The organism is Caballeronia sp. dw_19, assembly GCF_018449515.1.
In the GTDB taxonomy this organism is placed as follows: Bacteria; Pseudomonadota; Gammaproteobacteria; order Burkholderiales; family Burkholderiaceae; genus Caballeronia.
This window is the reverse complement of sequence record NZ_JAAVUQ010000025.1, coordinates 57672-114344: the sequence shown is the minus strand read 5'-3', so window position 1 is coordinate 114344 and position 56673 is coordinate 57672. Positions and strand designations below refer to the sequence as shown.

The 56673-nt window shown below is 60.3% G+C and carries 47 protein-coding genes and 3 pseudogenes (1 of these 50 cut by a window edge); 38 read left to right on the top strand and 12 right to left on the bottom strand.

Features of this window, described 5'->3' with window-relative positions:
• Window positions 1–667: 667 nt before the first annotated feature.
• Window positions 668–1483, bottom strand: a complete 816-nt coding sequence (locus tag HB376_RS27755) for an IclR family transcriptional regulator (protein ID WP_213766925.1) — start codon at window positions 1481–1483, stop codon at window positions 668–670.
• A 311-nt stretch (window positions 1484–1794) separates the two neighbouring features.
• On the opposite strand from HB376_RS27755, the gene HB376_RS27750 reads away from it, so the two are divergent.
• The 14 genes from HB376_RS27750 (at window position 1795) to HB376_RS27685 (ending at window position 18504) form a co-directional block, all read left to right on the top strand.
• Complete coding sequence (locus HB376_RS27750; protein ID WP_213766924.1) at window positions 1795–3411, top strand: ABC transporter substrate-binding protein; 1617 nt, start codon at window positions 1795–1797, stop codon at window positions 3409–3411.
• Window positions 3404–4414: an ABC transporter permease subunit gene (locus HB376_RS27745; RefSeq protein WP_213766923.1), complete on the top strand. Its 1011-nt coding sequence runs from the start codon at window positions 3404–3406 to the stop codon at window positions 4412–4414. The genes HB376_RS27750 and HB376_RS27745 overlap by 8 nt, the downstream gene beginning before the upstream one ends.
• Window positions 4411–5280 carry an ABC transporter permease gene (locus HB376_RS27740; protein WP_213766922.1) on the top strand — a complete coding sequence of 290 codons (870 nt, stop codon included), beginning with the start codon at window positions 4411–4413 and terminating at the stop codon, window positions 5278–5280. Before HB376_RS27745 ends, HB376_RS27740 begins: the two co-directional genes overlap by 4 nt.
• Window positions 5277–6335 (top strand): ABC transporter ATP-binding protein, encoded by a 1059-nt coding sequence (locus HB376_RS27735; RefSeq protein WP_213766921.1) that lies wholly within the window; start codon window positions 5277–5279, stop codon window positions 6333–6335. Before HB376_RS27740 ends, HB376_RS27735 begins: the two co-directional genes overlap by 4 nt.
• Window positions 6325–7335, top strand: coding sequence for an ABC transporter ATP-binding protein (locus HB376_RS27730; protein WP_213766920.1), 1011 nt, complete (start codon window positions 6325–6327; stop codon window positions 7333–7335). The genes HB376_RS27735 and HB376_RS27730 overlap by 11 nt, the downstream gene beginning before the upstream one ends.
• A 1-nt stretch (window position 7336) precedes the next feature.
• On the top strand, window positions 7337–8941 hold the full coding sequence (locus HB376_RS27725; RefSeq protein ID WP_213766919.1) for an ABC transporter substrate-binding protein: 1605 nt from the start codon (window positions 7337–7339) through the stop codon (window positions 8939–8941).
• A gap of 43 nt (window positions 8942–8984) precedes the next feature.
• Window positions 8985–10142, top strand: coding sequence for an LLM class flavin-dependent oxidoreductase (locus HB376_RS27720; RefSeq protein ID WP_213766918.1), 1158 nt, complete (start codon window positions 8985–8987; stop codon window positions 10140–10142).
• Between the two features lie 31 nt (window positions 10143–10173).
• Window positions 10174–11397: an acyl-CoA dehydrogenase gene (locus HB376_RS27715; RefSeq protein WP_213766917.1), complete on the top strand. Its 1224-nt coding sequence runs from the start codon at window positions 10174–10176 to the stop codon at window positions 11395–11397.
• A gap of 43 nt (window positions 11398–11440) precedes the next feature.
• A complete protein-coding gene (locus tag HB376_RS27710; protein ID WP_213766916.1) occupies window positions 11441–13123 on the top strand; it encodes a rhodanese-like domain-containing protein in 1683 nt (560 codons plus the stop codon).
• Window positions 13124–13135: 12 nt separating this feature from the next.
• Window positions 13136–14494: an LLM class flavin-dependent oxidoreductase gene (locus tag HB376_RS27705; RefSeq protein ID WP_213766915.1), complete on the top strand. Its 1359-nt coding sequence runs from the start codon at window positions 13136–13138 to the stop codon at window positions 14492–14494.
• A 70-nt stretch (window positions 14495–14564) separates the two neighbouring features.
• Window positions 14565–15404: an ABC transporter permease gene (locus tag HB376_RS27700; RefSeq protein WP_213766914.1), complete on the top strand. Its 840-nt coding sequence runs from the start codon at window positions 14565–14567 to the stop codon at window positions 15402–15404.
• On the top strand, window positions 15397–16134 hold the full coding sequence (locus HB376_RS27695; RefSeq protein WP_213766913.1) for an ABC transporter ATP-binding protein: 738 nt from the start codon (window positions 15397–15399) through the stop codon (window positions 16132–16134). Before HB376_RS27700 ends, HB376_RS27695 begins: the two co-directional genes overlap by 8 nt.
• A 78-nt stretch (window positions 16135–16212) precedes the next feature.
• On the top strand, window positions 16213–17250 hold the full coding sequence (locus HB376_RS27690; protein WP_255631598.1) for an ABC transporter substrate-binding protein: 1038 nt from the start codon (window positions 16213–16215) through the stop codon (window positions 17248–17250).
• 318 nt (window positions 17251–17568) lie between these two features.
• Complete coding sequence (locus tag HB376_RS27685; protein WP_255631604.1) at window positions 17569–18504, top strand: IS110 family transposase; 936 nt, start codon at window positions 17569–17571, stop codon at window positions 18502–18504.
• Between the two features lie 81 nt (window positions 18505–18585).
• On the opposite strand, the gene HB376_RS27680 is transcribed toward HB376_RS27685, so the two are convergent.
• On the bottom strand, window positions 18586–19302 hold the full coding sequence (locus tag HB376_RS27680) for a GntR family transcriptional regulator (protein WP_213766910.1): 717 nt from the start codon (window positions 19300–19302) through the stop codon (window positions 18586–18588).
• Window positions 19303–19461: 159 nt separating this feature from the next.
• On the opposite strand from HB376_RS27680, the gene HB376_RS27675 reads away from it, so the two are divergent.
• The 5 genes from HB376_RS27675 to HB376_RS27655 all read left to right on the top strand — a co-directional run bounded on the left by HB376_RS27675 (window position 19462) and on the right by HB376_RS27655 (window position 25242).
• Window positions 19462–20826, top strand: coding sequence for an MFS transporter (locus tag HB376_RS27675; protein WP_213766909.1), 1365 nt, complete (start codon window positions 19462–19464; stop codon window positions 20824–20826).
• A complete protein-coding gene (locus HB376_RS27670; protein WP_213766908.1) occupies window positions 20816–21202 on the top strand; it encodes a carboxymuconolactone decarboxylase family protein in 387 nt (128 codons plus the stop codon). The genes HB376_RS27675 and HB376_RS27670 overlap by 11 nt, the downstream gene beginning before the upstream one ends.
• Entirely contained in the window at window positions 21202–22113 is a 912-nt protein-coding gene (locus tag HB376_RS27665; protein ID WP_213766907.1) for an NAD(P)-dependent oxidoreductase, read from the top strand. Before HB376_RS27670 ends, HB376_RS27665 begins: the two co-directional genes overlap by 1 nt.
• Window positions 22114–22378: 265 nt before the next feature.
• Window positions 22379–23503 (top strand): zinc-dependent alcohol dehydrogenase family protein, encoded by a 1125-nt coding sequence (locus tag HB376_RS27660; RefSeq protein WP_213766906.1) that lies wholly within the window; start codon window positions 22379–22381, stop codon window positions 23501–23503.
• A gap of 125 nt (window positions 23504–23628) precedes the next feature.
• Window positions 23629–25242 (top strand): MFS transporter, encoded by a 1614-nt coding sequence (locus HB376_RS27655; protein WP_255631603.1) that lies wholly within the window; start codon window positions 23629–23631, stop codon window positions 25240–25242.
• 219 nt (window positions 25243–25461) lie between these two features.
• On the opposite strand, the gene HB376_RS41795 is transcribed toward HB376_RS27655, so the two are convergent.
• Entirely contained in the window at window positions 25462–26037 is a 576-nt protein-coding gene (locus HB376_RS41795) for a transposase (protein WP_346730596.1), read from the bottom strand.
• A gap of 278 nt (window positions 26038–26315) precedes the next feature.
• Here HB376_RS41795 and HB376_RS27645 point away from each other — a divergent pair, with 278 nt between their 5' ends.
• Both HB376_RS27645 and HB376_RS27640 read left to right on the top strand, forming a co-directional pair.
• Window positions 26316–26666 (top strand): hypothetical protein, encoded by a 351-nt coding sequence (locus tag HB376_RS27645; protein ID WP_213766904.1) that lies wholly within the window; start codon window positions 26316–26318, stop codon window positions 26664–26666.
• Between the two features lie 367 nt (window positions 26667–27033).
• A complete protein-coding gene (locus HB376_RS27640; RefSeq protein WP_213766903.1) occupies window positions 27034–27597 on the top strand; it encodes a recombinase family protein in 564 nt (187 codons plus the stop codon).
• An 895-nt stretch (window positions 27598–28492) separates the two neighbouring features.
• Here the strand turns inward: HB376_RS27640 and HB376_RS27630 are convergent.
• Window positions 28493–29050: a recombinase family protein gene (locus tag HB376_RS27630; protein ID WP_213766901.1), complete on the bottom strand. Its 558-nt coding sequence runs from the start codon at window positions 29048–29050 to the stop codon at window positions 28493–28495.
• 459 nt (window positions 29051–29509) lie between these two features.
• Here HB376_RS27630 and HB376_RS27625 point away from each other — a divergent pair, with 459 nt between their 5' ends.
• The 9 genes and pseudogenes from HB376_RS27625 to HB376_RS27585 form a co-directional block, all read left to right on the top strand.
• Window positions 29510–30733 (top strand): EAL domain-containing protein, encoded by a 1224-nt coding sequence (locus tag HB376_RS27625; protein ID WP_213766900.1) that lies wholly within the window; start codon window positions 29510–29512, stop codon window positions 30731–30733.
• A 629-nt stretch (window positions 30734–31362) separates the two neighbouring features.
• A pseudogene (locus tag HB376_RS27620) lies at window positions 31363–32280 on the top strand (ATP-binding protein); the annotation flags it as partial.
• Between the two features lie 450 nt (window positions 32281–32730).
• Window positions 32731–34458, top strand: a complete 1728-nt coding sequence (locus tag HB376_RS27615; protein ID WP_213766898.1) for a methyl-accepting chemotaxis protein — start codon at window positions 32731–32733, stop codon at window positions 34456–34458.
• Window positions 34459–34529: 71 nt separating this feature from the next.
• A complete protein-coding gene (locus HB376_RS27610; RefSeq protein ID WP_213766897.1) occupies window positions 34530–35531 on the top strand; it encodes a 2-keto-3-deoxygluconate permease in 1002 nt (333 codons plus the stop codon).
• Between the two features lie 24 nt (window positions 35532–35555).
• Window positions 35556–35984 carry a heme-binding protein gene (locus HB376_RS27605; protein ID WP_255631597.1) on the top strand — a complete coding sequence of 143 codons (429 nt, stop codon included), beginning with the start codon at window positions 35556–35558 and terminating at the stop codon, window positions 35982–35984.
• Between the two features lie 38 nt (window positions 35985–36022).
• Window positions 36023–37000 carry a D-glycerate dehydrogenase gene (locus HB376_RS27600; protein ID WP_213766896.1) on the top strand — a complete coding sequence of 326 codons (978 nt, stop codon included), beginning with the start codon at window positions 36023–36025 and terminating at the stop codon, window positions 36998–37000.
• A 26-nt stretch (window positions 37001–37026) separates the two neighbouring features.
• The gene (gene glxR / locus HB376_RS27595; RefSeq protein ID WP_213766895.1) at window positions 37027–37914 is read left to right on the top strand and encodes a 2-hydroxy-3-oxopropionate reductase; all 888 of its coding nucleotides are present in this window, start codon (window positions 37027–37029) and stop codon (window positions 37912–37914) included.
• A 134-nt stretch (window positions 37915–38048) separates the two neighbouring features.
• The gene (locus HB376_RS27590) at window positions 38049–38219 is read left to right on the top strand and encodes a hypothetical protein (protein ID WP_213766894.1); all 171 of its coding nucleotides are present in this window, start codon (window positions 38049–38051) and stop codon (window positions 38217–38219) included.
• A 32-nt stretch (window positions 38220–38251) separates the two neighbouring features.
• Window positions 38252–38449 (top strand): annotated as a pseudogene (locus tag HB376_RS27585) (IS6 family transposase); the annotation flags it as partial.
• 503 nt (window positions 38450–38952) lie between these two features.
• On the opposite strand, the gene HB376_RS27580 reads toward HB376_RS27585, so the two are convergent.
• From HB376_RS27580 to HB376_RS27545, 8 genes are all read right to left on the bottom strand, one after another.
• Window positions 38953–39585, bottom strand: coding sequence for an ANTAR domain-containing protein (locus HB376_RS27580; protein WP_213766893.1), 633 nt, complete (start codon window positions 39583–39585; stop codon window positions 38953–38955).
• On the bottom strand, window positions 39582–40733 hold the full coding sequence (locus HB376_RS27575) for a transporter substrate-binding protein (RefSeq protein ID WP_213766892.1): 1152 nt from the start codon (window positions 40731–40733) through the stop codon (window positions 39582–39584). Before HB376_RS27575 ends, HB376_RS27580 begins: the two co-directional genes overlap by 4 nt.
• 271 nt (window positions 40734–41004) lie before the next feature.
• Window positions 41005–42303 carry an amidase family protein gene (locus tag HB376_RS27570; protein WP_213766891.1) on the bottom strand — a complete coding sequence of 433 codons (1299 nt, stop codon included), beginning with the start codon at window positions 42301–42303 and terminating at the stop codon, window positions 41005–41007.
• 23 nt (window positions 42304–42326) lie between these two features.
• On the bottom strand, window positions 42327–43034 hold the full coding sequence (locus tag HB376_RS27565; protein WP_213766890.1) for an ABC transporter ATP-binding protein: 708 nt from the start codon (window positions 43032–43034) through the stop codon (window positions 42327–42329).
• Complete coding sequence (locus HB376_RS27560) at window positions 43031–44890, bottom strand: branched-chain amino acid ABC transporter ATP-binding protein/permease (protein WP_213766889.1); 1860 nt, start codon at window positions 44888–44890, stop codon at window positions 43031–43033. The genes HB376_RS27565 and HB376_RS27560 overlap by 4 nt, the downstream gene beginning before the upstream one ends.
• The gene (locus tag HB376_RS27555) at window positions 44883–45716 is read right to left on the bottom strand and encodes a branched-chain amino acid ABC transporter permease (protein WP_213766888.1); all 834 of its coding nucleotides are present in this window, start codon (window positions 45714–45716) and stop codon (window positions 44883–44885) included. Before HB376_RS27555 ends, HB376_RS27560 begins: the two co-directional genes overlap by 8 nt.
• Window positions 45717–45791: 75 nt before the next feature.
• A complete protein-coding gene (locus HB376_RS27550) occupies window positions 45792–46961 on the bottom strand; it encodes a substrate-binding protein (protein ID WP_213766887.1) in 1170 nt (389 codons plus the stop codon).
• Window positions 46962–47023: 62 nt separating this feature from the next.
• Window positions 47024–47914: a nitrilase family protein gene (locus HB376_RS27545; RefSeq protein WP_213766927.1), complete on the bottom strand. Its 891-nt coding sequence runs from the start codon at window positions 47912–47914 to the stop codon at window positions 47024–47026.
• A gap of 460 nt (window positions 47915–48374) precedes the next feature.
• Between HB376_RS27545 and HB376_RS27540 the strand changes: the two are divergent.
• The 8 genes and pseudogenes from HB376_RS27540 to HB376_RS27505 all read left to right on the top strand — a co-directional run.
• Window positions 48375–48836 (top strand): annotated as a pseudogene (locus tag HB376_RS27540) (PAS domain-containing protein); the annotation flags it as partial.
• A 467-nt stretch (window positions 48837–49303) separates the two neighbouring features.
• The gene (locus HB376_RS27535; RefSeq protein ID WP_213766886.1) at window positions 49304–50671 is read left to right on the top strand and encodes an extracellular solute-binding protein; all 1368 of its coding nucleotides are present in this window, start codon (window positions 49304–49306) and stop codon (window positions 50669–50671) included.
• Between the two features lie 104 nt (window positions 50672–50775).
• Window positions 50776–51702, top strand: a complete 927-nt coding sequence (locus tag HB376_RS27530; protein ID WP_213766885.1) for a sugar ABC transporter permease — start codon at window positions 50776–50778, stop codon at window positions 51700–51702.
• Window positions 51686–52519 (top strand): carbohydrate ABC transporter permease, encoded by an 834-nt coding sequence (locus HB376_RS27525; protein ID WP_213766884.1) that lies wholly within the window; start codon window positions 51686–51688, stop codon window positions 52517–52519. The genes HB376_RS27530 and HB376_RS27525 overlap by 17 nt, the downstream gene beginning before the upstream one ends.
• Before the next feature lie 64 nt (window positions 52520–52583).
• Window positions 52584–53711, top strand: coding sequence for an ABC transporter ATP-binding protein (locus tag HB376_RS27520; protein ID WP_213766883.1), 1128 nt, complete (start codon window positions 52584–52586; stop codon window positions 53709–53711).
• 29 nt (window positions 53712–53740) lie between these two features.
• A complete protein-coding gene (locus HB376_RS27515) occupies window positions 53741–54646 on the top strand; it encodes a dihydrodipicolinate synthase family protein (protein ID WP_213766882.1) in 906 nt (301 codons plus the stop codon).
• Window positions 54647–54704: 58 nt separating this feature from the next.
• Complete coding sequence (locus tag HB376_RS27510; protein ID WP_213766881.1) at window positions 54705–56120, top strand: diaminopimelate decarboxylase; 1416 nt, start codon at window positions 54705–54707, stop codon at window positions 56118–56120.
• Between the two features lie 62 nt (window positions 56121–56182).
• Window positions 56183–56673, top strand: partial view of an SDR family oxidoreductase gene (locus tag HB376_RS27505; protein WP_213766880.1) — the 5' portion only. The gene runs 292 nt beyond the window's last position; 491 of the gene's 783 nt are visible here — the first part of the coding sequence; it begins with the start codon at window positions 56183–56185; the stop codon falls past the right edge of the window.

The following is a 56673-nucleotide window of genomic DNA, read 5'->3' as shown; positions in this document are numbered from 1 at the left end:
GTGATTTTCCATTAGTACACGCGCGCATGAAACGATCGTGCGCGCGTTTTTTTTGAGGCCGTAAACGTCGTGTCCCTGCGCGACGAACGTCTCTCCACGAACAGGAAACGCCAGAATCTGTTACCACCGGTTCGCGAACCGGTGCATCTTGACGCTTGCCAAGGCGCCATCCGGATAGAACGGCTCGCTTTCCATCCGTTCCCAAGCAGCCTTGAGGTCGCTGAAATCGGCAACAATCAGTGAATCTGCAAAGCTACCGTCTTCATGAACTCCCGAAAGAAGGACTAGGCAAGTTTTGGCGACACTTGTAGCGGTTGTATTTTACATAAGGTTATGACCGATTTTTTGGGATTGTAGCGGCTATCACCCGCTTCGCATTTCTACGACAATCCGTCGCGATCCAAGCCGCTTCTGTTACGCCTGCTCACCGCGCTCGGAAAACCGGCGAACATTTGCTTAAAACGATAGCAATAAAGACTCATGCCCGCGGTCGCTCTCGGGGATGGGATTTGGTTCGGGGGTGATTTGTTGGCACGGGATGCATTGCTTGTGTCCTTTGCAACTAAAAGCCACTAACGCAACTGATAATTTTTCATCTCAACTGCAGTGGGTTTTTGTTGCTTCTTGGTCTATGTGCGTAAGGATTAATCTGGTGGCGCTGGTTTGCCTAAATTCCCAGCATCTGCGCCATTGCACGTACTGCATTGGACGTGGAATTCAGTAGGCCCGATGCTTTCATCAGGTCTTGTCGCATGGCCGCGTTGCCGTCGTGAAAAAACCGGTTCGGACCGGTCACGACGATAGCGCCCAGCGCGCGGCCGGACGGCGCGGTCAGCGCCGTTCCCACTGCGCTGATACCGGCGACGTTCTCGTTGTCGTTAGTCGCCCAGCCCCGGCCCCGTACCAAGTCCAGCTCCGCAAAAAGCGTGGTCCGGTCCGTGACGGTGCGTTCCGTGCGCGCTGCGTAGGGCTCCGGTCCGATCAGCGCGTCGCGTTGCTCGGGTGTGCGATGACTCAGCAGAATCTTTCCTGAAACCGACGCATGCAGCGGCGCGGTAACCGTTGTGTCGAAATACGGCGCGACGCTGTAGTTGCCCGCGACGCATTCCAGCGTCGCCCGCAAATTGCCAAAGAACACGATCAACAGCACGGACGGACCATGGCGCTCCTGCAAGTCACGCATGAGTGGCGTCGTATCCCGGCGCAAGCGACTCAGCGGATGCTCAAGTGGCAGCGGACACGCCGCGCGGGGTGTCGGGCAATACAGCGCACCTTCCCGGTAGACATAACCGGCGAGATCGAGCGACTGAAGCAGCCGGTGACAAGTGCTCGCGGGCAAGGCCACGCTGTCCGCAATCTCCTGAAGGCTCAGCGGCCGGGCCGCCTCGTGCAGCCGCGAAAGGATGTTCAACCCGCGGGCAAGCGCGCCGCTGTCGGTATCGCGTCGCTCGGTGACGCTTTCGTCTCGGATAACGTCCGCCATGTCTAGCAAACTCCGGTTGAGCAAGGGATAAGCCGGCAGTCTTGCGGGTACGCGTCAAAGCCGATTGAGCAGAATTGCATATATGAATTGCTTGGTTGGTGAGTTGGGGAAAGCCCCATAGAATTCAAAAAACGGAAAAATCATTCCGAAATATTGTACAGCCTGATGTTCTTTCCGGCAGCGTACAACGCCTGCTAATTGGCTGAAACAGTGCATACGCGGCCCCACGGGGTGATGAGCGCCATGTGAATAGGGCAGCGGACGAGTGATGTCTATTAAGTATGCCTAAACAGATAGAAACGGAATATCGAATGTCTACACGAAGAGACTTTCTGATCAAGGCCGGCATGATAACCGGCGGGAGTTTGCTCGGCCAGGGCGCCTGGAGCGCATCGAGCGCATCCAGCGCCGCAACCGGCACGACGCTCGTCGCGAATACGCTGCCGGAGCCGGCCGGTCTTGCAGCGGGATCGACGCCTGCCAATCCGACGAACGTGGTGTCCAGCAATCTGTTCGACGGCCTGATCACTTACGACGAAGCGTTTCGCCCCGTGCCGCAACTCGCCACGTCGTGGACCGAATCGGCGGATCGCCGCACGATCACGTTCACGTTACGCAACGACGTGAAATGGCACGACGGCGTGCCGTTCACATCGGCGGACGTGCAGTACTCGATCATGGAAGTCTCCAAGAAGGTCCATCCGATCGCACGGCCCACCTTCGCGCAGATCGTCGCGGTTGATACGCCCGATCCGCATACTGTCGTGTTCCGCCTTGCGCAGCCGTCGCCGGTCATCTGGTCGTATCTCGATACATCTTCCGCGTTCATTTTCCCCAAGCATCTCTACGCCGGAACCGATCCGCTGACCAATCCGTATAACGCCAAGCCGGTTGGCACGGGCGCATTCGTGTTCAAGGAATGGAACCGCGGCAACTATATTCGCCTCGCGAAGAATCCGGATTACTGGGACAAAGGCAAGCCGCATGTCGATGAACTGATTTTTCGCATCATCCCCGATGCGAGTGCGCGCAGCATCGCGTTGCAGAACGGCAATGTGCAATACGCACCGCTCACGCCCGTGTCGCTCGTCGAAGCGCGGCGGCTTGAGCAGAATCCGGATCTGGTTATCGATACGAAAGGCTGGCGCTCGAACGCTCCCATGTTCTTCATGGACTTCAATCTGCGCCAGAAGCGGTTCCGGGATGTCCGCGTGCGTCAGGCAATCGCGCATGCGATCAACCTGAAGCAACTGACGAAGACGGTGTTCTACGACTTCGCGACGCCCGCCACGGGACCGGTTCCCAGTTATCAGTCGCGTTTTTACACGGCCGACACGCCGCAATATCCGTACGATCCAAAGAAGGCAGAGGCACTGCTCGATGCCGCCGGATTCCCGCGTGGCGCGGACGGCGTGCGCATGCGCTTCAATCACCTGAACCATACCTACGGTGAGGATTTTCAGCGCGCGGGCCAGTTCATTCAGCAGCAGTTGAAGCGCATCGGCGTGGAAGTCACGCTGGAAAACTACGACCTGCCGACCTATCTGCGCAAAATCTACACCGACCACGACTTCGACACGATGAACGTGTTCTACGCTGCCTTCGCCGATCCGCAGATTGGCGTGATCCGCCGTTTCTGGTCGAAAAACATCATCAGCGGCGCGCCGTGGAGCAACGGCTCGGGCTATACGTCGCCGGAAATGGATGCGGTTGTCGAAACGATCCAGACCGCGCAGGACCCCGAGCAGCGCACGCAGGCGATCCATCAGTTGCAGGTGCTCGCGCAGCGCGATTTGCCATCGATCTCGCTGGCCGAACTGAAGTTCTTCCGGATCTATTCGCGCACACTTCAGAACGTCAACACGACGCCGATCGGCGTCTACGCGTCGCTTGACAGCGTCAATCTCGGTGCGCCTGCCCGTGGCTGATCTGCACGTTCGCGCAACACGGGTGCGCCGCTCGCTGCCGTATCCGGTGCGCAGGCTGCTTCAGGCCGTGCCGCTCGTCGCGGTCATCGCCGTGATGAATTTCTTCTGGCTGCGGCTCGCACCCGGTGATCTCGCCGATGTCATGGCGGGCGAGGCGGGCGCGGCCACGCCCGAATATCTTGCCGCGCTACGTCACCAGTTCGGCACCGACCAGCCGCTCGGGCTGCAGTTTTTGGCGTACCTCGAGCGCATCGTCCATCTCGATCTGGGCTGGTCCTTCCGATACAACGAGTCCGTGCTGCAACTGATCATCGGCCGATTGCCCGCGACCGCGCTGCTGATGATTAGCGCGCTCGTGATCGCGCTCGTGCTCGGTTGCGTGGCTGGAACGATTGCGGCGGTATCGCGACACAGGTGGGTCGACGTTGCCGTGTCCATCCTCGCCACGCTCGGCTTCGCGACGCCGCTCTTCTGGCTCGGACTGATGCTGATGGTGTTGTTCTCCGCGCATCTGCACTGGCTGCCGGCAGGGGGCATCCTCACGCCCGGTGTTGCCGCGAGCGGCTGGGCGATGCTGCGCGATCTTGTGGCGCACATGGTGCTGCCGGTGTTCTGTCTCGCGGCGTATTACCTTGCGATCTATGCACGGCTCATGCGTGCCTCCGTGCTGGAAGTGAGCGGCCTCGATTTCGTGCGCACGGCGCGCGCGAAAGGTCTGTCGCGCGTCGCGACCATTCGTGCGCACGTCGTGCCGAACGCACTGCTGCCAATTGTCACGATGACCGCGCTGCAGTTCGGCGCGCTCTTCAGCGGATCGGTCGCGATCGAAACGGTGTTCAGCTGGCCCGGCCTCGGGCAACTCGCGCTCGACGCCGTCGCCTCACGCGACCTGAACCTGCTGCTCGGCATTTTGTTCTTCAGTTCGGTGCTCGTGCTCGTCGTCAACCTGATCGTCGATCTTGCCTATGGCTGGTTCGACCCGCGTATCGAGGTGGAGCGATGAGCGATCTCGTGCTCGCCACCACGCGCTGGCCGCAGCGACTCTGGCGGCGCGTGACGCATGCGCCCAGCCTGAGCGTCGGCACGCTGATGCTGCTGGCGGTGCTGGTGCTCGCGCTCGGCGCGCCTTGGCTGACCCATAACGATCCGCTCGACATGGTCGGGACGCCTTTCGTGTGGCCGGGTTCCGACCCGGCGTTTCCGCTCGGCACCGACATGATGGGACGCGACATGTTCAGCGGTATTGCCTATGGCGCGCGGGTGTCGCTCGAAATCGGTATGGCGGCGGGCTTGCTTGCCACGCTTGCAGGTCTCGTGATCGGCGCGGTGGCAGGCTTCTACGGCGGTCTCGTCGACAACCTGCTGATGCGGCTCACCGAGCTCTTCCAGACCATGCCCGCGCTCCTCTTCACCATCGTGCTGGTCGTCGTGTTGCATCCGAGCGTGCCGACCATCGTGTTCGGTGTTGCACTGACGAACTGGCCGCAGGTCGCGCGGCTCGTGCGCGCCGAAGCGCTGCGGGTCAGCCGTATGGAATTCATCGAGGCGGCCGTCGTGATCGGCATGACGAAACGGCGCATCGTGTTCATGCATGTGCTGCCGAACGTGGCGACCGCCGCCATCGTGATGCTGTCGATTCTCGCGGGCAATGCGATTCTGACCGAAGCCGTGCTGTCGTTTCTCGGTCTGGGCGACCCGAACGTGATTACCTGGGGCAGCATGATCGGCTCGGGCCGAGAGGCGCTGCAAACGGCGTGGTACATGACCGCGTTGCCGGGCGGCGCGGTGCTGCTCACGGTCCTCGCGCTGAACCTCGTTGGCAATGGGCTTAACGATCTGGCGAATCCGCATCGCAGGAGGACGCGATGAACATCGCGCCTCTGCTCGTCGTGGAAGACTTGAACATTGCGTTTGATACCGGGCGTGGCCTCAAGCCGGCGTCTGCGGTGAGCGGGTTGTCGCTTAGCATTCGCCCGGGCGAGACGCTCGCGCTGGTGGGCGAATCAGGCTGCGGAAAATCCACGACCGCGTTAGCGCTGATGGGCCTGCTCGATAGCGAGCGCACACGCGTGAGCGCAACGCGTTTGCAGTTTGCGGGCACTGACTTGCTCGATCTCCCGGAACCGTCGTGGCGTCAACTGCGGGGTGGCCGGATCGGCATGATCTTTCAGGACCCGATGGCTTCACTCAACCCGGTCCGCACGGTCGGCCAGCAGATCGGCGAGGCGCTGAAACTGCATCAGGGTCTGGCACGGCGCGCCGCGCTCAGCGAGACGCTGGCGCTGCTACGTCAGGTGGGCATTCCGGAACCGGCGCGGCGTGTGGATGACTATCCGCATCGGCTCTCGGGCGGCATGCGTCAGCGCGTGCTGATTGCGATGGCCCTCGCGGGGCGTCCCCAACTGCTTATCGCCGATGAACCCACCACTGCACTCGACGTGACGATTCAGGCACAGATTCTTGCGCTGCTCGCGACACTTCAGCAACAGACCGGCATGGCGCTGCTGCTGATCACGCATGACCTGGGGATCGTGGGGCAGATCGCGCATCGTGTGGCGGTCATGTACGCCGGACGCAAGATCGAGGAGCAGCCTGTCGCGCAATTGTTCGATGACCCTCGCCATCCCTATACGCAACGCCTGCTCGCCGCTCGTCCTCGGCGCGATAGCGCGCGCACTCGGCTCGCCGAGATAGCAGGCGTGGTGCCTGCGCCCGGCACGGTCGCAAATGGCTGCGCGTTTGCGCCGCGCTGTGAGCTTGCACAGGCGGCATGCCGCGAAGCGGTGCCCGCGTGGCGTCGGCTCGGCGACGGCGGCGTGAGCTGCATCGTCAACGCAAACCCCGCTGGCGTGGCGCCGGACAGAATCCGCCTTGCGGAAGTGGTGGCGGAAGGTGCGGCGGAAGGGAAGAGCGATGCTGCTTGACATCGAGAATTTAAGCGTTTGCTATCGGACCCCGCGCGGCGTGCTGAACGCCGTCGATGACCTGTCGCTTGGCGTGGCGCGGGGCGAAACGCTGGGACTCGTGGGTGAATCGGGTTGCGGAAAAAGCTCGCTCGGGCGTGCGATCGTGGGACTGGTCGATCTGGCCGGCGGCACCGTGCGGCTCGACGGCAAGGACATCAACGGACTCACGCACCGGCAATCGCTGACATGGCGACGACGCATGCAGATGGTCTTCCAGGACCCGCTGAGCGCGCTCGATCCACGCAAGACCGTGCGCAGGACACTGACCATTCCGCTCGACGTTCATCGTATCGGTACCTCGGCGGAACGGCGCGAGCGCGTCGATGCGCTCTTGCATCGGGTCGGTCTTGCGCCGGCGCTTGCCGGCCGGCTGCCGCACGAGCTATCGGGCGGCCAGCGGCAGCGCGTCAATATCGCCCGTGCGCTGAGTCTCGATCCCGACGTGCTGATTTGCGACGAACCCGTGTCTGCGCTGGATGTCTCGCTGCAGGCACAGGTGCTCAATTTGCTTGCCGACCTGCAGCGCGAGCGTGCGATCACAGGGCTCTTTATCAGTCACGATCTCGCGGCCGTGAGCTATGTGGCCGATCGCATTGCGGTGATGTATCTCGGCCAGATCGTCGAAATCCTTTCACGCGATGAACTCTGGCATCACGCAGCGCATCCCTATACGCAACTGCTGATCGAATCGATTCCGGGGCGGGGCGCGCGTCTGCCCATGCCTTCTTCGGCGGAACTGCCGAATCCTTATGCGCCGCCTCGCGGCTGCCGCTTCGAGCAGCGTTGCCCGCGAGCGATGCCGGTGTGCCGGGAGACGCCGCCTGCGCTGAGCGAACTAGGCGGTGGGCATGTCGTCGCGTGTCATCTGTACGACGACATCGCGCTGCCGCCGTCGTCTGCCGGCAAAACGTGGCCGATCCATGAAGTTACCGAAACCACCGCCTCCAGGAGTATCTGAGTTGATCACCCGTCGTCAGTTTTTTCAGATGGCCGCAGCAGCAGCGGTTGGCCCCGTCGTGCCGGGCGTGGCATTCGCGAGCGAGGCCACGCCGAATGCCGCGCAGAGCGACGTGCTGCAGGCCGTGATCGTGCCGGAACCGGCGGGCTGGGTGGCCGGGCTGAACATCTCGAATCCGGCGGTGATCGTGTCCGTCAATCTGTTCGATGGCCTCGTCACCTACGACGACGCTTTCCGCCCCGTGCCGCAACTCGCGCAATCCTGGGACGAATCGGCGGATCGCAAGACGATCACATTTCATCTTCGTCACGACGTCAAATGGCACGACGGCAAGCCATTCACATCGGCCGATGTTCAGTACTCGCTGATGGAAGTCACGAAGCATTTTCATCCGCGCGGCAATGCGACGTTCGCGACACTCGACGCCGTCGATACCCCGGACGACCACACGGCTGTGTTCCGGTTTTCGTCGCCCGTGCCAGCCGTGTGGTCGGCGCTCGGTGGTTACGAGACGCAGATCCTGCCCAAGCATCTCTATGCCGGAAGCCAGCCGCTCACGAATCCGCTCAACGCGCATCCTGTAGGCAATGGGCCGTACGTTTTCAAGGACTGGGTGCGCGGCAACTACGTGGTGCTGGAGCGCAATCCGGACTACTGGGACAAGGCGAACCAGCCCCATTTTGCGCGCATCGTGTTCCGGATCATTCCGGATCAGGGCGCTCGGCTGACCGCGCTCCAGTCCGGCGAATTGCGTTATGCGCCGACCGACGCCGTTGCGTTGCCCGATCTCGTCCGGCTGCGCAGCGACTCGCGTTTTGTCGTGTCGAGTCATGTGTTCGATGGCATCGCGCCCATCTCGTTCCTCGATTTCAATCTGCGCCGCAAGCCCTTTCAGGATCTTCGCGTTCGTCAGGCCATCGCGCATGCGATCAACCGCGACGCCCTGGCGAAAATCGTGTGGTACGGACTCGCTAAAACGGCGCAGGGTCCGATCCCGAGTTACCAGACGCGCTTTTTCAAGCCGGGCCTGCCGCAGTACGACTACGATCCGGCCCGAGCCGAAGCGCTGCTCGACGCCGCGGGTTTGCGCCGGGGCGCGGACGGCGTGCGGCTGCGCATCAACAATCTGCCGCTGCCGTTCGGCAACCAGTACGTCCTGACCGCGCAATTTATCCAGGCGCAGCTACGCCATATCGGCGTGGAAATGTCGCTCGTGCCAACCGATGTGCCGACGTTCAACCGCCGCGTCTACGCGGACTATGACTTCGATACGACCATCAACTGGTACTCAGCCTTCGCCGATCCGCAGCTTGGCGTGACGCGCCGTTACTGGACCAAGGCCATCAAGCCGGGTTCGACATCGAGCAATGCGACGGGCTATTCCACGCCCGAGATGGACCGTGCAATCGAAGGGCTGGTGTCGGTCAGCGACCCAGTGGCGCGCAAGCCTTTCATTGACCAGTTGCAGCAGATTGCGCAGGAACAGGTGCCTTCCGTCAACCTGCTCGAACTGCATTTCTACGCGATCCATGCGACGAGCATTGGCGGCTTCAGCAATTCGCCGATGGGCGCCTATTCGTCACTCGCGTCCGTGCGCGAAGCCTGACGCCCACTACCCATTCACGCTTCACCTTTCTATCCGGTGCGTTATGTCGATTCCGTCTCCCGCCAGTTTCCCTGATAGCCCGCTTTCTCGTGCGCTCGCCCAGCCGCTGATGCTTGGTCTCTTCTTGCCGATCCAGAGCGGCGGCTGGTCCATGTCGACCCTGCCGCGCACGACCGACTGGACCTTCGAGTACAACGCGCGCCTCACGCGCCATGCCGAGGCGCTCGGCTTCGACCTGGTCTTCGGTCTCGCGCAATGGCTGGGCAAAGACGGTCATGGCGGCGACATGCGTTACCGCCGCGAATCGCTCGACTCGTTCATGACGCTCGCGTCACTCGCGTCGATCACCGAGCGCATCCTGCTGATATCGACGCTGCACATTCTCTATGGCAACTGGCATCCGCTGCATCTCGCGAAATTCGGCGCGACGCTCGACCATATCTCCGGCGGCCGCTGGGGCCTGAACATGGTCACGGGGCATTCGATCGATGAAGCCGAGATGTTTGGCCGCGACGGTCACTTCGAGCACGACACGCGCTACGAAATGGCCGCCGAGTTCGTGGACCTGATGCAGCAACTCTGGTCGCTCGATGACAACCTGACCTTCGACGGCAAGTGGTATCGCACGCGCAATGCGTTCGTTTCGCCGAAGCCGCGCTTTGGGCGCCCGGTGCTCGTGAACGCGACGAGTTCTGCTGCCGGGATCGACTACGCCGCGAAGCATTCGGACCTGATCTTTATTACGAGTTCCGCCGGCGCGCAGATCGACGCGGCGCTGGATGTGCTGCCCGCACACACCGCGCAGGTTCAGGCGGCGGCGCGCGCGAATGGCCGCGAGGTCCGCACGCTCATCAATCCGACGATCGTCTGCCGTCCGACCGAGCGCGAGGCGCACGCTTATCTCGACGCGATCGCGTCGCACGCGGATTTCGGGGCGGTCGATGGTTTCACGGGTCGCCGCAGCGACGCGAAAGCCTGGAAAAACCATCAACGCGAGCAGCGCGTGTTGGGGGGCAACATTCAGATCATCGGCTCGCCGGAACACGTGGTGGACGACCTGCTGCGGTTGAAGGCGGCGGGTATTGACGGCGTCCAGCTGACTTTCTTCGATTTCGAGCCAGATCTCAAATATTTCGGCGAGGCTGTCCTGCCGCTGATGGAACAGGCCGGACTCAGAGTGCGCGTGCAATCGGCCGCGTGAACGCCACATCATTTTTTAAGGAATCCTAGAGATGGGAACGACCGATTCGACATTGACGGCCGCATTACGTGACAGCGCCGTGCAACCTGGCTCACCCGAACTGCGTGAACTAGTGGCGGCCATCGCGGCAGGCGCCGAAGCTCGCGAGCGTGGCGAGGCCGACGCGAGCGAGCCCATTGCACTCGTGCGCGCGGCGCGTCTGGGCGTGTTCCGCTTGCCCAAAGAGGAGGGCGGGGCAGGCGCCACGCTGCCGCAGTTGTACGAGCTGGTGCTGGATCTGGCCGAGGCCGATTCGAACATTCCGCACATCCTGCGCAATCACTTCGCGTTTATCGAAAAGGCGTTGCGCGCGCGCCATCTACCGCAATACCAGCGATGGAACCATCTCGTGCAGGACGGCGGTCTCTTCGGTCTCGGCGCGAGCGAACTCGGTACGCAGCATATTGGCGACGGCGACGGCAACACGCGGCTCGAGCCTGCGGAAAGCGGTTATCGGCTGACGGGGACGAAGTACTACAGCACGGGGAATCTTTACTTCGATCACATCATTGTGAATGCCAAGACGCCGGACGGGCAGTTCGTCGGCGCGCGCGTGTCGGTCAGGCAGCCGGGCGTCGATGTGCGGGATGACTGGGATGGCATTGGCCAGCGCAACACGGCGAGCGGCACGACGGTGTTCACCAACGTCGAAGTCGCAGCGGTTGACGTGCTCGTTCTCGCAGACGATACGAAGATCGCGCATCAGGCCACGTTCGCACAGCTTTATCTCACGACGATCGTCGCGGGCATCCTGCGCCGCATTGCGAAGGACGCCGTGACGCTCGTGCAGAAGCGCGAACGCAACTACTACCACGCGGTGGCCGCGCGTCCCGCCGACGACCCTCTATTGCAGGAAGCTGTTGGCGAGTTGCAAAGCGCGGCGTTCGTGGCCGAGGCTGCGGTGCTGAACGCAGCAAGCGTGCTTGGCGCGGCGTTCGACAGCGTGCTGGCGGGCAAGCCCGACGAAGCGTTGTTCGTTGAAGCCGCGCTGCGCAGTGCGAAGGCCAAGGTCGTGATCGATCAACTGGCGCTCCAGTCGGCAACCCGGCTATTCGATGTCGGCGGTGCGTCCGCCGCGCGCCAGGCGGCGCAACTTGATCGCCACTGGCGCAACATCCGCACGATCGCCTCGCACAACCCCGGTCTCTACAAGGCGCGCGCCATTGGCAACCATGCGGTCAACGGCGTGCCTTTGCCTTCCGCAGCGTTCTTCTGAGCCGCCATTTCCCTATCGCCAAATCAAACAAGGCCACCTCACGATGAGTCACGCGACCACACCATCGATCACTCCCGCCGCATTGCGCGCCGCGCTGGCCGAACGGCGCGAACTTGCCATTCTCGATGTCCGCGAGGAAGGCGTCACCGCACGCCGCCGCCTGTTCTATTCGTCCATCGCGCCGGTTGGACGTCTGGGCCTGCTCGTCGGGCAACTGGTGCCACGCTTTGCCACGCCCATCGTCCTGGTCGATGAAGCGGGCGAATATACGTCGCGCGCGGCGGCCTTGCTGGCAGGCTTCGGGTACACGGACGTGTCGATACTCGCCGGTGGCGTGAGCGGCTGGGAAGCGGCCGGATTCGAAGTGTTCAGCGGCACTAACGTGCCTGGCAAGGCGTTCGGCGAGGTGATCGAGCATCGGCTGAAAACGCCGAACATCGATGCATTGACGCTCAAGCGCTTGCAGGACGCGGGCGAAGATCTCGTTGTGCTCGACAGCCGTCCGTTCCCCGAATTCAAGACGATGAACATTCCGGGCGGCGTCGAATGTGCGGGCGCTGAACTGGTCTATCGCGCGCTCGCGGCGGCGCCGTCGCCCGAGACGCTGATCGTGGTGAATTGCGCCGGGCGCACGCGCAGCATTCTGGGCGCGCAATCGCTCGTGAATGCAGGCATTCCGAATCCGGTCGCCGCGCTCTCCGGGGGATCGATGTCGTGGCTGTTGTCAGGCCTCGACCTTGAACACGGCCAGATTCGCACGGCGCCTCGCGCCGAGGGCGCTGCGCTCGAACAGGCGCGCACGCTGGCCAAGCGCGCCGCTGTGCGAGCTGGCGTGGTCGAGATCGATCGCGCCACGCTGACGCGCTTCGAAGCCGAAGCGAGCGTGCAGACGCTGTACCGGTTCGATGTCCGCGATCCGCTGGAGTACGTTGCGGGTCATCGCGCGGGCTGGCGTTCGGCACCTGGCGGCCAGCTCGTTCAGGCCACCGATGAATACGTCGGCACGCTCCACGCCCGCGTCGTTCTCGCCGACGACGACGGCGTGCGCGCACGCATGACGGCGTCGTGGCTCGTGCAACTGGGCTATCTCAACGTGTTCGTGCTGGCCGCAGACGACGCGCACCGGGCGCTCGAAACCGGCCCCGAGCCGGTGCCGATATTCGGTACGCCTGAGCGTACGCGCTGGATCAACGCCGACCAGCTTGCGCTCGCACTAGAGGCAGGCGGCGCGCAGGTCGTGGACGTGGACAGCAGCCTCGCGTTTCGCACCGCGCATATTGCCGGGGCGCGCTTCGTGGCGGCGAGCGCGCTGGAAGATTGGCTGGACCGGCTCGGCCCACGGGACGACCCGTCGCGACAGCTTGTCCTCACGTCCTCCGACGGCGTCCTCGCCGGGCTGCTCGCCAGCCAGTTGCGCGGGCGTATCGACGGTGTGGCGGCGCTCCTTGGCGGCACGCAGCGCTGGCTGTCGCTCGGTCTGCCGCACACCGCCGGCGACGAAGGCAACCTCACCGGCGACGACGACGCGTGGTACAGCCCGTATCACCACGCCCCTGACCAGGCGGCGAAGCAGATGCAGATTTATCTCGCGTGGGAGTTGCAACTGGTCGGGCAGCTCGAACGCGATGGCATTGCGTCGATCGACGTGATCGATTTCGACACGCCAACGCACGCTCGCAGCGAACAGCGCCTCGCGGCGCTGCAAGGCTCGCCCAACCTCTTGTAAAGCGATAAACCCATGCGTGCGCCACGAACCTTGCATCTGAACACCAACATCACCGGCACGGGCCGTCATCCGGCCGGCTGGCGTACGCTCGACAACGCGAAGTCGATCATCGATCTCCAATTTTTCACCGAGATCGCGCAGACCGCGGAGCGTGGCAAGCTCGACGCCGTGTTTCTCTCCGATGCCGTTGCGTTAAGCGGCCACGCGCACGGACCGGCCCAGTCGCTCGAACCCACCGTGCTCCTCACCGCGCTCGCGGGTGTTACGCGACACGTCGGCCTGATCGGCACGGCATCGACTACTTTCAACGATCCATACAACCTCGCGCGGCGTTTTGCGTCGGTGGATCATTTGAGCGCAGGCCGGGTTGCCTGGAACGCCGTGACGACCTACGACCCGAACGCGGCAGCTAACTTCAGCATGTCGGGCGCTCCGGATAAAGCGGCGCGTTATGCGCGTGCCGAGGAATTTGTCGATGTCGTGCTGAAGCTGTGGGATAGCTGGGAAGACGACGCGCTGATCGTCGACCGCGCGAGCGGACGCTACGCCGATCCGGCTCGCGTGCATGCGATCGAACACGCCGGCCATCACTTCCAGGTGCGCGGGCCGCTCAATCTTCCGCGCAGTCCACAAGGACGGCCGGTGCTCGTGCAGGCCGGCGGATCGGAGGCGGGCGTCGCGCTCGCCGCTCGTTACGCCGATGCGGTCTTTACCGCGCAGACCACGTTCGAGGGTGCGCAGGAATTTTATGGCGACATCAAGGCGCGCGCCGTGGCGCACGGACGTCATGCCGATCATCTGCTCGTGCTGCCGGGGCTGTATCCCGTCATTGGCGGGACGCTGGCCGAAGCGCGCCAGCGCAAGGCCGACATGGACTCGCTGCTTGATCGCCGCGCCGAACTCGCCAAGTTCGCGCGTGCGCTGGGTATCGACGTTGACGATCTGCAACTGGACGCACCGTTGCCCTACGCATTAATCGACAAAGGCAACCGCGCCGATGTCTCCAACGGATTCATCCGTGCGACCGTCCTGCTTGCACGCAGCGACAACCTGACGGTGCGCGATTTGCTGGACCGCAATCCCGGCGCACATCGGATGATCGTGGGCACGCCCGAGACGATCGCGGACGATATTGAACGCTGGTTCACCGGTCGTGCCGCCGATGGCTTCAACCTCAACGCGGACGTGTTCCCTTCAGGGCTCGCGGCGTTCGTCGATCACGTGGTGCCGCTATTGCAGCGCAAGGGCATCTTCCGCCGCGATTACGAAGGCACCACCTTGCGCGAACACTACGGGCTTGCGCGTCCGCCAAGCCGCTATGCCGATCTCGATGCACGCTTGATCGAGCACACGCCTGGAGCGCTTTCGTGAACGCTATTGAGCGCCATTCCTTGTCTTCGTATCGGTCACTCAATTCATTTATTTCATTTCAAAGGTGCTTATGTCTAGCAGAGAATCCACTTTGAAGGCGACTGCCGCATCGGATCTTGCTCCACCGGCGTTGGCGCCGGCGCCGCGTCGCGTGATATTGCGCGAGCCGCTCTTGCGGGCCGTCGTGCCGGTGCTGCTGATTGTCGTATGGCAACTTGTTTCGTCCCTGGGACTGGCCAGCGAGTTCGTGCTGCCTGCGCCCGCGTCGGTGCTCGCGGCTTATCGCGAGCTGTGGCAGTCCGGCGATCTCCAGGATGCGCTGAGGATATCGCTGGCGCGTGCTGCCGTGGGTTTGCTGATCGGTGGCGGTGCGGGCTTGCTGCTCGGCGTGGCGGCGGGTCTGAGCAAGTCCGCCGAGCGCGGCTTCGATACCGTCCTGCAGATGGTGCGGACTATTCCATTCATCGCGCTCGTGCCTATTTTCGTGGTGTGGTTCGGCATTGGCGAAGTGTCCAAGATCGCGCTGATCGTGGGCGCGGCCATCTCGCCGATGTATCTCAGCACTTATCACGCCATACGCGGCATCGACCCGAAGTTGCTGGAACTCGGGCGCACGTTTCGCCTGTCGCGCGCGCATCAGATCCGGCTCATCATCCTGCCGACGGCGTTACCCGGCATTCTCGTGGGCGTGCGCTATTCGGCAGCCATTGCGCTGCTGGCGCTGGTCGCGGCCGAACAGATCAACGCGAACGCGGGCATTGGCTACATCCTGAATAACGCGAATCAATTTCAGCGCACGGACATCATCATCGCGGGCATTCTGGTCTATGCGGTTCTCGGGATCGGCGTGGATGCGTTGCTGCGTTTCATTGAACGCAAGGTTCTGGTCTGGAGGGCGGCTCATGTCTGAACTCGCTTATCAAACGGAACATGAGGCCGCGCCGGTCGTTGCAAGGCTGTCCGGCGTGCGGAAGCGCTATGGTGAGAACACGGTGCTCGATAACGTCGATATCACCGTTCGAAAAGGGGAGGTGGTCGCGCTGGTCGGGCCGTCGGGTACGGGCAAGACCACGGTGCTGCGCCTGCTCGCCGGGCTCGAATCGGCGTCGGGCGGACGGACGGAAGTGACCGGCAACACGTCGGTCGTATTTCAGGAGCCGCGTTTGATTCAGGCGCTGCGCGTATGGAAGAACGTCCTTCTCGACGATTCCCTCAAACCCGATGCGCGCGAACGCGCGCTCACCGCGCTGCAGGACGTCGGCCTCGAAGACAAACTGGAAAGCTGGCCCGTGAGTCTTTCGGGCGGACAGGCACAGCGCGTGGCGGTTGCGCGGGCGCTGTATCGCCGTCCCGATCTCATGCTGCTTGACGAACCGTTCAGCGCGCTCGACGCGTTCACCCGCCGCAGCATCCAGAGCCTCGTGTTGAAGTTATGGGCGAAATACCGCTTCGGCGTTGTGATCGTCACGCACGATCTCGATGAGGCACTGCTGCTTGCGGACCGCATCGTGATCTTGTCGAAAGGACGGATCTGTCACGAGACGCACGTCGATCTGGCGCGCGAGCGCGACGTGACATCGCCAGAGTTCAATTCACTTAAACGCGACCTGCTCAGACAGTTTTCGCTCAGTCTCTCCTGACGTTTTTCAATCGACTTCTCCATCGCTCATTTTCCATAGCTCATTTTCCACAGCTCAACCAAGGTATTTATGTCGCTGATGAAATCTTTGCTCGCCGGCTTGGCGGGTCTCTTCGCCGTTACCGCGTTGACGCTTTCCGGCACGGCCGGTGCCCAGAATGCGCCGGACCTGAAAAGCACCAAGCTCGTGATTGCGTATCAAGACCCGGCATTCCCCGCGATGATCCGCAAGTCCGGCGTGGTCAACGGGACGCCATACCAGATCGAATGGGTACTGCTGACTGGGCCCGCCGCCAATCTGTCCGCGCTGTATGCAAACCGCATCGACCTGGGGCATATGGGCGACACGTCGCTCACGATCGAACAGGCCAACGCGCGCACCGATTGGACGAAGGATTCGACGCCGCTGCATATTGTCGCCGCGTGGCGCAACGCCTATTCGAAGGATTATCCGCCGGTTATCACGGCGGTTCGTTCGAGCGCGAACATCAAGAACGTGCAGGAGATCAAAGGCCACAAGGTCGGCTACAACTATGGCGGCTACAACCATTCGCAATACCTCGCGACGCTGGTCAAGGCAGGCGTGACGGAAAAGGACATTGATGCCATCAAGTTTGCCGATGGCGCGACGTCCGCGGCAGGCTTCAATGCGGGCGAACTCGACGTGTACGCAGGCGCGCTCGGTCCCATACTGCCGACCATCAAATCGGGCGCGGGCACTATTCTGCTGCGCGATCGCGACACGCAGATTCCGGCGCTCAACGTATGGACCACGACGACCGCGGTGCTGAAGGACCCGGCGAAGACGGCTGCGCTCCAGGATTTTTTCTCGCGTCTTTCAGGTTATTGGGCGTGGCATGACGCGCACCGCGACGAGGTGATCGGCATTCTGAAGGACACGCTGAAAATCTCCGACGAGCGCGCGGCGTTCGAATATGAAGTGCGCAGTGGCAGCTTCGTCAAGTTCGACAAAGGTCTGATCGACCAAGAGCAGAAGATCGCCGACATCTTGTACGACGGCCACGCAATCAAGAAGAAGGTCAAGGTCGATGTCGAATATGATCCGCAATTCAACGCCGCGCAGAAAGCGGTCTGGCCGATCAAGGCCAAGGATTGATTGTTTAAGAAAGGCGTCTTGTCGCTCACGCATGGCGCAATCTTCGTTCGACGCGATTCCGTCAATCCAGATGCCATGTCCAGCGTGGAATAGAGCGGTCAAATCAATACGAGCAATCGCACTTTAAATGACAAAAATTCGGGGGGCGGTTGCAAATTTGGGGAGCGGTTATTAAAGCGGTAACGTTCAAGAGGTTCTGTCGCGATAAGACAGCCCGCTACGATTTACGCCGATAAACAAAGCCAATACCCGTTGGGACAGACCCTTACGCTGGCCTTAGCGCGTGTGTTTAAGCGCCTTCACTATTCGTTTGACGAGATGCTGAGAAAAGGCGACGCGCATCTCTCGTTTTGCTGCGAGGCAGGCCCATGCGGATATGGAATCCATCGGCAGTTCAGTGACCTCGGCTGGGGTTGCCAGGTTGTTGCACCGTCTCTGATTCCAAGGAAAGCAGGCGAGCGGGTTAAGACTGACCGACGCGATAGTCTTATGCTGGCGCGCTTGCATCGAGCCGGAGAACTGACTGCGGTGTGGGTCCCCGACGATGCGCAGGAAGGGCTGCGCGACTTAACCCGAGCGCGCGAAGACATGAAGCATCTTCAGAGTCAGGCCAAGCAACGTTTGTGTGCCTATCTGCTTCGATATGGCAAATGCTACAGCGGAAAGAGCAACTGGACTCAGGCATATTATCGGTGGCTGGAAGAGCAACAATTCAGGCAACCAGTTCAGCAGATCGTATTTCGGGAATACGTTGACACCGTCAAGGCGCTCAGTAAGCGCGTCGATGGACTGGACACGCAACTCGAAAGCGCGGCGAGTGAATCGGTGTTCTGGCCGGTGATCGAAGGCTTGATGGCGCTGCGCGGCGTCAACCTGTTGACTGCGACGACGGTGGTCGCCGAGATTGGTGATCTGAAGCGCTTCGCCAGTGCTCCGCAATTGATGGCGTCCTTGGGTCTGGTGCCCAGCGAGCACTCCAGCGGAGCCACCAAATCGCGCGGCGCGATCACCAAGACCGGCAATGCTCACGTGCGTAGAGTGCTGGTGGAAGCGTCCTGGACCTATCGCCATCCGGCCAGAAAAACCGCCCATCTGCAACGCCGTGCAGAGCGAACCTCCGAAGCGGTGCAGGACATTGCTTGGAGGGCACAGAAACGCTTGTGTGCGCGTTATCGATTGATGGAGGGCAAAGGGAAGATCGTCGGCAAGACCCCGCCGTCTGCGGCCCAGAAATTTTACTCGCTTGTGTCATAAGCAGTACTCCTCATCTCGATAATTGTCGTTTCCTCCCGCTTACAGCAACAGAACCGGACGGAACACGATGGAGGCACCCGGTCAGATCGCGGCGCTTGCCGGCTGCGGACCTTCCTGTGCACTTATCGCCCTGGCATCGCGCTCCCTGAGGATCCGGAGGGCGACATCCGCCGCAGCACGAACGTGCGCACGGCACGCCGCACCAGTGGCCGCGGCATCCCTTTCTTCGATGGCGTCCATAATCCGGCCGATTTCCTTGACAGTCTGCGGCAGCCGACTTTCGCTGGACAAGGAAGTGGCCCGCAACTGGGCGTTGCGGATCAGCAGTCGTTCCAGCATCTGGGTGGCCAGGGCGTTGCGGCTTCCGCGTGTCAGGATTTCATAGAAGCGGCGCTTCACATCGAGCAGTCCATCGCGCGACTTCATCGACCGGATACCGCGCAACTCCTTGTACACCGCGCGCAGTTCGGCACGCTCCGCATCGGTTGCGCGCACGGCGAATCCTTCGCCTGCCAGCGCCTCCAGCGCCGCGCGTACCTCATAGATATCCGTCGCTTCCTCGACAGACAGCATCGCGACAAACGGCCCGCGGTTCGCGTGAACCGTCACCAAGCCCTCCGCTTCCAGCAACCTGACTGCCTCGCGCACGACGCTACGACTCGTGCCAAACGTCTCGCACAACATTCTGTCCGGCAAGTGATCTCCCGGCAAAAAGCGGCCTGAGACGATCGCGGCGCGCAGGCCATCCTCCACTTGTTTCCGCACGGGCTGCGGCACGACCTTCAGAGAACTGCTCATTCTTCGTCCAAACGTATGTGGGGGTTTCGCCATTGTACATCCACCTTTCAGGCGAAATAGCGGATTGACGGACAATCTGCTATGTGCCATATTGCCGGACAATCTGGCGATCTGATGATGCTGGACGGGCCAACGAAATATAACGACGAGATATGAGACATGAACGACATCAGTCAGCGCATGGATCGGCTGCCGATCACAAGCTTCCACCGGGTGGCAATCTTCGCCTTGTGCTTCGCTTACTTCTTCGAACTTGCCGATCTGAACACGTTCGCCTATGCAGCGCCTGCGATCATTGGAGCGTGGCATATCCCGGTGAGTGATGTCGCGTTGATCACGGCGACCAGTTTCGGCGGCATGTTCATCGGCGGCACCGGCGGTGGTGTCCTTGCGCACCGCCTTGGCCGCAAGCCCGCATTCATACTGAGTATTGCGATCTATACGATCTTCTCGCTTCTCAATGCGTTGTCGTGGAACGTGATGTCGCTTGCCGTGTTCCGATTCCTCACGGGAATCGGGCTTTCAGGAATGACGGTCATCGCCAACGTCTACATCAGCGAGTTCTTTCCGGCGCGCTTGCGCGGGAAGTACATGAGTCTGATCTTTACACTCGGCTTGATCGGTATTCCGGCCACAGCCTGGGTTGCGAGGTTCCTGATTCCGGTTGCCCCCTGGGGCTGGCGCCTGATCTTCGTATGGGGCAGCTTCGGGTTGCTCGCCATCCCCTTCGCGCTCAGGTTGATGGAATCGCCACGCTGGTTGCTCGGGCAGGGACGAGTGGACGAAGCGATGCGCTCGCTCGAGAAACTTGAACGGGCAGCAGGCATGGAACCGCCTGGCGCGGTCGCACCTTTGACGATGACGCCCGAGCCCAAGTTTTCCTACGGACAGTTGTTCGATCCCGAGTACCGTCGCAGGACAGTCGGGCTGTCGCTGGCGTGGATTTTCCAGACACTCGGCTTCTATGGCTTCGTCTCCTGGGTGCCCACGTTGCTGGTGCAACACGGATTCACGATTACCAAGTCGCTCGAGTACTCCAGCCTGATCGCCATTTGCAATCCGCTCGGCGCCTGGCTCGGCACCTTCCTGATCGAGCGGTTCGAACGCAAGTGGATCGTCGCTGTCGATGCCGTCGTTATTGCGATTGCCGGTGTGGCTTACGGTCTCGCCCCTTCGGCCGGTTTTATCGTCGTCTTCGGCGCGCTGGTCATCATCACCATCCAGTTGATGAATGCGACGCTTTACATCTACACGCCCGAGTCCTATCCCACGCATTTGCGCTCCGCGGGCGCGGGTCTTTGCTACGGGCTTGGCCGGCTGACCAATGTCATCGGCCCTTTCATTATCAGCTTCCTATACGTGAGCGTCGGCTATATGAGCGTCTTTGCCTATATATCCGCGTGCTGGCTGGTCGTTGCCGCAATTGTTGCCGCGATTGGTCCCCGTACCACCGGCCGTTCTCTGGAACAGGTCGATACCTCCAACCCAACCGATGAAACAAGGAATCCAAACTATGTCCGATGATAGCGCGCTCTTCGATAAAGGTATGCCCATTCGCCGTGCCGTGCTGGGCGCCGAGTATGTCGACGCGTCGATGCAAAGAGCCGACCCCTTCATGATGTCCTTTCAGCGTGCTACGACGGCCTGGGCCTGGGGATGGGCATGGGGCGACGACACGCTCGACCGCAAGACCCGCAGCCTGATGAATCTTGCCATGCTCACCATCTCGGGCCATACGGACGAATTGAAGCTGCACGTGAAAGGCGCGTTGAACAACGGCGTCAGCGTCGAAGAGATCAAGGCGGCCTTGCTGCACGCTACCGCCTATGCAGGCATCCCTTCAGGCCTGGGCGCATTCAAGGCGGCACATGAGGTACTTGTCAAGGAAGGAGCGTTGTAATGAGCAGCGATACGTTTAAGAAGATTGCCTTCCTGGGCATCGGCAACATGGGCTGGCCGATGGCCGCCCGTCTGGTTGCCGCGGGCTTTCGCGTCTCGGTGTATGACGTCACGCCCGAGCGCGCGACCCGCTTTGCCGCCGATGTCGGCGGCGAGGCAGCGCAGACTCTGGAGCAGGCGGCCGACTCCGCCGATGCCGTCATCACCATGCTGCCGACCAGCAAGCATGTGGTGGACGTGGTGACGCCGGTTCGTGCGGTGCTGGCGAGTCACGCGCTTCTGATCGACATGACATCCGGCATTCCCAGCATGACGCAAGCTTTGGCCGCAAGTCTGGAAAGCGATGGGATCATGATGATCGATGCGCCGGTGTCCGGCGGTGTGTCGCGCGCGAAGACGGGCGAGCTGGCAATCATGACCGGCGGATCGGCGGACGCGCTCCAGCGAGCCATGCCCTTGCTGCGCGCGATGGGAACGACCATCACCGAAGTCGGTGCCATCGGGGCGGGACAGGCGATGAAAGCGCTGAACAACCTCGTATCGGCAGGAGGATTTCTGATTGGCGTGGAGGCGCTCATCATCGGCAGTCAGTTCGGGTTGGACGCGGGAAAGATGGTCGACGTCCTGAATGCGTCGACGGGGATGAACAACAGCACACAGAAGAAATTCCGGCAATTCGTGCTCTCCCGCGCGTTCAATAGCAATTTCGGACTCGACCTCATGGCCAAGGATCTTGGCATTGCACTCGAAGTGGCTCATGACGGAGGCGTCGCGGCGCCATTTTCCGCCTTGTGCCGTGAGTTGTGGGCGGGCGCGGCGAAAAACCTTGGACAAGGCCGAGACCACACCGAAATGGCAAGGTTCAGCGAGACGATCGCAGGCCTGACGCTGTCCGAACAAGGCTCCAGCTGAGACGCATCGGCCTTCCTGCCTCTCGTGCAGGAAGGCATGTGTTTTGTTGTGCCTGCAGCGACAAGACATGCACCCGCTAACGGGCTCGTCGCTGCGCCGCGCTGGTATCGCTTGCAACACTCGGCGAAACGCAGCGCGGATCAGCTCGACCACGTGCTGTGCTAGTGCAAATACCTAGATGATCATCCAGTCGGATTGTCCTACAATAATATCGAATATTAAAAATCCGGTAAACACGCACCAAACAGACACGGTAAAACGAGACATGAAGATTCGCGCTGCGGTACTCGAACAATCCGGGCTGCCCGGACCCTATGTCGACAGTAAGCCGCTGCGGATCGAGGAAGTCGAACTCGCCCCTCCCGGCCCGGGCGAGGTTCTCGTCCGGATTGCCGCAGCCGGTATCTGCCATTCGGACCTGTCCGTGATCGAAGGCTTGAGACCGCGGCCGCTGCCGATGGTGCTCGGTCACGAGTCCGCGGGCGTCGTCGAGGAAATCGGGCCGCATGTGCATGATCTGGCGAAGGGCGATCACGTGGTCTCGGTGTTCGTGGCGAGTTGCGGCCATTGCCTGCCTTGCGCGGAGGGCCGGCCGGCATTGTGCGAACCGGGCGCGGCGGCGGGCGCGGCCGGAACGCTGCTTGGCGGCGGCCGCCGGCTTTCGCTAGGCGGCGCCGCGGTCAATCACCATTCCGGCATTTCCGGATTCGCGGAATACGCCACCGTATCGCGCCATTCTCTGGTCAAGGTCTCGCCCGACATCGCCCTCGACGAAGCCGCGCTGTTCGGCTGCGCCGTGCTCACGGGCGTGGGTGCCGCGGTGAACTCGGCTCGTATCCAGCTTGGGTCGAGCGTGGCGGTGATCGGCATGGGCGGCGTGGGCCTCGCCGCCATGCTCGGCGCGCTTGCTGCTGGCGCGGAACGCGTGGTCGCCATCGATACCAACGACAGCAAGCTCGAGATAGCCCGCTCGCTCGGTGCAACCGACACCTTCAACGCGAAGCAGGAGGGCGTGGCCGATGCGATCCGCGACGCCACCCGCGGCGGTGTGGATGTGGTGCTGGAGATGGCGGGCGCCGCGAGCGCGCTCGAGCTTGGCTACAAGATCACGCGACGCGGCGGCCAACTGGTCACGGCGGGATTGCCCGCACCGCACGCCATGTTGTCGATTTCTGCCGTGTCGCTGGTGGGCGAAGAGAAGACCGTGCGCGGCAGCTACATGGGCAGCAGCGTGCCTGTGCGCGACCTGCCACGCTACATCGAACTTTATCGGCGGGGCCGGTTGCCCATCGATCGTCTCGTCACGCATCGGCTGCCGCTCGATGACATCAACCTTGGCATGGACCGGTTGCAACAGGGCACCGCCATCCGGCAAATCGTGACGATGTAGGCACCCGCCGCCAGCGTTCAACCCATAAAAAGACGGAGATAACAATGAATTCGACACGCTCGGAAACGGCGCACACGCCTCCTGCCGCTATCGCGCCGGGTGTCGTGCCGGTCACGCAATCGACGATGCGGGTGATCGCCGCCGCATCCATCGGCACGGTGTTCGAGTGGTACGACTTCACGCTGTACGGGTCACTTGCCACGGTGATCGCGAAGAAGTTCTTCGCGGGCGTGGATCCAACCACCGGGTTCATTTTCGCGCTGCTGACCTTTGGCGTCGGCTTCATCATGCGGCCGTTCGGTGCGGTGGTGTTCGGCCGCGTCGGCGACAGGATCGGCCGCAAGAAGACCTTCCTTGTCACCGTCATCATCATGGGCGTAGCGACGGTAGGCGTCGGCTGCCTGCCCGGCTACGATTCCATCGGCATCTTCGCACCGATCCTGCTCATCGCCTTGCGCATGCTGCAGGGAACGGCGCTCGGCGGAGAATACGGCGGCGCCGCGACCTACGTGGCCGAACACTCGCCAAGGAACCGGCGCGGGCTTAACACATCCTGGATCTCGTCGACAGGCACCGTCGGCTTGTTGCTGTCCTTCGCGGTCATCCTGCTCGTGCGCTGGCTGACGGGAGATCACTTCGACGCCTGGGGCTGGCGCATCCCGTTCATTTTCTCGATCGTGCTGCTGCTGATCTCCGTGAGGATACGGCTGAACATGCACGAGTCGCCTGCATTCGAACTGCTCAAGAGCGAGAGCCGCCTGTCGCGCGCGCCGCTTAGTGAAACCTTTCTCGAATGGGCCAACATCAAGCGGCTGCTGGTCGCGCTGTTCGCCATCTGCGGCGGCATGACCTGTGTGTACTACACTGCGGTGCTCTATCCCACCTTCTTCCTTACCCAGACCTTGAAGGTCGATCCGCAGGAAGCCAACATCGTGGTGACGCTCGCCACGCTTACGTGCATTCCCATGTTTCTCGGGGCCGGATGGCTTTGCGACCGGTTCGGGCGCAAGCCGGTATTGTTGATCGGCTTCCTGCTCACCGCAGTGACGCTGTTCCCGATTTTCAAGGCGATGACGCAGTACGCGAACCCGGCGCTTGCAAGCGCGCAGTCGAGCGCACCGATCGTCATCGACGCGGATCCCGCCGAGTGTTCGTTCATGTTCAATCCGGTTGGCTCCCGCCACTTCACGAGTTCCTGCGACATCGCCAAGCAGGCGCTCTCGGCGGCGGGCGTAAGCTACGAGATCCGTTCGGGTGGGACAGGCGAGACCACCGCCATTCATATCGGTGGCTCGAGCGTGCAGTCTTACGATGCGAAGGGCCTGGACAAGGCGCAGGCAGGCGCCAGGGCGGTTGCGTTCAACACCTCGCTCAGGAGCGCGCTCGATGCGGCACGCTATCCGCAGAAGGCGGATCCGGCGTCGTTCAACAAGCCGATGGTGTTCATGCTGCTGGTGGTCTTGCTGGCTTACATGGCGCTCACGCTAGTGCCGACCGCGCCTGCCCTGGTGGAACTGTTTCCCACGCGAATCCGCTATACATCGATGTCTTTTCCGTATCACTTCGCAAGCGGCTGGATTGGCGGACTTCTACCCACGTTCTCGTTTGCGCTGTCGGCACAGAAGGGCAATATCTATTTTGGATTGTGGTATCCGATGGCCTGGATCATCGGGTCATTCGTGGTCGCGCTGTTTTTTCTGCGCGAGACCAAGGATGTCGATCTTAATGCGGAATTTTGAGGGAACGGGCAGGGGGTAACAAGGCTGCCAACCGGTTGCGGGTTTCGAGCCTGATCGGCCGTAGCATGGTTGTGAGAGCCTGCGAGCCATGATAAATGGCGATGATCAGGCGTGAGACGCGAAGAGATGAGTGGTTTTGCGAATGCGTCGGCATGCTGCAAACGAGAGGAACCACGGCGCAATGCGCCGCGAGAAAACACGAGCGTCCGGTGCTCGATCTTAACTGCGGCAGTAGTGCCGCAGATTGATTAGTGTGTAGGCGAGCGCCTTGAACGCATAGTGCACCTGACTAATCCGCTCAAAGCGAAGCAGCAGACGGCGAAACTTGTCCTCCCAGGCGAACACGCGCTCGATCGTGCGAAAGCACTCCTCGAAGATCGCCGCGTCGAAGTGCCGCTTGCAACCCCGCTTGGGTGTTTTACGGCCCCGCCGATTTTCGGGAATATCGGGACGCATGTTCCGGTTGAAGATGGCCCGACGGTTGGCCCGGCAGTCGTAGACGCCGTCCAGGCTCACCGTTGAACCGCGTAGGTTCATGCCGATGGCGCGGGCCATCTCACTTAGTTTGGGCAGCGCATCACGCAGCAAGGGCGATTCATTGCGGTTGCCCGCAGCGGCAATGAATGGCGAGATGATGTTGCAGTCACGATCGCAGCAAGCCACGACCTTGTTGCCCTTGAGATGTTTGTGTCCGCTGTATCCCAGGTTGTCGCCGCCTTTCTTCGCCGGATAGATAGTGTGTAGTGAATCTCGGGGAGGCCTCGGGCGTTCATCTTGATCGCCAGTGCTTCCCACTGGCAGCCGGTGTAAAGCATCTGCAGGACGTAATTGAAGAGGGTGTGCAACGCCAGCGTTGGAGCGGGTCCCCGCCTGCCTCGGCTCAGATGCGGCAAGACAAATTGTTCAAACTGCTCAAGGCTTAATTTCGTTGGAATCGCTTGCCTGCATCGACTTCCAGTCATCCGCCATGTTCGCAAATCTGAACTTTAATCGATCCGAGCGTGCAAAGTGTCTCAACCAGTCCCAACGACGCTCGCAGACAAATTCAGCCCCATCGAAAAACCCGCAACCAGTTGAAAGTAATCGAACACGCGATCAAGCAGGCACGCCGCGGCTATCAACTCGTCCTGCATACGGCCCATACCGCGTTTCATCACGCCTATTGGGAAATCGTGCGTCCGAACTACCCTGATCTTGTCATGAGACCCGTGAAAGGGCGGGGTGCCGGTTCCATATGGGTCGTACTGAAAGGTCGCAACTTTCCAAAGCACGACGTTCAGATCGACCACAAGCTGACAGACGGCATAGTCGGGGTCGTCTCAAGCAAAGGAAATTTACGCACGCCAAGACGCCGAGCGGCCACGAGGCTCGCGGTAGAAATGTTCTTGTTCGATCAGTTCCAGTCAATCGTGAGCGCTCATTGAAATTGCAGAGCGAGTTGCATATTGCACGGTCACTGGTTGCGAATAAGCTGCCGTCATAAGCGTATTGTCAGACGTTCGAATGCCTTGGAAAATACAACGGCATTGATTCGTTGAAAAGGTGCTGCACGGGGTGGCTTCGTCAAAATATTGCCTGATCAAATAAATGATAATAAAAGTATCTGGCTAGATGCGGAAAATCTTGAATAGCCCGTTATTTTTTCAACTCCTAGCGCCTCTCTTCGTTCTTATCCAGTCAGGCCCTTCGGAGCGACCCCGGGCCACTTCTGTATAACGATATAGGCTTAAGGTCCGTCTGCTTCAAGGCATACGGTTTAGTGTAGTTGAAACTTTATAAAATCTACTAAAAATGAAAATTGGATACGCACGGGTGTCAACGGAAGACCAGAGTTTGGATTTGCAGATTGCGGCACTGAACGGGGTAGGATGCGATAAGGTATTCTCGGATCATGGAATTTCCGGGTCCAAATTTGTCCGGCCAGGGCTCGACTCCGCCCTCGCGACATTACGGGAAGGCGATACGCTTGTTGTCTGGCGGCTCGATCGATTAGGGCGGTCTCTTCGCAAGCTGGTGGAGCTTGTTGACCAGTTGGGCAGCGCTGGGATCCAATTTGCATCGCTTACGGAATGCATCAACACAACTTCATCGGGAGGCGTGCTGGTTTTTCATATCATGGCCGCACTGGCCCAGTTTGAACGCGCATTAATTGGGGAAAGGACGCGTGCGGGAATGGCTGCTGCTCGAGCCCGTGGCCGACCGCTTGGTCGTCGACGTTCGTTGACGCCAGATCAGTGCGACGAGGCACTTGAACTCCTGGTATCGCAAAGTACGGCGCTGGTTGCACAGCGGTTCCAAATTCATCCGCGTACGCTGTTGCGCCGAGTGCGCGACAGGGGCGCAATGCCGCAGTAGGATTTTGGGACCATGACCCGCTATTTACGATGGTCAGGTTCACCGGAATGGCTGCTAAGCTACTGACGGAGCGACGCCGAGTTTTCCATAAGACCGATAGGCATGCTGCAGCAGGCGGCTCGAACTTAGGATCCAAAGTGCAAAGGGAGGAGCAACCTCTTGTCAATCTGGGCTCATCGACCGCATTCTTCACTCATCGTCACGAACAAATACCGCTCCTGAAGGTCTATTGTTTCCTCTGCGCATGCTCCGCCTGAGTGCGCATGCTCCGCCTGAGTGTGCATGGTGAATTTGGAATCGCTCTGCGACTCTTGTCAATGGATGTGAATCAAGCATCTGCCTCGCTTCCTCGCATTGCCGGCGCTCAGCGATCTCCGTCTCCCGACATGCCGACCGAGCGCATGCGCAGCATGCATGCCGACCCGGATGCGCTCACCGATCATGTTGTGCTCAACACGGGCGAGTGCGCCCATGACGCGAAAGAAGAGATCGCTTCGTGCACCGAATGTATCGATCGATTCCGAGAGCGACGCGACTCCGATGCCTCTGTGCCTCAATTGATTGACTAGTTCGACGAGTCTCGGTAACGAGCATCCCAGACGGTCAAGTCGGCAAACCATCAGAGCGTCGCCCTTGGAAAGGACTGCGAGCGCAGCGTCGAGACCTTGACGTACAAATTCCCTGCCGACAATGCCGCAATTGGTGAGGAAACCATAATATCTGAAGTTTCTCAATACGGATATTTGTGAGTCGAGCTTCCGGTCATCGAGCGACGCTTGAGCATGCCCAATTTTCATTGATTAAGCGAGTGTGTTTTGACATGGGCACTTCATCGAATGTTCAAGACACCAGGATTTTACCCTCCGAGGCGGTTGGCGGACCCCCCGATTTTGCTTCATGAGTCTATTGCTCTACGAAGCATGCGTTGAAGCGTTCGCGGATGGACGTTGAACTTAGCCGCAACATCGGCAGTTGAGCCATCGGTTAAAAGAAGAACGGCCTCTTCGCATTGCTGGGGCGTCAGCGAGCGTTGCCGACCGATCCTTTGTCCTCGATCGCGGGCCGCCTTCATACCAGCGATGGTGCGCTCGCTGATCAGAGACCGCTCAAACTGCGCGAGGGCGGCCATCATGTGAAACATAAACATCCCACCCGAAGATGTCGTGCTGATCGATTCCGTCAGCGAAACAAAGTGCACTTCGCGCTTGTTCAGGCTCTCCATCAATTCGACCAGCTTGCTCAATGAGCGCCCCAATCGATCGAGACGCCAGACCACGAGGGTATCGTTCTTTCCCAACTTCAGTAATGCCGCGTCCAAACCCGGCCGGGAAAACGTGGTCCCGGAGACGCCGTGATCTTCGTAGAGCGTATCGCATCCCGCGACGGTCAGTGCGGAGATTTGGAGATCAAGGTTTTGCTCTTCTGTCGATACACGTGCGTAGCCGATTTTCATGATTTCGAGGATTGCTAAGATAGAACGATTCAGACTTCGGAAACAAGGCGACAAACAGCGCCAGTCTCATTTCATCAACAGGCATTCACACAATTTTTGACATAAAGGGTCCCTTTCGCCCTTGTCGGTTTGTGTGTTGGCGAGCGCACCAAAGCCCCGGATTTCCGTTAGTTATCTGCAAGTTCAGCAGTTAAAATGGATAGTGACATAAGCGACCCTTTTTGCACCTTCCATTCGACGCGCAATCAGGCGTACCGCGGGCCTTCAGGCCGCTGATTACATCGTTGCCGGGCAGGTCGCTTGCGAACGCTCGTGCGTCCCGGAACACAACTTCGCGCCGATTTGCCGCACGGAGCATTGCGGTGTGTTGCCGAGTCCGATACTTGAATTACTTCAGGCGCGGCGGTACTTCCCGGTCGTCATTTCAAGTAATGGCCACCATGCCCGGGTGGTGGCCGCATGAGCAATCGCCTGTATCTCCTGCCAGCCTTGATCGTGCCCCTGTCCCGCCTCGGGGTGGACTCCGCTGGCGAGCCATCTTGTCCTGATGCGATTTGCATCGTTGCCTCGATCACCAACTTCTCCCAAGTAGAAAATGCCCATGGCTCGGTTATAGCTTCCACCATGCGTAACGTCGTGCATGAGCGAGCGCGCCAGGTGTGCCAAGCGGACGGCGGAATACTGACTATGTGCGGAGCACATCTCCTGTTTGTCTTCGATTCTCCGCCCGGCTCTCACCCATGGGGGGAAATGCATGCGCCTCGAGCAACCGTTCTCCTTGAACGTATCTTTTTTGCCTTGGGCGATAGGCCGGTCGAGACTAGCGAAGGTACTGTTTTCCCGGTGATAGCCGCGAGGGTGGCTCTCTGGAATGACGCCCCTTTCAACATCGCAGCAGTAGGGGTGAACGCAATTGCGGAAGGTCGCAGTGGCCAAGAGTGGCGGGAGCGCTATGTTGCCGATATGAGCGTTGCTGCAACACTCTTCAACGCGATGGACGAAGATCGGCTTGGTTTCGAGTGGGAGCCTGTTCACGATGCCAACGGCGAATCGACAGTCAGATATTTCGAAGCGTTGCTCTGTCAGATAGAAGAAGGCGTTGCCACTCGTGTCGGCGCTATGGTTGCGGCCCTTGAGCGACTTGGGCTCGTGCGAAGGCTGGATCAATGGGTGGTTGAATCAGTGATTGACGCCTTGCGGCTCAATCGGGACATCAGTCTGGGATGCAACGTATCGGCGCAAAGCGCGACGCTCGATGCATGGTGGGCATTTATCGTAAAAACGCTCAGTGAAGAACCGGACATCGCCGCTAGGTTAATTATAGAGATCACGGAGACTACCCCCCTAATGGCGACTACGGAGGTACGGGTCTTCGTGAAATCGCTGCAGTCTTTGGGCTGTCGGGTGGCGCTTGATGACGTTGGTGCCGGCCATAGCAACGTACACGCGCTGGTAGAGCTTGGTGTCGACATCGTCAAGATAGACGCAGTCTATTTGCGACAAGCGGGGCGGGACGTACGCGGGGCCGAGCGCTTCCGACAGTTGGTGGGCTTAGCTAAAACTTGCGCGGCCAGCGTGGTTATCGAGGGTGTCGAAAGCGCGGACGATGCGGAGGTTTCGCGTTCGAGTGGCGCTGACTGGCTCCAAGGGTATCTGTTTTCGAAGTCGGGCCCCCGCATGTAACGCCGTCGATAGTCGTGCAGCGAGATCACAACTCATATGGGGAGGGGATTGACACGAGCCCCATCATTCCATGCGAACGAACCGAGCAGCACCTCGTGAGATGCCGGGAACACCTGGCACGGTACAGCGCGGGGAGCCGTCTCGCGGTTTCGGCGGTGTCGTTTGCGCTAATGACCGTGATTTCGCCTGCGAACGGGAAGCCACTGGGTCAGTTGTCGGCCATCGGCACGGACGTCCCGCGAGCCCTCCGGCCTGATTCACATTCACGAGCAATAGCAGTGGAGAGAACTCGCCCGGACGCGCACTTAGCGTAACAGTGGCGGGCAATGTCAGCGACGCGCCCATTGGCAAAGATGCTGGAGAGGAAGGCAGGTTTCCTTGATGGTGGCCTGTCGATGACCGCCCGATTCGTTGTCTCGAGGAAATACTCGATTGTGCGTTTTTCAAGCACCCTGGACGGTGGAAAGAATCGGAAACAACTCAGCAAGAGTGGAGGCTACTCGTCGCTTCTATGTTGGTTTGAACCAAGGAAAATCGCAGTACCGACTGACGCCCGTCAGCGATACCTATGATCGCAAAGCAGATCAGCAACTTTAATCATGTCATTCATACACGTGCAGTACTTCGACTTTGTCGTCGAGGCATTGAAGATACTATTGTTGACGCTGATTCTGTTGCTGCTCGCGAAACGACAGCTATTGCAGTCAATGTCGCGCGTCGAGGACGCTGCATACGAATTCGGCGTAGGCGGGCGTCCTGAAGGGGTTATCGTGCAGGGACCGCTAGAGTTGCGTGATCTGATCACGTCGTTCAACGAGATGATGCGGCACATGAACGAAGCCAGCGATCACGAGGCCGTAGTGCTGGCGGGCGTCGCGCATGACCTAAAGGCTCCGCTTATACGACTCAAGCAGCGCGCCGCTGTGATTGGCACAGAAAATGATCGAATGGATTTCACCCGCGATATAGATTCGCTCGTGGATATCGTCCATCAGTTTCTCGTTCTCACCGGTCAAAGGGCAGATGCAGGGGCTCCCGTTGCTGTCGAGACTTTCCTGCGCGAACGGTTTTCGATTACCCATAGCGCCGAGGTACCACGGGTCAGGCTTGATCCAAAGGCCGGTCCGCTGTTCACACTCCATCGCACAGTGCTCGATCGGCTGATAACAAATTTGGTCGACAACGCGCTCGAACATGGGGCGCCCCCTATCGATATCTCGACCTCGCGCGACGAAAGGAACTGGATCATCAGCGTCCGGGATCACGGTGCAGGTATCCCGGAGGACCGAATGGCCGCAGCCATGAAGCCATTTGTGCGGCTCGGTGACGCATATGCCGGTAAAGGGCACTATGGTCTGGGGCTCGCGATAGTAGCGCGCCTCGCCCACGATAGCGGCGGGCGCTGCGACGTCCATAATCACCCGGACGGTGGTCTATGCGTGCGCATTTTCTTGCCGGTAGCGCAGCAGTACGCGGAATGCACAGCGGCTGAAGTTTCCAGCGACGTTGACAGTACTATTTGTTTCAGCACGCCTCTTTCATATTGAAAGGCGCGAGAGGGGGCGCCATCCATAAGCAGAGGGGCGGATCGACCTGCGGTCCGCTTGCCATGCCGTTGCCGCGGCGGGCTGAGCGGCTGATGAGCCACATCAATCCAACGTTGTGCTGGGCCTCGCACTCAAAGCGACGACGGAATTGAATATGGATCAGGTGAGCGTAAATGCAGAGCTTATGCCTCATCCCGGGTGGTACGAAGGTCGTCCAGTAAGGGCTGGCCGGACGTCTTCAGATCCAAGGTGCTGAAGAATTTCGCCGAGTTGATGATGCCCCGGTCAAGTACGACAACGAAACTTACCAAGAGTCCTAAAGTTTTTCACCCATTGGTCGTTGACCTAAGTAGTCCCTGCTTAATTGCAGAATATCGGCGCTGCGCACCTCGCGAAAAAAGCGCGCGATTGGCAGCGCGTCAAATAATCATCTAGCGGGAGAGCCGCAATATGTTGAAGAGCCTGTCGATTCGCGCCAGCCTGAGCCTGATAGTTGTCTTTTTCGGGCTCGCTTTAGTGGTAGGGGCCGCGATTGGACTTTTGTCCATGCGCGCTAGTAACGAATCGTTGCAACTGATGTACACCGTCGACACACCTGCAGTGGCAGATCTCGAAGGCACGGCGGGGCAATTGTTGAATGCACGTCTCGCGCTTGCGACCTACGCGTCGCTTGCCGAACTAAACGATCAAGATGGCGCGAAGGCCGTCCTCCAGCGCTTCGATCATTACGTGGAGTTGTCAAATGATCGTTTGTCCCACTTTTTGAGTCAAGCCGGCTCCGGCGACGAGGAACAGCGACTCGTCAAGGACATGCAGGACAAGCGCACGACGTTCCTGCGTGAAGGCCTGGAGCCTGCACTCGCTGCGATCAAGGCTGGCGACAGACCAACCTTCTTGCAGTTACAGGCGCACACGCTGCCCGCGCTTTACAACATGTACGGCAAAGCGATGGGCGCGGTCGAAAAAGTTCAGCTTGATCGCGGTGCGCAACGCTATCAAGAGGCCCAAGACCGCTTCAAGGCTGTCAGCTTTGTAGTCGCCGTTGGGCTCGGGCTTGGACTATTGGCGGGATGGGGAGCCCGCGCGGCGCTGGTGCGTGCCATAGTCGATCCAGTTAACGCCGCCATTGCCCATTTTGACCGTATCGCGGAGGGTGATCTGACCGGCCGGATCGTTACGAAGGGCGACAACGAGATGGGCAAACTAAGTGCCGCGTTGCAAAAGATGCAGGACTCGCTGATTGCGATGGTCGGCACCGTGCGCGATGGTACGGAATCGATAAACGTTGGTGTGATCGAAATTGCCACGGGCAACAGTGATCTGTCACAGCGTACGGAAGAGCAGGCAGCCTCGCTGGAGGAAACGGCGGCTAGCATGGAGCAGTTGACGTCGACGGTGAAGCAGACGGCTGAAAGCGCAAAGCAGGCAAGCCAACTCGCGCAAGGTGCATCGGGACTGGCTGAGCAAGGCGGCAAGCTGACGGAGCAGGTGGTCGGGACAATGCAGAACATCGTTGGCGATTCGCGCAAGATCGCCGAGATCGTAGGGGTGATCGAAGGTATTGCATTCCAGACCAACATTCTGGCATTGAACGCGGCGGTCGAAGCCGCGCGTGCGGGCGAGCAGGGCCGCGGCTTCGCGGTGGTCGCAAGCGAAGTGCGCTCACTCGCCCAACGCAGCGCCGGGGCCGCCAAGGAAATCAAGGGTTTAATCAGCGAGTCGACCGCCCGCGTGGAAGCAGGCTCGGAGTTGGTCGAACGCTCTGGCTCGACCAACTCCGAGATCATCGGGGCAATTGCACGTGTGAGCGCGATCATGAGGGAGATTGCCGATGCTTCTGCCGAGCAGAGCACCGGTATCGAACAGGTCAACCAGGCAGTTAGCCAGATGGACGAGGTGACCCAGCAAAATGCCGCCTTGGTGGAGGAAGCCTCGGCAGCAGCGCAGTCAGTGGCTGAACAAACCCAAGCACTACGTGAAGCTGCGGCTATTTTCAAGGTCGGTGGCTCTGGCTCAACGCCCGCGCCTCTCGTCCCGGCAACGCGTCGGCCGACGGGCAAGACAGTCGTGGTGACGCCCACCAAGGCGCGGCCCACCCTTGCACAGCCATCCAGGTTGGCATCCACGGCAACCGGTTCTCCCGCGCTTGCGACCGCGACTGATTGGCAGACGTTCTAACCGGCATCGAAAATCGAGCCGAATATCCGTTGCCCGAACGGCGACCCCCGAAGCTTCAGGAGGAGACAACAGTGCGCATTTATCAAGCGGTGAATCGAGTACCGGGTGGTTTGATGGTCGTGCCGCTCTTCATTGGCATGTTGCTGAATACCTTTGCACCGAACGCGCTAAAGATTGGCGGCTTTACACAGGCGTTAACGAACATCGGATATCCCACTATCCTGGCTATGTATCTCTTCACGGCCGGCACCAAGATGACGTTGCGCGCGGCGCCCAAGATGCTCAAGCGCGGCTTTGGCATTCTATTCGCCAAGGTCGGCGTTGCGGTGTTGCTGGCGCTTGGCATTGCGCACTTGTTCCACGGAAACTTTCTTGGCCTCACGACGCTAGCGCTGCTCGCGGCGATGAACGACACCAACGGCGGCATGTTCCTCGCGCTTACCAGCACTTTCGGGACCAAGGAGGACGCCGGCACATATGTCGCCCAGAGTATCGAAACCGGTCCCTTCGTCACGATGCTTGTGCTGGTAGGTGCCGGGCTCGCGGTCATTCCCTGGCTGACCATGGTGTCGGTCATTGCCCCGATCGCAGCAGGCGCGCTTCTCGGCAATCTGGACGAGGAATTACGCGATTTCTTCGGCAATCACGAGCCGATCATCGTGCCGTTCATGGCCTTTACGCTAGGCGAGGGTATCAACCTTAAATCGGTCACGACCGCTGGCCTGCCGGGTATCCTCCTGGGTATAGCGGTTGTGGTCATTACCGGGATCGTCTGCATCACCGCCGACCGCCTGCTGGGCGGCTCGGGTGTCGCGGGTGCTGCAGCGTCGAGCACCGCCGGGAACGCGGCCGGCACGCCGCAGGCGGTGGCAATTGCCGATCCGACATACGCCGCCATTGCTCCCATTGCGACCATCCAGGTTGCGGCCGCCGTGATCGTGACCGCCATCTTGACGCCAATCCTGACCGCTTTCATTCATCGCCGCGTCAAACGACGCGCGCTCGACGCACAACAGGCAGCGGCCACCAGCGAGTCCGTCGCCGAAAGTCCGCAGCCTGTCATCAATCGCTAACCCGCATTCAACCCGAGGCACTGCATGGCCATGGTAGAGCTTGATCTCGAACTTGTGCAACGTCTTCTCGACCACTGCGTGGCACAGGCAAGGGAACGTTTCAGCAAGCCCGTGTGCGTCGCTGTGTGTGATGCGCACGGGTTTCTTATCGGGTTTGTCCGCGCTGATGGCGCGCCGGTGCGCAGCATCGCGCTCGCCCAACAGAAGGCCTTCACATCCACTCGCATGGGCTCAACGACCACGGCGTTTCTCGAGCGGCTGCGCCGCGAGGATCTCGCTATAGGCTATTTTTGCGATGCCTTGCTGACCGCGTTGCCCGGCGGCGCGCTGATCGAAGACGGCACGGGCCGGACGATCGGTGCTCTTGGCGTCAGTGGTCTCGCACCGGCCGAAGATCAACTGCTGGCGGACGAAGGTACAGGTTTCGTCCAGCTATCGACATCACGCTCGTAATCGTACGAGCCATATCAAGCCAATCCAGGAATCCGACAATGTCAAAGTCCAGCGTCTACGTCACCCGAATGATCCCGCAGCAGACGATCGATACGCTACGGGAACGTTACGACGTCGAAGTCAACCCGCACGATCGCGCGCTTACGAAAGAAGAGCTGCTGCAAGCGGTGCGACGCCGCGATGCAGTAATCAGCCTGCTCACGGACAAGATTGACGGCGAGGTGCTCGATGCCGCCGGGCCGCAATGCAAGATCATTGCCAACTATGCAGTGGGATTCAACAACTTCGATCTCGACGCGGCAACTGCGCGTGGCGTGATCATGACTAACACGCCCGGCGTGCTGGACGACGCCACCGCAACGCATGCATGGGCGTTGCTGTTGGCCACCGCGCGGCGCATCTCCGAGTCGGAACGCTATGTCCGCGCGGGCCGGTGGCATGGCTGGGCGCCGATGGCGTTCATCGGCCAGGACGTCGACAATACGACGCTCGGCGTCGCAGGCCTGGGCCGCATTGGTTCGAAGTTCGCGCGCAAGGCCGCCGCATTCGATATGAACATCATCTACACGGACGCAAAGCCAAACGCGGAATTCGAACGGCAATACAATGCCCGTTTTGTGGACAAGGCCACGCTCTTGCGGGAGTCCGATTACCTGTCGCTGCACCTGCCGCTGCTGCCTGAAACGCATCACTATATTGGTGCCGCGGAGCTCTCCGCGATGAAGCCGACGGCCGTGCTGATCAACGCGGCGCGGGGTCCGCTCGTGGATGAGAAAGCGCTCGTCGCGGCTTTGAAACAAAACGTCATCTGGGGAGCTGGGCTCGATGTGTTCGAGGACGAGCCCGTGTTAGCGCCTGGGCTTGCGGAACTCGACAACGTGGTGATCGTTCCGCACATTGCGTCCGCCACTACGCAGACGCGGCTTGCAATGGGCAAGATTGTCACCGACAACGTGATTCGTGTCCTCTCGGGCGAAGCGCCGCTCAACTGCATCAATTTACAAGTACTCAAGTAACAGCAACAGCTAAGGAAGAGAACATCATGGCAAAGGTAGGATTTATCGGGCCGGGCATTATGGGTGCGCCGATGGCTGCGAATCTGCTGCGCGGGGGACACCAGCTGTTCGTGCATGCCCGCAGTTCCGTACCCGCGTCCCTGCTGGAAGCGGGCGCAACCCAATGCGCTTCAGCCCGGGAAGTGGCCGAGCATTCGGAATTCATCTTCATCATGGTGCCCGATACACCCGACGTGGAACACGTTCTGTTCTACGAAAACGGCGTGGCGAGCGGGCTCGGGAAAGGCCAGATCGTGGTGGACATGAGTTCGATCTCGCCCATGGCAACCAAGGACTTTGCCGCCCGAATCAACGCGTTGGGTTCGACATATCTCGATGCGCCTGTGTCCGGCGGCGAAGTGGGCGCGAAGGCGGCAACCCTCACCATCATGGTGGGCGGTCCAGAGGAAACGTTCCTGGCGGTGAAGCCCATGTTCGAACTGATGGGAAAGAACATCACGCTCGTTGGGGAAAACGGCGACGGACAGACAACCAAGGTCGCCAATCAGATCATCGTGGCCCTGAACATCCAGGCGGTATCCGAAGCATTGCTGTTCGCTTCCAAGGCGGGCGCAGACCCTTCTAAGGTACGTCAGGCGTTGATGGGCGGATTCGCCGCGTCGCGAATCCTTGAGGTCCACGGCGAACGCATGATCAAGCGTACCTTCGACCCTGGTTTTCGCATCGAGCTGCATCAGAAGGATTTGAATCTTGCGTTGCAAGCGGCGAGAGCGCTGGGTCTTGCGCTACCTCATACCGCTTCCGCGCAGGAATTGATGAACACCTGCGCGGCGCACGGAAACGGTAAGCTGGATCACTCGGCGCTGTGCCAGGCAATCGAGCTCATGTCGAACCATCGGATCGCCGGCGAATAACCGGGTGAAGGTCATCGCTCCGGGTGCGGGCATGGCTCTATCGCAATAAGGATTTTTGCATAACGGTGACCTATAGGTAGTGCTCACGCAGTCGGTTTACCTGCTCTGTTGTGGGTGACCGAACGGCCTGCTTAATGGATATCGACAGTAAGGTTCAACGGCGCCTGCTTTCGCTGCTGACGTTGTGGCATGCGCTTGGCATCCGTCCGCGCGAGCATGAGATCGGCGCTCGATGCGCTGGCGGGGACGTTGCCTTCTTGGGATTTGTGGCGGTTGCGTCGCAAATGCCTGATCATCTGACGTGATTGCATGTCGTTAAGCCGATCCAGCCGTTCTATTGCCCGATGCTATACGGCGGTGGTACGTCGCCTATTCACTGAGTTTGCGTAACCTCGAAGAAATGATGGCCGAGCGCGGTATTGAGGTTGATCATTCCACTGTGCATCGCTGGGTGATCGAGTTGGTGCCGCTGTTCGAGAAGACGTTCCGTAAGTACAAGCAGCCGGTAGGCAAGAGCTGGCGGATGGACGAAAGTGTGTCGCGAACACAAGCGAAAGCTTGTGGTGCTGTACTGAAGATGGAAGTAGGCCTCCCGAAGCCGGATTGCAGGAGCAGGCTTCAAACCGCCCGGTGCTGCGAAGGGAAGGGCACATCGCGATCAACCGGCGAAGCATCACGTGAGATGCCGATGATGACAGAGCTCTGTCGCTTGTTTTCGTCCGATAGCTTTTAAGGGAACACCCGATGCGCAAAACTGGCGCTCAACCCCAAAACGCGAAGTGACAAGTTTATACACGCAACAGTGAGGTTTTTATCTCGGTATACGCCCCTCGAAGACTGCGCGGCCATCGAGCGGATCATGGTCGTTAGCGTCAGCGCCGGGGTAGTTTGAATTCGCCTGCGGCCGGCCTCGACGATCTCCTCCTTGCGCATCCCCGTGATCCGGTCGGTCGTTTCCCGCGACAATTCCTGCGCAAGCGCGAGCATGTCGCCGTGCAATGCATCGAGCCGGTCCAGCCGGCGCTCAGGTAGGCGAATTCATCCCGTTGCGCCGGGTTTGGATGCTTTCCCTAGACCGAGCTTTTCCATCGCTTCGTGTGCGTCGATGACCATCGTAGCGATCTCGCCTACCGTCACCCGGAGGCTTGTGGCGCGTGAGCGCATGTGTTCATAGGCGTCATTTTCGCTCAGCCGGTGAGCATCCATCAGGATGCGAATGGCCTTCTCGATATGGCGTCGCGCCTTGATCGCTTCCTCGAGCTTGCCGATCTTGTGATGCAGTCGCTGCTGATAGCCGGAAGATGCGCGTGCCAGCACCAGTGTGCCAAGGATCCCGGTGGAGCGGTACGGCTTCGTGATCACGCCGTGCGCCTGGGTATCGACGAGCATTTTTAAAGCGGTCGGATTTTCGTAGTCGGACAATGCGATGAGGGTCGCTTCGGTGTCGGCCGCACACCAACTCCCCGTACTGCGAAGTTCCGGGCCCACGAGGAAGAAAATTACGTCCACGTCTACCGGCAGTTGTGACGGAAATGGCCAGACCACGCGTACTGGACAGCCAATCCGGCGCAACTGCTCCTCCAAGACACTGCGATCATCCCCCGGCGGATGGATCACGAGGACGCGTAGCGTGCGCAGATCGTCAAACAGCCGACGTGCCCCCGTGTTCATACCGGTTCTCCGTCGAGCCAGAACTCCGCGAAGCCGTACGATGTCAGATAGGGATCCGGTTTGATCGGACTCCGACCTTCCCACACCACGTCGAACGCGCCGTCCGGCCGGCAAACGGCGATGCGAGGGGTCAAGATCGAATGGTTGTTTTCGCGATCGATTTTCAGCAGTCCCTCCGGTGAATCAAATTCAACATCGCGGGCCGCCTCTACCAGTTTTGCTGTGTCAAGACTTCTGGCGCGAGCCAAGGCCAGTGCAAAGAGGTGCACCTGGTTGTAAGCCATCTCAGACCACATGCTGGCAGGCTGATCTCCGAAGCGCGCCTGCCACGATTTCAGGAAGCGCTTGTTGCTCTCGTTGTTCAGGGAGTTGACGTAGCTGGCAGAAATGATGTGGCCACCGCACAATTCCGGACCGATCATCCGCGTCTCGCCCTCTGCCATCGTCAGGCTGGCGATCGGGATGCGTCGGGGATCAATGTCATGCTCGCGGTACAGCTTGTAGAACGCACGTGCTCCGCGGCCGATCAGCGTCGAGAAAACCACGTCGGGTTCGACGGCCTTGATCTCCTGCACGACGGCTTCTACTGCCGACGGATCTGCGTCGCTGGGTAGATAAACTTCTTCCACGATTTCGCCGCCGTGCTGCTCGACCATGTCTCGCATGATCCGGTTCGATTCTCGCGGATAGATATAGTCAGCGCCCACCAGAAAGAAACGACGGCCGTGATTGCGGAGCAGATAGGCAGCCAGTTGCATGCTGTTCTGGTTGGGTACCGCCCCCGTGTAGATCACGTTCGGCGAATACTCGAATCCTTCGTAAATCGAGCAATACCACAGCAGCGCGTTGTTGCGCTCAATGACCGGCAGCACCGCTTTTCGGCTTGACGAAGTGGAGCAGCCGAAAATCACCGTCACGTCGTCTTCCTGCAGCATACGCGTGGCGAGCCGCCGATATTGATCTGGATCGCTCTTCGGATCGTACGCGACCGGGTCGAGCAGACGCCCGTCGACGCCGCCGGCGGCGTTGACCTCTTCGATTGCGAGGACGGTGCCAAAGAAGTGCTCGGATTCGGTTGCTGCGGTTACGCCCGTCCGTGAGTACAGGACGCCGATGCGCCAGCCATCTTCGCCCGTGCCGTAATGCACATCCGTCGAAGCGGTTGGGCGCGTGTCTTCCGCGCATTGTCTGCGAGCAGCCGCCAGTGCCGCCCCCCGCACCGAAGGAGAGTCGTATGAGCTTCCGATTGTCATGGTATTGCTCCATCCATAGTAGGGGAGACCTGTTTCCGCACCGCAGTCACCCTGTCCTGCCGTTAGATGCGTCGTCGCACCATCCAGCGTGTGCCGACGCCGCCTTGTCCGATTGCCGCATGATCGTCCCCATTGGGCCTCCGCGTTGCAGCGCTTCGTTCGCTGCCTACATCGCGGGATGATGCCCTGTCCTTGCAGCGATCGCCTGCTCGACGAACGCAGCAGCGTCGAGGCATCGTGCATCCTCCCAGGGACGGCCGATGACTTGCACGCCGATCGGACCACCACGGGCGCCCCGGAGTCCGGGGACGTTCACGCACGGACATCCCAGCAAGGTCCAGTTGCGATTGAACGCCGGATCGCCGGTCGAACCCAGCCCGTCAGGCGCCTCATCGGGGGCGCTCGGCGTCAGCAATCCGGTGATGCCATCGAAGAGCTCGGATAGCCTGTCTTTCGCCTGTTCCATCAAAATGCACGCCTTGGCGTAAGTTGCTGTGTCAACCGAGGCTGCCCGGTCGAGAAACGCCGCCAGCTTCGGCAACAGTTCAACACGATGATGATCGTACTCGTATCTCAACGTCTGCCAGGCTTCGTAGCTCTGAATCGTGTCGTGTACGCAGATCATGTCCGCCATCCACGAACCGAAGCGCACCCGCCGCACGCGGCCACCCGCGCGCTCAATCGCCCGTACGGCGGTATCAAGCGCGGCGCTTGCATTGGCTGACGGCTCCGTCCACGGGTAGCTATCCGGAACGCCGAACACCGGGCTAAACGTTACGCCGCCCACGGCGAGCTGGCGGCCTGACAGGACCTGGGCGAGGTAAGCCACGTCGCGCACACCGGCGGCAAACAGACCGACGGTGTCGAACGACCACGAGAAGCACTTCATGCCGACGGTCGGCAGCATGCCGAGCGTCGGCTTGTAGCCGGCAATGCCGCAAAATGACGCGGGCCGGATGGTTGAGCCGCCGGTCTGTGAACCAATTGCAAAAGGTGCCATGCCGGCCGCCACCGCAGCAGCCGAACCTGATGACGATCCGCCGGCGGTACGCGCCATGTCACACGGATTGCGTGTCACGGTCGGCGCCATGTAGGCGAACTCGCTGGTCACGGTCTTGCCAACGATGATGCCGCCGTTGCGGCGCAACAGGGTGACGATTGCTGCATCGGATCTGGGCTGGTGGCCTTCGTAGATCGGCGAGCCATAGCTGGTGACAAGATCATCGGTGTCGAAAATATCCTTCACGGCTATTGGCATGCCTGCCAGCGCACCCTTGGCTGCAACTGCCGAAACCATTAAGGCTTCGCGCCGGGCGACGGCGGTCATTGCCCGTACTTCCGGATCGACCTCCTCTATGCGCGCGAGTGTGTCGAGGATAATGCGACCGCGCTCTTGCGGGGCGTTGCCAATCCGCGTGAGCAGATCTAGTCCAGAGGCAGGTCGATAAAATGAATTTGTGTTCACCAGATCTCAGTAATTGGGGAGTGTCAGACACGCAGGTGTTCGAAGATCGAGCCTGCAGCTTCTTTGTCCTTCGCGTTACCGTGATCGATTATTTCGCCCTGCTTCAGCACAGCATAGCGGTCAGCGACCTTCAGCGCGAAAGGAACGTTCTGCTCGATTAGCAGAAGCGTGGTGCCGTGACACCTGCGCTCCCACAGCAACGCTTCGGCTAACCTGTCAATCACGGACGGCTGCAAGCCTTCCGTGATTTCATCAAGCAGAATAATCGCTGGGCGCATCATGAGGGCACGGGCGACCAGCAGCATCTTCTGTTCGCCACCGGAGAGCGTACCGGCGTACTGTTTCAAGCGGCTCTTGAATACCGGGAAAATCGGCTCGATCTCGGCAAAACGCTCGTCAAATATCGATGTCTTTGCAAGCCCCAGGCGAAGATTGTCGCGGATAGTGAGGTCCTGAAACAACGCATGTTCCTGGGGAGCATAGGCGATTCCAGCCCGGGCGATCCGATGCGGCGCCATGCGGGTAACGTCCTGCCCATGCATGCTGATAGAGCCGGTTTTCTTCGGCAGATAACCCATGATCGTCTTGAGCAAGGTGGTCTTGCCCATGCCGTTCTTGCCCAGCAGGGCGACGGCCTCGCCGTTAGCGACGGTCATCGACAGCTTGCGAAGCACAACCGACGCCTTGTATCCGCTGGTCACGTCCTGCAGGTTCAATGCAATCTGGCTCATGACGCCTCCCTAGATGGGGTTCCGTCGGTTACAGTACTCTGCGCGGTTCCGGCATAGATCGTCTTCACCAGCTCCGAGTTGACCACTTCATCGAAGTTGCCCTGCATGACAATACGGCCCTGATGCAGAACCACGATGCGGGTGGCAATCTCGGCAACGAAATCGAGATCGTGTTCGACCAGCAGACAACATAGCTGATACTGGTGTGCCAATCTGGCGAGCACGTTGCCAATTTGCGTGCGCTCCGTTTTGGTCAATCCTGCGGTCGGCTCGTCGAGCAACACGATCCGTGGCTCTAACGAAAGCACCATCGCCAGCTCCAGCGCCTGCTGTTCCCCGTGCGAGAGATCCTTTGCCACCACGTTCAGCTTTTGATCGAGACCCGTGGTGCGAACCACCTCGAGCGCATACGGAGGCAAGGCAAGCGTATGTGCTCGCTGAAACAGCGAGGGTCGTTCGATGATCGTGCCCGCGATTCTCAGGCATTCCGACACGGTAAGGGTGTCAAAGATGTTCGCGTTCTGGAACTTGCGGCCCAACCCGAAGTGCACACACCTGTCAGGCGGCAGTTGCCGGATATCGTGACCACACAGCACGACCGTACCCGCAGAACGTTCCGCGCCGTCGCTCATGCAGCGCATCAATGTCGTCTTGCCGGCGCCGTTCGGACCGATCAGGCCAACCAGCTCGCCGGCGGTGGCATTCAGGTCGATCCCTTGCAGCACCTTGAGGCTGCCAAAATGTTTGGCGACGCCGTTCATCTCCAGCGCAGATTCTGATGGTGCATGTTTGTGCTCCGCCCGGATGGTCCGCTCGACGAGTGCAGGTACAACACCGTTGCCGGTGAGACGGAGGAATGGTTTCAGAAGCAACGGCACCAGACCTTGCGGCAACAGTACGATCACCGTCACAAATGCGGCTCCGAGGATCAGTTGCCACGCAAATGGCATGCTACTGCTGAGATAGGCTGTCCCAACGTTGATCAGGAGTGCACCGATAACCGGTCCCCACAACGTTCCCCGACCACCGAGAGCGACCCAGATGATCAGTTGGGTACCGAGAACAAATCCGGTCAGTTCAGGAGCGACCACGCCGCTAAACGCGCCGTAGCCGAAGCCGGCGAGGCCGGCGATTATCGCGGTCGCAACCAGCAGGATGATCTTGACAAGCGACGTATTGATACCAAGGTACGAGCAGCGTGATTCATTGTCGCGAATGGCCGCCAGCACGCGGCCGCCATCGCTGCGCACGAATAGCCAGGCCAGCGTTGCGATGACCAGCAAGGCGCCCCCGGCGATCCAGTACCAGGCCTGAAGAGACAGATCGAACGTCTCGTAGCCGGTCAACCCCGAACTCGAACCGGTCCATTCACCACCGGACAGCAGCAATTGGCTGAGCACGATCGGCAGCACGAGCGACATCACGGTCGCGAAAAACGGTGAGGCGCCTCGATAGAAGGATAGCCAACCGAGCAGTGCAGCGACGGCTGCGGTCACCACGATGGCCACACCCAGCGCCAGCACCACGTAACCGGCCGAGAAACCGCCGTGTGTGAAGACCAGACCCGCCGCGTAGGCCCCAAGACCAAAGAAGGCCGATTGCCCGAACGTCAGATACCCCGTGTATCCCCAAAGGACATCCACTGTCACGGCAACGATCGAAAAGAAGAATGCCTGAATGAGGATGTTCAACAAATACGTGCTGAATACTAACGGACCTGCGGCCAGAAGCAGGGCAGCGAAGCCCCCGACCATGAGCAATCCGCGCCCATGCATCTTTCGCCGATTGTGCACTCGCTCCTCGCCCTGCGAGGAATCGACTCCGGCACGATTCGGCGGTGCGTTGACTTTAGCCATGAGAGAACCCTTTTGGACGAATGCGCAGCGTGAGCGCAGCCAGCACCGCGATGGTCAGTCCACCCAGTACCGGGCTGACGAACGTGCTGACCAGAACCTGGCAAGCACCGAATAAGAGGCAAGTGACCAGCAGGCTCACCATCGAATAACCCGAAACCATGACCAGCATGAAGGCACTCACCAGCCAGGTCAGCCCCATGTCGGGATCGACGCTCGACAACGGCGTAATGAGCGTGCCGGCCAGGGAACCCAGAGCAGCGCCGATACTGAACGTAATAAATCGAATGCGGCCTGAATGAATGCCGAGCCCCCGGGCCAAGTCCTCATTCATGATCACCGCACGGGTCTTGACGCCAAAGCGCGTTCCGGTGAGAAGCGCGGTCATGAGGGCGCAGAGACCGAGCGCGATTGGGATCAACAACAAGCGATAGGCGGAATAGTCGGTGCCTGCGATGGAGAAGACGCCTTTCAGTGGCGTTTCCACGAACTGGACCTCGCGGCCGAAGGCCATGACAATGAGCTGTCCGATGACGATTCCCAAGCCCCAGGTGGCGAGGATCGCGTCGAGCGGGCGCTTGTACAGGGGACGCACGATCACCTGCTCGACGAGCATGCCGACGGCGGCGCCGACCACAAGCGCCAGCGGCAAGCCGACCCACGGGTTCAGCTTCAGTTGGGTGACCACAAAGCTGGCGTACGCGCCCATCGTCAGCAACGCGCCGTGGGCGAAATTGACGATTTTCATCACGCCGAAAATCAGCATTAACCCGGCGGTCACGATGAACAGCACCGCCGCGGTGGTCAAAATATCTAGTGCTAGAACCATTGTCGTCTCCAGTCACATCCGCCTGCGCACCGGCGAGGCCGGGCGTTCAGGCGGATGCTTTGTCCCAAACCGCGTTTATTTGATGCCAGGGCATTGCTCTTCCGGATCAACGTCGGAGAACGTCTGAAGGATCTTCACCGTACCGTCGGGTTGAATCTGGCCCAGACGCATTGCGAGGGGCGTATGGCGGCTCTTGTTCATCGACACCGGTCCGCGCGGTCCGTCGAACGATACCTGCCCCAGCGCTTTGATTACCTTTGCTGGATCCGTAGAACCGGCTTTCTCGACCGCTGCCTTGTACAGGAAGAAGGCCTCGTATTGCGGCTCAGACAGTTCGTTCGGTGTCTTTATATCCTTGCCAAACGCCTTATCCATGGCGGCGATAAATTTCTTGTTCCCGGGCGTGTCGATACTCGTCAGATAGGAGCCGGACATGTAGATGCCGGTGGCAACGTCCCCCATACTTTTCGCGGTACCTTCGTCGATCGCCAGATTGCCGTAAGGCAGCGTCAGCCCCGATCCCCTCAACTGCTTGGCGAGCGCCACGTTGGGTGCACCGCCTGCCGTCGCACTGATCAGCGCATCGGGATGCGCCGAGCGGATCTTGGATAGAATCGGCGTCCAGTCGGTACCATCAACCGGTAAGTATTCCTCACCGACCACATTGCCGCCGTGCATAGCGATGTATTTCGCAGTGAAGTTGAGCATGCCACGGCCGAATGCATAGTCGTTACCGACCAGATAGAAGTTCTTCGCGCCCTTGCTCTTCATGAAGTAGTCGACCACGGGGGCGACCTGTTGGTCCGGCACCCACCCGTTCACATACATCCATGGGCTGCACGAATGACCTTCATAGAACGACGTATAGATGAATGGCTTTTTGCCTCGCGCGATGATCGGAAGCGCGGCGTTGCGGGCAGCGCTCGTCTCCATCGAAATTATGGCATCCACGTTCTTCTGAAAGACCAGCGTGTCGTAGGCCTTTTGCGCACCAACGGCGCCGGACGCATCGTCGGCGATTTCGAGTTGGACCTTGCGGCCGAGGATACCTCCGGTGGCGTTAATCTCGTCGACCGCGAGTTGTGAGGACTGCACCACGGCTGGGGCCACCACGCTGTTGGCGCCGGACAGGCCGACTGCAACGCCGATCTTGATGGGATCGGCGGCGAACGCGTTGGTGCAGGCGTTGATGGCGGCTAGTGCCGCGATGGCACCAACGAGGATTTGTTGTTTGAACGGCTTCATGGTTTCCCCTTCACGAGTAGTCGGATTAGGTTTTGTGGATCATGCGAACGCAGGCGGATATCTCACGCGCGTGAGGAAGGCCAGCCGGTGCCCAGCATCGGGTCGTACACGTCAGTGCGCCGATCGCGCAGCACGTGGTTGAATGTGTTGAGCGTGCGCGCGGAGCGGATGCGTTGCAGATCAATCGCGGCGTACAGGATTTCTTCCTGGTCGCAACTGGCCGGTCCGGCCAGAGGCCATCCATCGCCACTCACGATCAGGCTCTGGCCGATGAATGGTTGACCGCGCTCGGTCCCCATCCGGTTTGCACAGACGATCATCAGGCCGTTGCTATGCGCGGCGGCCATCGTGAGGGTTGCGGCCATCGCGGGCCGATCGGCAGGCTGCCCTGGCATGGGCACCCAGTTCGTCGGTACGCAGACGACGTCCGCGCCTTGCGTGGCGGCCAGTCGATACACCTCGGGAAACCATCCGTCGTAGCAGATCGCGATTGAGACTCGTCCAAAAGATGTATCGAAAACTGGGACGCCCCGGTTGCCGGGCTCGAAGAAAAGGTGCTCGCGATCCCAGAGATGGAGCTTGCGGTAGACGCCGATGAGCCCTGACGGACTGATGAAAATGGCCGAGTTATAAAGCCGCTTGCCGTCGCGCTCGGCTATGCCAGCAACGACATGAACGCCCAGGCGCTTCGCCGCGTCTGCCCAGGCCTGTGCTGTTTCGCCACCCGGGAGATCCTCTGCCAGCGCGAACGCTTCCTCACGGCTGGCAAAGACATAGCCGGTGTTGGTCAGCTCAGGCAAGACCACCAGGGATGCGCCGCTTTTCGCGGCTTCTTCAATGTAATGGACCGACCGCGCCACGTTCTCGCGCTTCGCTCCGACATGCGGCTCCATCTGAATGCATGCGACGACCGGGCTTTCGAGGCCACGTTCTGTAGGGTTGTGCTGCAACATCTCCATTTCTTCTCCAAATGCAAAAAGCCCCCGAACCAGCGTTGGACGCAAGTTCGGGGGCTGCATAGCCTTCCATATGTAGCACGGCATCGTTGCCGTGGAGCCACCAGAAAATATGGCGGTTCAATGGAAGCGAATTTATGAAGCCAAATTCAGGATGTCAAGCGCAAAAATGAGTTGTTCAGACCTTCCTTAATTAATAACTCCGTCTTTGCCATTTGCGGCGTCGGCGCACTTTCTCAACCGATGCTCGACGACGTCGGGAGCGGATCGACACCATGGCCTTCTGATTGTTCGACGCTAGTGGATGGCGTCCATTGCTAAGGGTCGCGGGGCGGCAACGAATCGACCGCGATAGCTTCGGCATCGGTCCAATTCGGCCAATCGCGATTCTGGTTTGGAATGGCCGCGTGATCGTTTTGGGGTTCACTGGACTCGGCAATGGGTTGCTTCGACAGCGGACTACTCGATTTTCCTGATCACGCCCGAAGGCAAAGTCACCAGTTGGAATCCAGGCGGCGCCAGGATCGAAGGATATCGACCCGAAGAAATCATCGGCCAGCATTTTTCCGTTCTCTATACCGATGACGATCGCCACAATGGTGTTGCCCACGACTTCAACAACGTACTGCAGGTGCTGAGGGGAAATCTCGAATTACTGGAGAACCGGCATCGCCGGGATGCCTGGAGTGGCGTGCGACTCGCCCACGCAATCGATGCTGTCGAGCGCGGCGCGAAGCTCGCCTCACAACTGCTGGCGTTCGGTCGGCGACAGGCGTTACGCCCTGTCGTGGTGAACCTGGCGGCGATGGTTCGCGGGATCGACAGCATGCTGGCTCGTGCGCTGGGCGAGACGATCAACGTGGAGACGGTCGTTGCTGCCGGCCTGTGGAATACGCTGGTCGATATCCACCAGCTCGAGCCGCCGTGAATGATCGTGAGATCCACCGCCCGTCCTTGTACAGCTTGCGCACCGAGCCGGCAAATATTCGGGATCATCCGCAACGTGCGTGCCGATCTCCTAAAGATGCCGTTCGTCGGGAGAAGCCTGCTGTGAGTTCCAACCGTCAAGTAGCGTTCCAGTGCAATTGCCGGTTCGTGAACCAGCCCACTTAGTCACCGTATCTCCTGGCGCCTCAATGGATGTGCACCCGACAGTTGGACAGTGCTGCGCATTTGAGCTGGGTTCGCATGGTTTTTCGCCTCCTAGCTGATCGCAAAAATAACCAATATTTATGTGCGCGACGCGTACACAAATTGATTGGTATCGCAAATGTCTCCGCACGATCCTCTTTCTTCAATCGAATATCATTGTTTCTCAATTTATTGTGAGGTATAAATACGAACATCGGTGCGACTGGCGCACACAATTAACGGGAGTAGTGTGGCATGACGTTTAACGAGGATCGCGAGGGAGAGTCGGTAGGTCATTCGGCGAAGCGGCGACGCCTGCTCAAATTGGCCGCATCGGCCGGCGTGTCGGCGACGGTGGCGGCCTTGCCATTCGGCCGCAGCGCCTTCGGGGCGGAGCTCATCACGTTGCGCTGGTGGTCGACGCAAGCTGCGCCGGACCAGCTCAAGGCTTATAAGGCGCAGATCGCCGGTTTCATGGCGGCGCATCCGGGCATCAAGGTCGTGTTCGAAGCCACGTCCGACGAGGGCTATCCCGCGCAACTGGCCGCGGCGTTCGCGGCGAATCAGGTGCCGGACATCATCACGCACCTGCCGTCGTATGCGGCTCAGACCTATTTCGCCGATGGCCTGGTCGAACCCGTTGACGACGTCGCCGTAGCCGTGGGCCTCGACAAGTACTATCCGAATGCGAACGATGTCTTCAAGACCGCCGACGGAAAGCTGTGCGCCACGGGCCTGGCGAATACCGCGGCGGATGTCATGTGGATTCGACGCGACCTGATGCAAAAGGCCGGCGTCGACAAGGTGCCGGAAACATGGGACGAATTACGCACCGCCTGCAAAAAGATGCAGGGCGGGCGGATCTACGGCGCACCGCTACCGTATGGCCTGAACAGCATGACGTCGCTGATCATGCTCGGTTTTATCCACCGAGCCGGCGGCCAGGTATTCACGCCGGATTTGCAGGTGGCTATCGACAGCCAGGCCACGCTCGACGCACTCGACTTCTATAAGTCGATGCGCGAATTCTGTCCGCCCGGCGCCACAGGCTACAGCTGGGGTGAGAGCTTGACCGCCTTTGTCTCCGGTTCTACCGCGACCGGTATCTATGGCGGCCGCGTGCTCGACAATATTGCGACGCAGAACCCGGGCATTGCCGATTCGGTGACATGCGCGACCTACCCGACGATCTCGAAGTCGGTGCCGGCCTGGACCTACAATGACTTTCCCTGCGTCTTTATCCCTAAGAAGGCCAAAAATATTTCGTCATCCAAATTGTTCGCGGAATACCTGTTCGATCCGGCCGGCTACATTTCCGAGTTGCTCGGCGCGCCTGCGCACCTGCTGCCGGTGCTGAAGACGATTGCCTCGGACCCGCGCTACAACAGCAACGCCATCATCAAAAAATATCCTAAGGAAGTGGAACTCATGTCGGCTGCGGCCGCATCGGGTCACAACCTCGGCTACGAATCGCCGGCGCACAAACCCAATCGGCGCGCTAACGAGATTGTCGCGAGCAATGTGCTGGCTGAGATGGTGCAGCGGGTCGTGCTGAACAACGAGCCGCCCAAGCCCGTGATCGGCGCAACGGCGAAGAAGCTTGAATCGCTGATGAAAGCCTGAACGCAATGCTGCCTGCAACCGGCAGGTGGCGTTCGTTGCGCTCCCCCGCCATTCACCGTCCGTGGCTTGCGCAGTCATGGACGGACACGTTACGGAAAAAACGCATGGCTACAGCCTCATTGCCCGGGATGGGCATCCGATCCCTTGAGTCGACCTACAGCCGGCTCGGCATCTTGCTGATTGCTCCGGCGGTGCTGCTGCTGCTCGCCACGATTGTGTATCCGCTGCTTTACGCGCTGTGGCTCTCACTCAACTCGGTGTACACGCCGACACAGCGATCCACCTTCGTGGGTCTCGCCAATTATCGCGACATGCTGGGCTCGTCCACCTTCTGGTTCTCCCTGTGGGTGACCATTGTATGGACGACGTCGACGCTCATCCTGCAGATTCTCTGCGGCGTGGGCATGGCGCTGCTGCTGAATGAAAAGATCATGTTCCGGTCGGCGGCGCGCAGCCTCGTGCTGTTTCCATACTTCGTCTCTACCGTGGTGGCAGTACTGGTCTGGCGTTGGCTCTTTAATGACCTTTACGGTTTGCTGAACCAGGTGCTGCTGGAGTTACACATGGTCGACGCACCGGTCAACTGGCTTGGGCAGATGCCGAACGCGATGATCAGCATCGTGCTGGTCGGCACATGGAAGTACTTTCCGTTCGTGGTGATCGCTGTGTTGGCGCGCTTGCAGACCATCCCTTTATCGCTTTACGAGGCCGCCCGCATGGATGGCGCCGGACCGTTCGGCCGTTTCTTCGATGTCACGCTGCCGCAACTCAAGGAGGTCCTCGGCGTAGTAATCCTGTTGCGTATCATCTGGGACTTCAAGGAGTTTGACCTGCTGTACCTGATGACGGGCGGAGGTCCGGTCAATCAGACGCGCTCGGTGCCGCTGCTTGTCTATCAACAGGCGTTCGGGCTTAACCAGATGGGTGCCGCGTCCACATCGGCGGTCGGCATGATGGTGGTGATGGGCGTACTGATGGCCGCTTATCTCTACCGCTCGCAACGCACGAGGAACCATGATGCGAGCCGATAAAACCAACCTGCCCGCGTCGATCGTCACCTGGGTGATCGTGATCCTGATGGTGTTCCCGCTGATCTGGATGTTGCTCACGTCGATCAAGCCGCAAAGCGAATTGTTTGTCTTCCCGATCAGGTTGTTGCCTGAGCACGTGACGTTCGAGCACTACGAGCGGCTGCTGGAAGACACGCCGTTTCTCAGCTATTTCTGGAACTCCGTGGTGCTGTCGATGGCGACGACTGTGGTAGTGATGGTCGTCGCGACGCTGGGTGGCTACAGCCTTGCGCGCTTCAAGTACCGCGGGCGCGAGACGATTGCCATCGCGGTGCTCTGCACCTACCTGATGCCATCGGTTGTACTGATCATCCCCCTCTACCTGATGATGGTGAAGCTCGGGCTGGAGAACACGCTGACGAGCCTCGTCATCTCGTACACCACATTCGCCTTGCCTTACGCGCTGTGGCTGTTGCGCTCTTTCATGGCGGGCATTCCGGAAGATCTTGAAGCCGCCGCCCTGGTGGACGGGGCGAGTCGGCTTGGCGCGTTCATGGACGTGATCCTGCCGCAGGCGCTGCCCGGCATCATTTCGACCGCGCTGTTCACCTTCATTCTTGCGTGGAACGAGTACCTGTACGCGCTTGTCATGGTTAACACAGACGAAACCCGTCCGCTCACCACTGGAGTCATGAACATGCTTGTGTCGTCGTTCAACATCGAGTGGTCGCTGCTCATGGCGGCCTCCGTGATGATGAGCGTTCCGCTGCTGTTCTTCTTCGCTTTCCTCCAGCGCTACCTGACAAGCGGCTTCGGCGCGGGCGGCGTGAAGGGGTGAGCGTTCACGGCCCCATGCGCGACCTTATGAGCGACATCAAGATCAAGTATTCCGGAGCAGATCCATGGCAGCAGTAAGTTTCAAAAACGTACGCAAGGTCTTCGGCGACACGGTATCCATTCCGTCGCTCGACCTCGACATTCGTGATGGCGAGTTCGTCTGCCTGCTGGGGCCGTCGGGCTGCGGGAAAACGACCACGCTGCGCATGCTCGCCGGCCTCGAACAACCAACGAGCGGCGCGATTCATATAGGCGGGAAGGAAGTGCATGAACTGCCGCCGGCCAAGCGCGATATAGCAATGGTGTTCCAGTCGTACGCGCTTTATCCGCATTTGACGGTAGCGGAGAACATTGTCTACCCGCTGAAGAAGCGCGGCATCCCGAAACACGAATGGCCTGCGATGCTGACCCATATCGCGCAGTTGCTGCAACTCGAACCGTTGCTTGCGAGAAAGCCGAAACAACTTTCAGGCGGGCAGCAGCAACGCGTTGCGCTCGGACGTGCGCTGATCCGCAAACCCAAGGTGTTCCTGCTAGACGAGCCGCTGTCCAATCTCGACGCCAAGCTGCGTGCCCACATGCGCGCAGAGCTGATCGAGTTGCATCAACGCATTGGTACGACGACGGTCTACGTCACGCACGACCAGCTAGAGGCGATGACTATGTCCACGCGCATCGCCGTGATGAGCGGTGGCGTGCTGCAGCAGTTCGGCACGCCCGACGAGATCTACTACCGCCCGGCGAACCAGTTCGTGGCGGGGTTCATCGGCACGCCGGCGATGTCGCTGATCAACGGCGACCTGCAGCGCGACGACAACGGTTTCGCGGCGCGGGCGGGCGGGCTGTCGCTGCGCTTGCCGCATTCAGCGCTTCAAACGGACGCGGACCGCGAGGTGGTGATCGGCTTGCGGCCCGAGGACATCGTGCTTGGCCGCGGAACCCACACCGGCCGCATCAAGGTAGTCGAGCCGACCGGACACGAATCCATCGTGCTGATGGATTGCGGCGGCGCGACCCTCTGTACGCGCATTGCGAGCGACGTGCCGCTTGCCGCCGAACTCCGCGCTGGCCAGGACGTGCCGTTCGACGTGACGCTTGCGCGCGTGCACGTGTTCTCGCGCAAGAGCGGCCTGCGCCAGAACCGTGACGATACGAACGTCACGTCGATCAAGCGCACGCGCGACGCAGCCTGAACAAACTTTTAACGACGACGGGATTTTGAATGAACAGAGATAGTGTGAACTGGTCCGGAGCCATGCCGGCCATCACGACGCCATTTGACGACAACGGCAAGATCGACGAACGCGAGCTGGGCGATGTGATTGAACGCCATCTTGCCCTGGGTGCGACGGGCGTCGTGGTAGGCGGATGCACCGGCGAATTCTGGGCGATGAGCCCCGACGAACGCGCCCGGCTTTTCGCGAGCTCGAAAGCGGTGATCGGCACGCGCGGCACGTTGATCGCCGGGACGGGAATGATCGGAGTGGAAGAGACGGTCGCGCTGACATTGCAGGCGGAAAAGGCGGGGTGCGATGGCGCGCTGATCCTGCCGCCTTACTTCGTCAAACTGACCGACGATGAAATCCACGCGCATTACGCCGATGTCACTGCGCGCATCGGCCTGCCGGTCATGCTCTACAACATTCCCGGCAACGCGGTGAACTACCTGACGCCAAAACTGGTTGCGCGTCTGGGCCAGCTTGAGCACGTGGTGGCCGTCAAGGAAAGTTCGGGCGACTGGAACAACTTCTACGGCACCTTTCTCGCCGTGCACGAAAGCTTGCGTGTGTTTTGCGGGCCGTCCTCGGTGTTTGGCGTCCCGGCTGTACAACTGGGCGCGGATGGCGTGATCGATTGCTTCCCGAACGTGTGGAACGAGGGCGGCCAAATGCTCTTCGAAGCCGCTCGCGATGGCGACACCCTGCGCGCCGCGCGCCTCCAGGCCACGGGACGCCGCCTGACCGACCTGTTCACCAGCGATGGCCGCACGCTTTATCCATCGACCAAGGCCGCCATGGACCTGCTCGGCATTCCCGGCGGCGGCAAGCCGCGCGCGCCGCTGCGCGCGCTCGGCGCTGCACAGTGCGACGCGCTCGCAGCCGGCTTGCAAGCCGAAGGTCTGCTGTAAAGCGGGCCTCAACCAAACCCGGCGAACTCAGACACCAGACTTCAGCAAGGAGAAGGCAATGGCAGAACGAACGGCTGCAAACCCCTGCGGTTTTTCCGTGCAATACGGCAAGTACATCGGCATAGGGGCGAACGGCAATCTATGGGTCGACGGTTGCGACGTGCAGGCGCTTGCACAGACGCATGGCGCACCGCTGTATATCATTTCGGAAAACGAACTACGCGACCGGTATCGTGCGTTTCGCGACGGCTTTCTCGCCCACTATCCGCAAGTGGAAATCCTGTTTGCCAACAAGTCGAACAACGGTCTTGCCATTCGTCACATTCTCAATCAGGAAGGTGCGGGCGGCGACTGCTTCGGCGTGAACGAGATGTATATCGCGTTGCTGGCGGGAACCGACCCGCAGAAGCTCGTGCTGAACGGTTCGAACAAGCAGGATGAAGAACTTGAGATGGCGATCGCCAATGGCATCTGCGTGAATATCGACGCGATGGACGAACTTGATCGCATCGACGCTATTTCAAACCGGCTCGGCAAGAAGGTCAGCATAGGCATCCGGCTGAAGCTCGACCTGCTGCCGCTGGCGGGACGCACTGGCGTTGCCATGCACGGACCCGGCACGCTCAAGGAACAAAGCGATTCCACCAAGTGGGGCATGACACGCGAACAGACGGTCGAGATCGTGAAGCGCGCACAGCAGATGCCGAACATCGAATTGAAGGAAACGCATTTCCACCTGAGCCGGATGTCGAACGATCCCGAGAACTTCGCGATCATGGCTCGCGAGATGATCACCTGGTCAGGATTCCTTCGCGATGAAACGGGCTGGACGCCGCCGTGTATCGATATTGGCGGCGGCTGGACCTTCGGGAAATGGTACGGCACCGGACCGCGTTCGCAGATCGACGACAACGCCGCACCCACGCCCGAGATCTACGGTCGTCTTTGCGCGGCGGCGATCCGCGAGGAGGCGGAGCGGTTGAAGCTGCCGCTGCCGAAGCTGCGGATCGAACCGGGCCGCGCGATATCGGGGCCGTCGGGTGTCGCCATCGGGCGGGTGGGCGCGATCAAGCAAGGGGCGTCGAAGAAATGGGTGAATCTCGACTTGTCGACGAATCATCTTTCGTGGGCGTCGGCTCTGAACTGGTACTACCACGCAGTAGCGGTGAAAGAGACGGCGCGTGATGCAACCGACCACGTGGATCTCGTCGGACCGCTGTGCAACTCCGATGAGGTCGGCGCAGACCGCATGATGCCATCGCTTGTACGCGGCGATTTCGTCGCGTTCCTGGACGCAGGCGGGTACACGGAATCAGGCGCTGCGCGCTACAACGCGCAATTGCTGCCGGCGACGGTGCTGGTCGCGGGCGACACCGCCGAGATCACCACGGTGCGCGAGCAATGGCGCGACGTTGCCGGCCGCTTCAAGGTGCCGCCGCGATTGCTTGCTGCATCGTTTTCGAAAGCGGGCTGAAGGCTAGTGCTGGACTAACCATAATCGGGCCGGCATGCGGTATGCCGGCCTGCGGAGACATCATGGATTTAGGTATTAGAGGCCGCCGCGCGGTGGTGTGCGGCGGCAGCAAAGGCCTGGGACTGGCGGCGGCGCGTGCGCTCGCGCGGGAGGGCGTGGACCTGACCCTGGTCGCGCGCTCACAGGAAACACTTCAAGCCGCTGCGCGCCAGCTCGCGGCCGAAACTGGCGTGAAAGTAACGACCGTCAGCGCTGATCTGGGCACTGCCGCGGGACGCGCCGAGGTGCTCGAACAGGCGGGCATCGTGGACATCCTGGTTGCCAATCCCGGCATTCGCCAAGTCCCGGATAACTTCCGGACGATCACGCGTGAGGCGTGGGACGGCTGGATGGAAGCGCATTTCTTTTCGTCGCTCGAACTCATTCGTGCCGTTGTACCCGGCATGTGCGAGCGCGGTTTTGGCCGTATCGTCAACATGTCGGTGAGCTTCATCAAGTTCCCGCAAGTCGGTTTCGGGCCAAGTCATGCAGCGCGGCTCGCGCTCGCCGGCGC

Bases quoted from the DNA above. Each gene is read 5' to 3' on its own strand.
- HB376_RS27755 (WP_213766925.1), bottom strand. From the start codon at position 1,483: ATGGCGGACGTTATCCGAGACGAAAGCGTCACCGAGCGACGCGATACC.
- HB376_RS27750 (WP_213766924.1), top strand. From the start codon at position 1,795: ATGTCTACACGAAGAGACTTTCTGATCAAGGCCGGCATGATAACCGGC.
- HB376_RS27740 (WP_213766922.1), top strand. From the start codon at position 4,411: ATGAGCGATCTCGTGCTCGCCACCACGCGCTGGCCGCAGCGACTCTGG.
- HB376_RS27735 (WP_213766921.1), top strand. From the start codon at position 5,277: ATGAACATCGCGCCTCTGCTCGTCGTGGAAGACTTGAACATTGCGTTT.
- HB376_RS27730 (WP_213766920.1), top strand. From the start codon at position 6,325: ATGCTGCTTGACATCGAGAATTTAAGCGTTTGCTATCGGACCCCGCGC.
- HB376_RS27720 (WP_213766918.1), top strand. From the start codon at position 8,985: ATGTCGATTCCGTCTCCCGCCAGTTTCCCTGATAGCCCGCTTTCTCGT.
- HB376_RS27715 (WP_213766917.1), top strand. From the start codon at position 10,174: ATGGGAACGACCGATTCGACATTGACGGCCGCATTACGTGACAGCGCC.
- HB376_RS27710 (WP_213766916.1), top strand. From the start codon at position 11,441: ATGAGTCACGCGACCACACCATCGATCACTCCCGCCGCATTGCGCGCC.
- HB376_RS27705 (WP_213766915.1), top strand. From the start codon at position 13,136: ATGCGTGCGCCACGAACCTTGCATCTGAACACCAACATCACCGGCACG.
- HB376_RS27700 (WP_213766914.1), top strand. From the start codon at position 14,565: ATGTCTAGCAGAGAATCCACTTTGAAGGCGACTGCCGCATCGGATCTT.
- HB376_RS27695 (WP_213766913.1), top strand. From the start codon at position 15,397: ATGTCTGAACTCGCTTATCAAACGGAACATGAGGCCGCGCCGGTCGTT.
- HB376_RS27690 (WP_255631598.1), top strand. From the start codon at position 16,213: ATGAAATCTTTGCTCGCCGGCTTGGCGGGTCTCTTCGCCGTTACCGCG.
- HB376_RS27685 (WP_255631604.1), top strand. From the start codon at position 17,569: ATGCTGAGAAAAGGCGACGCGCATCTCTCGTTTTGCTGCGAGGCAGGC.
- HB376_RS27680 (WP_213766910.1), bottom strand. From the start codon at position 19,302: ATGAGCAGTTCTCTGAAGGTCGTGCCGCAGCCCGTGCGGAAACAAGTG.
- HB376_RS27675 (WP_213766909.1), top strand. From the start codon at position 19,462: ATGAACGACATCAGTCAGCGCATGGATCGGCTGCCGATCACAAGCTTC.
- HB376_RS27670 (WP_213766908.1), top strand. From the start codon at position 20,816: ATGTCCGATGATAGCGCGCTCTTCGATAAAGGTATGCCCATTCGCCGT.
- HB376_RS27665 (WP_213766907.1), top strand. From the start codon at position 21,202: ATGAGCAGCGATACGTTTAAGAAGATTGCCTTCCTGGGCATCGGCAAC.
- HB376_RS27660 (WP_213766906.1), top strand. From the start codon at position 22,379: ATGAAGATTCGCGCTGCGGTACTCGAACAATCCGGGCTGCCCGGACCC.
- HB376_RS27655 (WP_255631603.1), top strand. From the start codon at position 23,629: ATGCGGGTGATCGCCGCCGCATCCATCGGCACGGTGTTCGAGTGGTAC.
- HB376_RS27640 (WP_213766903.1), top strand. From the start codon at position 27,034: ATGAAAATTGGATACGCACGGGTGTCAACGGAAGACCAGAGTTTGGAT.
- HB376_RS27630 (WP_213766901.1), bottom strand. From the start codon at position 29,050: ATGAAAATCGGCTACGCACGTGTATCGACAGAAGAGCAAAACCTTGAT.
- HB376_RS27625 (WP_213766900.1), top strand. From the start codon at position 29,510: ATGAGCAATCGCCTGTATCTCCTGCCAGCCTTGATCGTGCCCCTGTCC.
- HB376_RS27615 (WP_213766898.1), top strand. From the start codon at position 32,731: ATGTTGAAGAGCCTGTCGATTCGCGCCAGCCTGAGCCTGATAGTTGTC.
- HB376_RS27605 (WP_255631597.1), top strand. From the start codon at position 35,556: ATGGCCATGGTAGAGCTTGATCTCGAACTTGTGCAACGTCTTCTCGAC.
- HB376_RS27600 (WP_213766896.1), top strand. From the start codon at position 36,023: ATGTCAAAGTCCAGCGTCTACGTCACCCGAATGATCCCGCAGCAGACG.
- glxR (WP_213766895.1), top strand. From the start codon at position 37,027: ATGGCAAAGGTAGGATTTATCGGGCCGGGCATTATGGGTGCGCCGATG.
- HB376_RS27590 (WP_213766894.1), top strand. From the start codon at position 38,049: ATGGATATCGACAGTAAGGTTCAACGGCGCCTGCTTTCGCTGCTGACG.
- HB376_RS27580 (WP_213766893.1), bottom strand. From the start codon at position 39,585: ATGAACACGGGGGCACGTCGGCTGTTTGACGATCTGCGCACGCTACGC.
- HB376_RS27565 (WP_213766890.1), bottom strand. From the start codon at position 43,034: ATGAGCCAGATTGCATTGAACCTGCAGGACGTGACCAGCGGATACAAG.
- HB376_RS27560 (WP_213766889.1), bottom strand. From the start codon at position 44,890: ATGGCTAAAGTCAACGCACCGCCGAATCGTGCCGGAGTCGATTCCTCG.
- HB376_RS27555 (WP_213766888.1), bottom strand. From the start codon at position 45,716: ATGGTTCTAGCACTAGATATTTTGACCACCGCGGCGGTGCTGTTCATC.
- HB376_RS27550 (WP_213766887.1), bottom strand. From the start codon at position 46,961: ATGAAGCCGTTCAAACAACAAATCCTCGTTGGTGCCATCGCGGCACTA.
- HB376_RS27545 (WP_213766927.1), bottom strand. From the start codon at position 47,914: ATGTTGCAGCACAACCCTACAGAACGTGGCCTCGAAAGCCCGGTCGTC.
- HB376_RS27535 (WP_213766886.1), top strand. From the start codon at position 49,304: ATGACGTTTAACGAGGATCGCGAGGGAGAGTCGGTAGGTCATTCGGCG.
- HB376_RS27530 (WP_213766885.1), top strand. From the start codon at position 50,776: ATGGCTACAGCCTCATTGCCCGGGATGGGCATCCGATCCCTTGAGTCG.
- HB376_RS27525 (WP_213766884.1), top strand. From the start codon at position 51,686: ATGATGCGAGCCGATAAAACCAACCTGCCCGCGTCGATCGTCACCTGG.
- HB376_RS27520 (WP_213766883.1), top strand. From the start codon at position 52,584: ATGGCAGCAGTAAGTTTCAAAAACGTACGCAAGGTCTTCGGCGACACG.
- HB376_RS27515 (WP_213766882.1), top strand. From the start codon at position 53,741: ATGAACAGAGATAGTGTGAACTGGTCCGGAGCCATGCCGGCCATCACG.
- HB376_RS27510 (WP_213766881.1), top strand. From the start codon at position 54,705: ATGGCAGAACGAACGGCTGCAAACCCCTGCGGTTTTTCCGTGCAATAC.